This window comes from Algibacillus agarilyticus, from assembly GCF_003286125.1.
Taxonomy (GTDB): Bacteria; Pseudomonadota; Gammaproteobacteria; order Enterobacterales; family Alteromonadaceae; genus Algibacillus; species Algibacillus agarilyticus.
On record NZ_QMED01000005.1, the window covers coordinates 173015 to 227917 of the forward strand.

The 54903-nt window shown below is 40.3% G+C and carries 31 protein-coding genes, 1 pseudogene and 1 riboswitch (1 of these 33 running past the window's edge); of the genes and pseudogenes, 13 read left to right on the plus strand and 19 right to left on the minus strand.

Annotation, left to right across the window (positions count from 1 at the left end):
- From DPX34_RS06400 to DPX34_RS06410, 3 genes are all read left to right on the plus strand, one after another.
- A protein-coding gene (locus DPX34_RS06400) for a LamG-like jellyroll fold domain-containing protein (protein WP_111977584.1) crosses the window boundary here: on the plus strand, window positions 1-1471 show its 3' portion. Its footprint begins 209 nt before the window's first position; 1471 of the gene's 1680 nt are visible here — the last part of the coding sequence; its start codon lies beyond the left edge, outside the window; the stop codon is at window positions 1469-1471.
- A gap of 234 nt (window positions 1472-1705) precedes the next feature.
- A complete protein-coding gene (locus tag DPX34_RS06405; RefSeq protein ID WP_232824677.1) occupies window positions 1706-3202 on the plus strand; it encodes a sulfatase in 1497 nt (498 codons plus the stop codon).
- Between the two features lie 247 nt (window positions 3203-3449).
- The gene (locus tag DPX34_RS06410) at window positions 3450-4328 is read left to right on the plus strand and encodes a DUF1961 family protein (protein ID WP_111977585.1); all 879 of its coding nucleotides are present in this window, start codon (window positions 3450-3452) and stop codon (window positions 4326-4328) included.
- Window positions 4329-4852: 524 nt separating this feature from the next.
- Here DPX34_RS06410 and drt3b read toward each other — a convergent pair.
- The 4 genes from drt3b to DPX34_RS06430 all read right to left on the minus strand — a co-directional run bounded on the left by drt3b (window position 4853) and on the right by DPX34_RS06430 (window position 10866).
- Complete coding sequence (gene drt3b, locus DPX34_RS06415) at window positions 4853-6841, minus strand: antiviral reverse transcriptase Drt3b (protein ID WP_111977586.1); 1989 nt, start codon at window positions 6839-6841, stop codon at window positions 4853-4855.
- The gene (gene drt3a, locus DPX34_RS06420; protein ID WP_111977587.1) at window positions 6841-8076 is read right to left on the minus strand and encodes an antiviral reverse transcriptase Drt3a; all 1236 of its coding nucleotides are present in this window, start codon (window positions 8074-8076) and stop codon (window positions 6841-6843) included. Before drt3a ends, drt3b begins: the two co-directional genes overlap by 1 nt.
- An 18-nt stretch (window positions 8077-8094) precedes the next feature.
- Window positions 8095-8724 (minus strand): hypothetical protein, encoded by a 630-nt coding sequence (locus DPX34_RS06425; RefSeq protein ID WP_111977588.1) that lies wholly within the window; start codon window positions 8722-8724, stop codon window positions 8095-8097.
- Between the two features lie 1053 nt (window positions 8725-9777).
- A complete protein-coding gene (locus DPX34_RS06430; RefSeq protein ID WP_157964638.1) occupies window positions 9778-10866 on the minus strand; it encodes a hypothetical protein in 1089 nt (362 codons plus the stop codon).
- A gap of 356 nt (window positions 10867-11222) precedes the next feature.
- Here DPX34_RS06430 and DPX34_RS06440 point away from each other — a divergent pair, with 356 nt between their 5' ends.
- Window positions 11223-14657 carry a glycosyl hydrolase gene (locus DPX34_RS06440; protein ID WP_111977591.1) on the plus strand — a complete coding sequence of 1145 codons (3435 nt, stop codon included), beginning with the start codon at window positions 11223-11225 and terminating at the stop codon, window positions 14655-14657.
- 171 nt (window positions 14658-14828) lie between these two features.
- Complete coding sequence (locus DPX34_RS06445; RefSeq protein WP_111977592.1) at window positions 14829-16304, plus strand: thrombospondin type 3 repeat-containing protein; 1476 nt, start codon at window positions 14829-14831, stop codon at window positions 16302-16304.
- 320 nt (window positions 16305-16624) lie between these two features.
- Here the strand turns inward: DPX34_RS06445 and DPX34_RS06450 are convergent, their stop codons facing one another.
- The 7 genes from DPX34_RS06450 to DPX34_RS06480 form a co-directional block, all read right to left on the minus strand.
- On the minus strand, window positions 16625-16882 hold the full coding sequence (locus DPX34_RS06450) for a hypothetical protein (RefSeq protein ID WP_111977593.1): 258 nt from the start codon (window positions 16880-16882) through the stop codon (window positions 16625-16627).
- Between the two features lie 378 nt (window positions 16883-17260).
- Entirely contained in the window at window positions 17261-18469 is a 1209-nt protein-coding gene (locus DPX34_RS06455; protein ID WP_111977594.1) for a glycoside hydrolase family 88/105 protein, read from the minus strand.
- Window positions 18470-18582: 113 nt separating this feature from the next.
- A complete protein-coding gene (locus DPX34_RS06460) occupies window positions 18583-20226 on the minus strand; it encodes a sulfatase family protein (protein ID WP_111977595.1) in 1644 nt (547 codons plus the stop codon).
- 332 nt (window positions 20227-20558) lie between these two features.
- The gene (locus tag DPX34_RS06465) at window positions 20559-21437 is read right to left on the minus strand and encodes a transporter substrate-binding domain-containing protein (protein ID WP_111977596.1); all 879 of its coding nucleotides are present in this window, start codon (window positions 21435-21437) and stop codon (window positions 20559-20561) included.
- A 240-nt stretch (window positions 21438-21677) separates the two neighbouring features.
- Window positions 21678-24599: an Ig-like domain-containing protein gene (locus DPX34_RS06470; RefSeq protein ID WP_111977597.1), complete on the minus strand. Its 2922-nt coding sequence runs from the start codon at window positions 24597-24599 to the stop codon at window positions 21678-21680.
- Window positions 24600-24895: 296 nt separating this feature from the next.
- Window positions 24896-25270 carry an energy transducer TonB gene (locus DPX34_RS06475; protein ID WP_111977598.1) on the minus strand — a complete coding sequence of 125 codons (375 nt, stop codon included), beginning with the start codon at window positions 25268-25270 and terminating at the stop codon, window positions 24896-24898.
- 496 nt (window positions 25271-25766) lie between these two features.
- On the minus strand, window positions 25767-27215 hold the full coding sequence (locus DPX34_RS06480) for a BNR-4 repeat-containing protein (protein WP_111977599.1): 1449 nt from the start codon (window positions 27213-27215) through the stop codon (window positions 25767-25769).
- 365 nt (window positions 27216-27580) lie between these two features.
- On the opposite strand from DPX34_RS06480, the gene DPX34_RS06485 reads away from it, so the two are divergent.
- From DPX34_RS06485 to DPX34_RS06500, 4 genes are all read left to right on the plus strand, one after another.
- Window positions 27581-28540, plus strand: coding sequence for a TIM barrel protein (locus tag DPX34_RS06485; RefSeq protein WP_111977600.1), 960 nt, complete (start codon window positions 27581-27583; stop codon window positions 28538-28540).
- Between the two features lie 98 nt (window positions 28541-28638).
- On the plus strand, window positions 28639-29211 hold the full coding sequence (locus DPX34_RS06490; protein WP_111977601.1) for a sigma-70 family RNA polymerase sigma factor: 573 nt from the start codon (window positions 28639-28641) through the stop codon (window positions 29209-29211).
- Window positions 29212-29213: 2 nt separating this feature from the next.
- Entirely contained in the window at window positions 29214-31004 is a 1791-nt protein-coding gene (locus DPX34_RS06495) for a LamG-like jellyroll fold domain-containing protein (RefSeq protein WP_111977602.1), read from the plus strand.
- A 170-nt stretch (window positions 31005-31174) separates the two neighbouring features.
- Window positions 31175-34459: a glycosyl hydrolase gene (locus tag DPX34_RS06500; protein WP_232824678.1), complete on the plus strand. Its 3285-nt coding sequence runs from the start codon at window positions 31175-31177 to the stop codon at window positions 34457-34459.
- Window positions 34460-35057: 598 nt separating this feature from the next.
- Here DPX34_RS06500 and atzF read toward each other — a convergent pair.
- The 7 genes from atzF to DPX34_RS06535 all read right to left on the minus strand — a co-directional run bounded on the left by atzF (window position 35058) and on the right by DPX34_RS06535 (window position 44768).
- The gene (atzF, locus tag DPX34_RS06505) at window positions 35058-36845 is read right to left on the minus strand and encodes an allophanate hydrolase (protein WP_111977603.1); all 1788 of its coding nucleotides are present in this window, start codon (window positions 36843-36845) and stop codon (window positions 35058-35060) included.
- Between the two features lie 30 nt (window positions 36846-36875).
- Window positions 36876-40487, minus strand: coding sequence for an urea carboxylase (gene uca, locus DPX34_RS06510; RefSeq protein WP_111977604.1), 3612 nt, complete (start codon window positions 40485-40487; stop codon window positions 36876-36878).
- A gap of 121 nt (window positions 40488-40608) precedes the next feature.
- Window positions 40609-41253, minus strand: a complete 645-nt coding sequence (locus DPX34_RS06515) for an urea amidolyase associated protein UAAP2 (protein ID WP_111977605.1) — start codon at window positions 41251-41253, stop codon at window positions 40609-40611.
- Between the two features lie 62 nt (window positions 41254-41315).
- The gene (locus DPX34_RS06520; protein WP_111977606.1) at window positions 41316-42035 is read right to left on the minus strand and encodes an urea amidolyase associated protein UAAP1; all 720 of its coding nucleotides are present in this window, start codon (window positions 42033-42035) and stop codon (window positions 41316-41318) included.
- An 8-nt stretch (window positions 42036-42043) separates the two neighbouring features.
- On the minus strand, window positions 42044-42811 hold the full coding sequence (locus DPX34_RS06525) for an ABC transporter ATP-binding protein (RefSeq protein WP_111977607.1): 768 nt from the start codon (window positions 42809-42811) through the stop codon (window positions 42044-42046).
- Window positions 42808-43632 carry an ABC transporter permease gene (locus DPX34_RS06530; RefSeq protein ID WP_111977608.1) on the minus strand — a complete coding sequence of 275 codons (825 nt, stop codon included), beginning with the start codon at window positions 43630-43632 and terminating at the stop codon, window positions 42808-42810. Before DPX34_RS06530 ends, DPX34_RS06525 begins: the two co-directional genes overlap by 4 nt.
- A gap of 101 nt (window positions 43633-43733) precedes the next feature.
- A complete protein-coding gene (locus tag DPX34_RS06535) occupies window positions 43734-44768 on the minus strand; it encodes a putative urea ABC transporter substrate-binding protein (protein WP_232824679.1) in 1035 nt (344 codons plus the stop codon).
- 56 nt (window positions 44769-44824) lie between these two features.
- A riboswitch (guanidine-I (ykkC/yxkD leader) is annotated at window positions 44825-45010 on the minus strand.
- Between the two features lie 475 nt (window positions 45011-45485).
- On the opposite strand from DPX34_RS06535, the gene DPX34_RS06540 reads away from it, so the two are divergent.
- From DPX34_RS06540 to DPX34_RS06555, 4 genes are all read left to right on the plus strand, one after another.
- Entirely contained in the window at window positions 45486-48362 is a 2877-nt protein-coding gene (locus DPX34_RS06540) for a glycoside hydrolase family 78 protein (protein ID WP_111977609.1), read from the plus strand.
- Window positions 48363-48925: 563 nt separating this feature from the next.
- Window positions 48926-51544 (plus strand): family 78 glycoside hydrolase catalytic domain, encoded by a 2619-nt coding sequence (locus tag DPX34_RS06545; protein ID WP_111977610.1) that lies wholly within the window; start codon window positions 48926-48928, stop codon window positions 51542-51544.
- Window positions 51545-51918: 374 nt separating this feature from the next.
- Window positions 51919-53196, plus strand: coding sequence for an alginate lyase family protein (locus DPX34_RS06550; RefSeq protein ID WP_111977611.1), 1278 nt, complete (start codon window positions 51919-51921; stop codon window positions 53194-53196).
- Window positions 53197-53668: 472 nt separating this feature from the next.
- Window positions 53669-54577, plus strand: a complete 909-nt coding sequence (locus DPX34_RS06555) for an ankyrin repeat domain-containing protein (RefSeq protein ID WP_111977612.1) — start codon at window positions 53669-53671, stop codon at window positions 54575-54577.
- A gap of 78 nt (window positions 54578-54655) precedes the next feature.
- On the opposite strand, the pseudogene DPX34_RS22345 reads toward DPX34_RS06555, so the two are convergent.
- A pseudogene (locus tag DPX34_RS22345) lies at window positions 54656-54841 on the minus strand (group II intron reverse transcriptase/maturase); the annotation flags it as partial.
- Between the last annotated feature and the right edge of the window lie 62 nt (window positions 54842-54903).

Consider the following 54903-nt stretch of genomic DNA (forward strand, 5'->3'; position numbering starts at 1 on the left):
AGAAACCGCCGTTACAGAAGAGTTTACAGTGCGTCGCAAAGACACCTCTCAAACAATGAGTAACACAGATAATAATGAAGAAATAACACAAACTAGATTAAAAAATTCATCTGAGAAAAAACACGAACACGCCCAAAAAATACCGTTAATTGTCAAATATAAATTATGGCTGATACTAACCGCCGCAGTGTTATTGTTGCTGTTACTTTGGCAGCAGTTTAATCAAAGCTCTGCGCCTATTATTGCTAAAATAGAAAAAGGTCAACTATCCATTGTTGACCACGGTATGATCAACGGCAATCATTTATTTTCAGGGGTATACCAAACGATTCAAGCGTCCAGTCTATTACTTGTTGATGGCAGTACATTGCACCTAGCCGCTCATAGTCATATTAAATTTTTTAACAACCACGAAATGCGACTAACTCAAGGTAAACTGAGTGTTGCACCCGCATCAGATAATAATAATATTATTGTTCATGTCCCTAACTTTACCTTGAATTCAAATGGCGGCAAATTTTCTATAGATTTAACACAAGATAAGCCCGTCATTGACAGTGGTGAAAACACCTTGTTAATACCAAGACGCTGGCAACCAAAACACTTTTGGAGTTTTGATAGTCAAAGTGATCGCGTAATTGATTCAGTAGGTAGTGCCTCTGGCATACCCGCGGCAGGAGCCACTCGAACAACCGGTTTACTAGGTCGAGGCGGTTTTTATTTTAATAACCACTCTACTGATCGCATTGACCTAGGCAGTGGTGGCGGAACAGTGCCAGCTACGGGAACGTTTGCGGTATCTGATGGTGTGACCATTGAAGTCTTGATCCGGCCTGAATACTCCGGTGAACTTGGCGAAATAGATCAAATATTTAGTAAAGATACTGGCGATGAAAAACTGCGTATGGTACTCGGTTTCCAACATAACAGCACCAAAAAACACCTACAGCCAGATCTCGATGTTAATGAAAGTTTAGAGTTTGGTTTATATATATTAGGCCAAGGTTACAACCGTTTAAAACTGCCGCTTGATGGGCTAAATGGCCGACCAACATTAGCACAGCTTAAAGACGGTAACATGCACCATATAGTCGTATCTTATAGTGTAAATACAGGACTTAAAGCAATATATATTGATGGACAAATGCTTGCTTCTTATCAGTATCCTCTCGGTTCTAAAATGCTAACGGGCGGTCCAGGAAGTGCTACAATAGGTAACACTCAAGGTGCAAACCGGTGGAAATTAAAATCGTTTTCAGGGGTTATTGATGAGGTTGCATTCTACGACTTCGCTTTACCTGCCTTTATGGTGCAAGCGCACTGGATAAATGTACAACAAGATAAAAATTACTTTGGTTTTCAGCCGAGTGCCAAAACACTGCCCAAAATAATGAACTTGGTGCTACCAGCATATTCTTCTGTGGAGCTTGACCCCTTAACAGGCTTACCCTACCAAGTACTTAAACAATAACCGTATTCACTCATCTTACAGCCGTCAAACGACTTGTTAAATACATTGACGGCTGTTGCTACTATTCCAAATTAAATTAAAAAAACAGGGGTATCAATCCACTTTATTGGCGGCTTATTACATATAGAAGCACCATTTTTTGTCTAAAAATGACGTTTTTCTAAATTTAACGCTTTAATGTTTAAACTTTAAAAGCAGAGCAACGTCACTCTTATAATAAGCAGGAATAACCCAGTGAATGATATAAATAAATCTGTTAAAGCAGGCTTTTTAATACTGTTGATAGCCACGATGATCAGTGCATGTACGCTACTTGAAAGCAATATACAGCAAGAGACTGTTTATCAAGTGAATAAAACAGATAATGCCGAACCGCCAAGCCAAGCAAAAAAGCAAAATATTGTGATGATCATGGTTGATGATTTACGCCCGGTACTGGGTGTTTACGGCGACAAAAATGCCCATACTCCCAATATGGATGCCTTAGCCGCGCAAGGTGTTACCTTTACCCAAGCTTACGCCAATGTACCGGTTTGTGGTGCCTCTCGTGCCAGTATGCTTACGGGGATCCGCCCCACTAAAACCCGTTTCATTAATTATAAAGCGGTGGCAGAAAAAGATGCCCCTGGTGCAAAATCATTACCCCAAGTATTACGAGAGTCTGGTTATCACACCATGGCAATAGGTAAAATATTTCATACCGGTAGTGATTTAGCCGAAGAAAGTTGGAGTGAAAAAGTACAACATTCAGGGCTGCCACATGCCACTCGTTTAAACCCTAATTCAGAAAACCACCTGAAAACAAAGAAAAACAGTAAGCGTATTAATGGCCCTTGGTACGAAACGGCTGATGTCGCCGATGAAGCCTACCCTGACGGTAAAGTAAAAGAGAAAGCATTAACCGCATTAAGCAGACTTGCCAAGCAAGATCAACCTTTCTTTTTAGGCGTTGGTTTTATTCGCCCGCACTTACCGTTTTATGCGCCCAAAAAGTATTATGATTTACATCCAAAAGAGAAGTTTTCACCGTTCTTTCATCGGGAAAAACCAACTAATGCCCCAGAATCGCTTCGTGGATCAGGTGAAATTCATACCTATCATCATAAGGGGTATACTTTCAACAGTGACGCTTTTCATGTGTCGTCATTACAGGGCTATTATGCTTCGGTAAGTTATATTGACGCACTGGTTGGTGACGTAGTTGCTCAAATTGACCGCCTTGGCCTGCGCGAAAACACCACCATTATGCTGATCAGCGATCATGGTTTTAACTTGGGTGAGCATAACTTTTGGACGAAACACACCATGTTAGAAACCTCATTGCGTATTCCGATGATCGTCTCTGGACCAAATATAGCGAAAAACCAAAAAACCGATGCCTTGGTTGAGCTGCTTGATGTTTTTCCTACCATTACTGAAATCACCAACCTTAGCGCGCCAGCACAAATAGAGGGTGAGAGTTTTGTGAAGTCTTTAAAAGACCCTGCGCTTAAACATAAAAAACAAATCTATAGCCGCTTTAAAGCAGGAGACTCTATTGTTACCGATGACTTTATTTTCACGTCATACACAACAAAAGATAACCAAATAGAAGAAATGTTATATGACCATAAACAAGATCCACATGAAATCAATAATGTAGTGCACGAGCCAAGTTATCAAAGTCGCGCCGCTCAGTTACGTGCACAATTAGCTGCGTGCATGCAACAGCAAAATTGCGAGACGCATTAAGTAGGTTACGAGATATTTGTATTGTTGCTGTAATCATGCCTTGTATTACAGCGCTACCCGACGATGAAAATAATCTTTAATACAGAACGTCAAATGAATAAGAACAACAAACATTGTCAAAAGCCATACGACTGGCGATAACTTTTTGTTCGAATTTCAACTAGGTTTGTCATGAAACATTGCGACAAAACAGATCAGACCAAACAGCTCTTAAAAAACGTTTATAAAAATTTAAGTAAGGGATCACATGTTATTTATTAAAAAGACCACAGCGTTATTATTACTGTCAATAGTGGTAACACTCCTGACTGCTGGCTGTGCAACCAATTGCCCCAAAATAACAGCGACCACTAACTGCAATTCACAAGCGCAGCATGTAAACCATCAAAAAAACAGTGAAAACCCAGCCCAGCCAGACAGTGAGGGCTGGGTTTTACAGTTTGAAGATTTAGGAGAAGCACCGTGGCAAGACAATTGGTTTCTTGATGGCCGTTCAGCCAAAGTTACCAACACCCAAAAAGGCATTCAAATAATTGCCGGACCAGAGCCTAAAAATGATGCTCACCACGCGGTATTATGGACCAAACAACAGTTCTTCGGTGATATCAAAATTGAATACGATTTCACTAAAATAGATGATATGAAAACCATGGTGAATATATTATTCATTCAAGCGACTGGTATAGGGGGCGAGTTTGATCAAGACATTTCATTATGGAACCATCGTCGCCAAGTGCCGTCGATGAAGTTTTATTTTGAACGGATGAAATTGTTACACATTAGTTATGCTGCTTACAGACAAGTCAATGATGATCCTGACTATGACTACATCAGAGCACGCGCCTACCCTTTACACCCCACCAAAGGCTTTAAAGGGATGGAGGTGCCGCCGAGCTACTATCGCACTGGTTTATTCAAAAAAGACGTTACCTACACCATGGTCGTTGAAAAAACTAAAACCCAAATGACCTTATCAGTGAAAGAGAAAAATGCCCCAGATACATCATTAAAAGCATTCACCTGGCGACTACCAGAACGAGGACAAGTTGACTATGGCCGTATCGGATTAAGGCAAATGTATACCCGAAATTCGATTTATAATAATTTTCGTGTGTATACACGTTAATAATAAGATTTCACGCTTAACAAACAAAGTAGAGCCGATTGACCGTATTATTGATGCAGACTTTGGAGCAAAAGAAAAGCGCGTTCTACTGCGAAAGTCAGGCTTACTACTGGCGCCTGACTAAGGTTACATATTCAATTTAGTAACTAACTCATTTCGAGGCAAAAGTAAGTCAGCTAGTAACGCGCCAATGGACAGAAACGAGCTAGGACGAATGCGTGCTTTGTGCCAATAGTGGAAGCATACAGTCAAATTTTCAATATCGGTTTTCTGCTGATAAGCAGACGTTTAACCAACTCAAATTCTGCATATTTGGTAGGTCATCATAAGCAAAGTGCATCCAACTTTTAGAATGATATCGTTTAATGTCTCGCTTTGTCGCAACGCCGAGCTGGATTAATATAGTTAAGTGGACAGATGATTCACACCTTAGCGTGTGATCTGCGCCTGGCAGAAGCTGTCCGAAAACAACGATACAAAAATATATGCGATGTGAACCACCTGAGGTATTGAGTCTAAAGCATTTAGTAAGGGCTTCGCAATTCCTTTTTCATTAAAATTTGGGCCAAATTCTCTCGTTTCCATGTAAAGAACCATTCTTGGCTTTTGAGATAATCGAAAACGGTATCATCTGACGGTGGCTGTCTTAACTTAGACCAAATAATACTGAATAACGCCTGTTTAAATGTATCACCAAAAAACGGGTTAGAAAGGCTATCGAACATCATGCAAGTTAAGTCTGTACAACTCCGTATTTGCTCGCTATCACTGGCAGTGAATACTTCTAATATCTCGTTCTCTATAAACGAATTTATCTCACTGTGCTCAGCCTTATTTTCAATAAAGCTAGACAATACCATTAATTGAAAATAACCAAGTTGAGCGCCTTCCTTTTTTATTAACTTACTTTGCTCATCGCGCTCTAGATCAAATAGATCAATTAATTTAGATTCTGAAATAGGATAATCATCAAAATTTGTTCTTATAGACACCAAAAGGTTTAAAGTTTCAATTGAGTTGGCCTTACCTTTATCTTTCATCTTGGAAAGCAGCAACACTGACTCATCGTATATTTTCTTACGGACGTTATCTTTAAAAGATACATGAGTAACCTTTGTGATAGTGTTCAACCTAACAACTATTTGAGTAATAATGTAAGTTGTTCTGACTCTAATATCCATGCTGTAAATAAAAAATGAAATTTCTAAAACGAACAACAGTAATTTAAGTAGTTGCTCCGTATTATTTTCTACAAGCGACGATTTAACTCTTTCATCTTCAAGTATGCGATAAAGCTTTCGTCTTACCTCACCAAGTGTATAGCCACTTAAACTCTCATAACTCACGTCATTATCTTTAACGAGTCTTTTTAAGTTTTTTATAAATCGGTTTGCTTCCCTAGATGGATTGATAGGCTTGATAAAAGAAGCATCTTCTTTTTTCTCATGTTCTTCCGTTAATAGATTTTCAAAAGTCTTTGAAACTAAGTCTTTTGCATCCATTTTTGCAATAGTTAATCCAGTAATAAATGGCACTTCAACAAACTCAGTTTTTGATTCATTCACAAACAGTTTGAACTCTTCTAGTTCTCCTAAAACTACATCTAATATTTTCTTTGCTGTAGATTGATTTTTTGTATAAAGGAAATAATCGTCTACATAACGTCTAACTGTGTAGTCGCTGTCAAACCGAAGTTTTAGCTTGTTTTTCACGTTTTCGATAATATTAAGGTCGATACGCTGTAAAATAACTTCTGCAAATATCCTAGAAAATTCTGGGCCTATTATTATTCCACTGTTTTCATCTTCATTAGCTTGTAGCATCAATTGCTCAAACTGCGATTCCACTGAAAAATGTTGCGAGTATCGTTTGGCAAACTCTTTACCTTTTAAAGCCCAGCCAAAGCTAGGAACAAATATATTATGGAAGCATTTAGAGATATCAAACCGTGTTAAGTGTTCAAACTTTTTTTCTATTCTGTGTGATTCATAGGAATCATAATACTTATACAAGAAGTTGTATTTCTTATAGGTAAAGTAAGAGCTGGCAAACTTAGACTCCTTTTCAAAACCATCTCTTTCAACTTCAACGCCTTCGCGAGTTACTGGTTCAGAGCTATCTTCAAGTTCCTTTTCATAAAACCTTGAAGCAACCCTACTAGGCGCTCGCAAACTCACGGGGCTTCTAGAGCAAAGCTCGGTGATTAATGAGTCATAATCTCTGTATAAATTCGAAATCTTAATTTGAACCGCAGGATGTGGAACTGACAAAAGTCTTTTACTCTTTGAGTTCTTATGAATTCTATAGTTGTATGGTTTCGTGTACTTCTCATAGTCAAAGAACAGTTTAATAAAGCCTGAGATAGATGGGGCTACTGAACTAAAAGGAGATTCTTGCCCTTTGAGGTAGTGGTAAACACCTTCATTTAAAAAGTTGATCGGAACTTCATAAGGCAAAGTATCAGTGATTATTACGCGAAAGTGATCATGTTTATCAACCTTAGCTTTACCCATTACCAACACCTCTTTATTTTTTTATTCAAGTCGTTGGAAAAACTGTTCATCACTCGGTTATTAAAGCCAAATTGAAATGATATTGCTTCTATTTGTCTAAGCCTAATGTCACTGGCAGTGCCACCATGATTTTTTATTAACTGCATAGCAGAATAAGCAGGCTCTTTACTTGAATTGATAAACTTCTGATAAAAAGCATCCAGTTCTTTCAACTGAGAATGGTCATTTATTAGTGGGTAGTTATAGTAAATACCTGACTTTAATTTTGTTTTTTCTATATCACCGATAATATATTGATTAGCACTTAAAAACTTTAATCTAGCTAACAATAGCTTATACCTTCTATCTTTTGAGTACGCTCGACAAGTCCTACGAACTCGTTCTTTAATCTTGTTGATCTTATTCTTACTTATTAATACTTTAACTTTTCTTCTGTTTTTAAATTTCCTTGGGCAATTCTCAATTTGCAACTTATAGCCAAGGTAGTCGATTTCTGTCACATTTCCTCGACTCGAATCATTTAGCGTAGTGTAAATACTTTTATCAGTGTTTAGCGAAAGCTCTTTTGCAGAAGCCTTTAGCCTTTCCTTCATAATAGATTCAAGCTGGGCTTGTTCACCTGAGTAAAACACTATGATGTCGTCAACATACCTAGCATAGAAGTAAACTTTGCTATCAAGCTTGATTTGCTTATCAAAATGACGAATCCTAATTTCTGATAGTGTAGAACTAAGTGACATTCCTCTAGGTAGCCCTTGAATTCCTTGGCTAGCAAGCTGTATATCCCATTGTTTCAGTGCCATTCTGTTTTGGTGTGATAGCAGCCATTCTTCTGTGATGAATTTAACAATGGACGTTCGATCTAATGATTCATAAAAGTCTTTAATATCAAGACGAGCGATGGTAACAGGCTGAGAGTCTTTGGCTAAAGCTATTGTCTGTTTGACTATGGCATGTCGATCAGATGGTCTAACTTTAAAAAGTCGGCGAATATTGTCATTTAGTTTTTTAGCGACTAGTTCATCGGCAGCACTCGCAAATGCCCAACCAACTTTACCCTTAAATGATTTTTTTGCGAACCGAGAAAATTGGTACTCGCCTGCACTTAATTTTCCTTCAATTTGCTCATAGGTATTAGCAACAAAATTACTATATTCAGTACCTGGTTGAAATTTTTTCCATGTATTAATACCCAAAAGCTTAATCGCTTTTTTAGAAATTGATTGATCCAGCATGTAAAAGTCCTTTTCTTTCTATGGTTGTTGCTCGTCCTTTGAAACCACCAAAGCTAAATAGTTATAATAAACAGCTTCTTCCATATGGTTTTTAAAAACTTGAGAGCGTTTTAAAAATTGGTAGGCGCTGAAAGCTATTAAAACATTAATAGAAATATTGATAGCATCGCATTTAAAAACAAACCAATTAGCTATAAATATCAGCGCTAGCAACACGCTCATACTTCGGTAAAAACCAAATCTAGCCAAAAAGATATCATGATTTGAGTTTTGAAATTTTAGCTCTACAACTGCTTTACAATACCTATATAGGTTAGCTGAATTGATTTCATCATCTGGAAGGTGTCTTTTGATAGTATTAACTAAGAATTCTTTATTTCTTATTTCTCTTGGCTTAAACCAGGCAAATTTTTCGATATGTTTAGCTAACCAGTTTGCAATAGGCTCAATAAACATACCGACTAATAAAAATACTATTGGAACCACAATCACTAGGCTCCCAGAAAAATCTTTTAAATCTTTTGCCCAACTTGGAAAAAGAATACCCAAGCCATAAAATATATAGAATATAGCTGCGAGAGATACAAAACATCCTACGGTCAAGTAGGTTCCGATATCCCAAAATGATAATTTTCCCTTTTCAAACATAATTAATTAGTCTCTTAGTTTTATTATTTGCACCAATTGAAGAGGCAGTGTGATTTGACCACTAAAGTTATGGAGTTAATCATAACAAGATTAGGCCACGAAATAACAAAGAAAACTAGAATAAAATTTATTGTTTAATATGGCTGCTTTTATTCTTAAGCCGGCATTCAATTCAATATTGTTTAGATCTGCTCTTCGCTCACAGCTGCCCTTAGAGTATTTACGTTAACTCATAATGGGGCAAAAGTGACTTAGAGGCGAACGTCCGAAAATGGCACAGATAAGTCATTAAAGTGAATGAGTGAAATGTATACTTTCGGATCTTAGCTGACCTAATCCACGGCGAGATTAGGTTAAACTCAAAAGTGAAAAAGCGTCAGATAGACATGAGCTTCTACCTTTTCAAATGTTACCGTTTAAAACTATCTATCGATTTTTATTAATAGATTCATCGACAAGCTTTAACAGCAATGATATTTCAGCCCGGCCAGACCATGAACCTAGCGTGTAAGACAAACCCATCCCCCCAATTATATAGTCTTCTCGCTCAGGTTTTATGGTTCATTGTCAGCGCTTACTCGCCCCAATCACATAATAGAGCATATGCTCATGGGGTCTCGAAGCTTGACGGCTTCCCCTAAAACCCGATCGCTTTGACTATAAGCAGCTCGGGTTCATCATCATAAAATACAAAAAAGCTTAACAGGCTTAATAGCGATGTTAAAACAATAATCCATCTCATAACCGGCCATGCTGTGTGTTGTCGCTTTAGCCACTCATACATTTTTTTGTCTTTATCATTCAATTCCATTTTAAATAACCTCTGGTTTTATGGTTAGTTACTTTTAATCGTGCCCAATATACCTTTATTTAATTGAGCCTTATTGGTGGCTACCTGCAATGTTACGGCTGTGATTTGTCTTCGAACACGGTATTTTTCAAGGTAGTTGTCACCTATCGTTGTCAATCAGTGACGAGCATTAATCACCATGTAAGCTATTTAGTTAATCGAGCGACTAAAAGCTTACATAGACCCTGTATTAACCAGTAGTATTACTTCACACTTGCGCCTGTCACTAAAACTAAAATGTCATCAACCACCTCAGTTTCACCCACGTAAATACCCCACCGGAAACCAATTTCAAGGGTGCGTTGCCACTGACCGGTACCCACTGATTCACCATCAATCCACATTTCATAATCTAAACCGTTATCACGTACTTTCATATCAAACGGTTGGCCGATAACATTATCGCGGAGTTTTTTTCTGTTTTTGTAAATTCCTTCACGCGGATAAAACCATAAGCTACCGTCTCCGTGAACACGTAACATAACGGACCAATGATCAACATTATTACCTTTCGCCTGAAAAATAGAACAATAGTGCCCTTTGACTGGCAGCGCCGAGCAGCCCTTGGCTTTTAATACCGTAAAACGGGCACTAAACTCTCGCCATATGCCTGGTTCTGGAAACCAGCGTTGCTTAGAACTTGATATTTCAACTCGAGCAGCGAGTGGGCGGCTGTTACTAACATTTTCTTCATTTTTAAATAAACGGAAAATTTGCGTATTACCAGATTCTTGGTACCAACGACTCCAGCGTTCAAATTTACTTTGCCCTATTGCAGGGTTCCCTACTGTATGCAATGAATACTTGTTTTCAACACTATTTATTGGCCGACTTCCATACTCCCCCGTTTCGATTAACGCATGATTGATTGAAATAATTGAACCTAATACGCCTTTGTAAGTAAATGTGTATAGGGGAAGCAAAGCATCGGTTGCCAGTACTTCTTCCCATGTAAGATCAGTGCCTTCTTGTTTGTATAACCAAGTGGTATCAGGATCTGGTTGAGCATCCACTGGTGTATCGGGCTGAGTATCAACTGGTGTATCGGGCTGAGCATCCACTGGTGTATCGGGCTGAGTATCAACTGGTGTATCTGGCTGAGTATCAACTGGTGTATCTGGCTGAGTATCAACTGGTTTATCTGGCTGAGTATTCACTGGGGTGTCTGGCTGAGTATTCACTGGGGTGTTTGCAAGGGGCTTTTCCTGCTCACTGCCACCGTTTGACTTATCGCCACAGGCGCTAAGCGCCAAAACGAGCATAGGGATTGTAAAAATTGTAATGTATTTCATCTTTTTTCCTGAGGATTTATATCGCATTTTCTTATTTTGGTTTTATTATTTAGGCTTACGATATGAATAGCCTTACGGGTACACCAATTGATACCCTTCGCGTTAAAGAAAACTCAACAGCTGCCGCAGATAGCTAAAAAACCCTAATAATTAGCTTAAAAATTAGAAAGAACCTTTACCCCTTCCGTATTAAATGACCACCCAAGAATCCTCATGCTATTTAGTGGCACGAGACTATAAAAATTATTTTTTTATAAACACTTTTTTTGTAACACGACAGGGGGGTATCAATTTCATCGCTTTCTGCCTATTCAATATATACCCATTGAATACGCTTGCTATACGGAAAACACTTTATGCATATTGTCCCCAAACTCATTAGCTCTATGTGCTTGCTTAGCCTGTCAGCCTTATATGGTTGCGCAGACAAAACGGCCGATTTTACGCCACCTGTAACTTCAACACCGTTTGATTCAAATGCCGCTGCCCTGCTGCAACAGAATTTTGTAACCCCCACGAATGAGGCTAAGCCACTAACTTGGTATCATGTGATGAACAGTAATATGTCAAAAGCAGGTATCACTAAAGACTTTGAGGCGATGGCCGAAGCCGGTATTGGTGGGGTGCTCTATTTCAACCTTGGCCGAAATATTCCCAAAGGAAAGGTGTTATTTAATACCCCAAATCATATCGACATGATCGGTCACATGGCAACAGAAGCCAAACGCCTGGGTTTAAGCTTTGGTATTCACAACTGCGATGGTTGGTCGTCAAGTGGTGGCCCGTGGATCACGCCAGAGCATGGCATGAAACAAGTCACTTGGAATGAAAAGGTTGTTACCAGTAATGGCGGTGACGTCAAGGTGCAATTAGCCCAGCCAATGACGATGTTAGATTATTATCAAGACATTGCCGTACTCGCTTACCCATCACTAGAAACCGAACTCGTTGATGCCTCATTAACACCCGTGATCACCGCCTCAGATCCCAACTTTGATACCCGCGTGGTTTCAAATGTCGAGGTCATGAAAAAATCATCGATTAAGTCAAAAAACAAACAACCGGTTTGGTTGCAATTTGCTTACGACAAGCCCGTCACTATTCGTTTTGCCAGCATGGATATTAGCTTCGGTAAAAAAATAAAATACGAATTGCAGTATTCAAATGACGGCAAAAACTTTAAAAAGCATGTCGACTTGAAAGTGAATCGTCCGGGCCGAGTTCGTTGGGCGCTCGATGGTGCGTTTGAAGGTGTAACTGCAAAATACTTTAGAATTGTTGCCAATAAAACCCTCAACATTTTTGAAGCGAGCTTATCGTCAACACCAAGAATGGGAAATTTTTTAGGCCGAACCCTAGCAACACGTACCGATTATGGTCACTTACCTAAAATTGGCAAGCCTGCCAAACAACATATCATCGATCCTAAAAAAATCATTAATTTAACCGGCAAGCTCTCTGCTGATGGTCAGTTACAAACACAATTACCTGCCGGTAATTGGACCATAATGCGCTTTGGTTACACCGCTAAAGGCACGACTAATGTACCGCCAACTGCCGAAGGTCGCGGTTTAGAAGTCGATAAATTTAGCCGAGCTGCATTTAAGGCGCATTACGACGCTTACGTAACCAATGTTATCAACAAGGTAAAAGACGTTGCCCCAGGGGTGATGCAATATTTAGAAATTGATAGTTATGAAGTGGGCGGCCAAAACTGGACTCAAGACTACGAACAAGCCTTTAAAGAGCAACATAGTTATGATCTTGTCCCCTTTTTACCGCTATTTGCCGGTAAATTTGTTGACTCAGCCGCTACCGCTGAAGCGGTATCATGGGATATTCGTGAGCTAAGTAACAAGTTAATCACTGAAAACTATTATCAATACTTTACCGAATTAGCTAACGCTGACGGCATGAAAACTTACAATGAACCTTATGGTATTGGCCCCTTTAATGATTTAGATGCCGGCGGTAAAGTGGACATTCCAATGGGAGAATTCTGGTTAAAACGTAATATTTATATGTTAGCGTCAGCGACTTCTGCCGGCCATATTTACAATAAAAACATTATTTCTGCCGAAGCTTTTACCGCGACCAAAGATCACAATTGGCGCTTCAACCCTGCTGATGCCAAGTATGACGGTGATTTTAGCTGGGCACTCGGTATTAACCAATTTGTATTCCATCGTTTTGTCCATCAAGCAAACACCCATGTGGTACCGGGCATGACGATGGAATATTGGGGTGCGCACGTTGACGCGACTCAACCTTGGTTTAAAACTGCAGGTAAAGCATGGTTCAACTACCTTAGCCGTGGCCAATATATGTTACGCCAAGGTCAACCCGTTGCTGATTTACTTTGGTATGTGGGCGACTCTGCGCCAACAGAATGTCCAGATCGTCGTCGTATCAAAAAGAAACTACCGACCTACATCAATTACGATTGTTTAAACCGTGACGTATTACAAAACAAGTTGTTTTATAAAAATGGTCGCTACCAGCTTGATCACGGTGTTCAATACAAGGCGTTAAAACTGACCAATCACGACACTCTATACATTGATTCAGTGAGAAAAATCTACCAATTCGCCCAGCAAGGCGGCGTGATTATTGGTAAACCAATTAAACAACTTGCGGGTCGCGATGTGACCAAAGCGCAACAGCAAGAATTTAAAAAAATGGTCGATTACATTTGGGCGCAGCCGACTACTTATTTATCAGTTACAACCACAGCTGATTGGCACAAACTTTATGAAAAGCAGCAGCTAAACTTTGATTTACGCATTAAAAATATTGATCAGCTATTTTACACCCATAGAAAAACAGCCAGTCAAGATATTTACTTTGTCTATAACCAAAACAAAGAACGCCGTTTATTTGATGCGACCTTTGAAGTCACAGGAAAAATCCCTGAACTATGGGATGCTAATACGGGAACAATTAAAAAACTCGCTACCTTTAAAGTGGGCAAAAATACCACAGACGTTACCTTTCGGTTAGACCCAGAAGAGTCGGTTTTTATTGTCTTTCAGCGCTCATCAAGCAACATGAAAGTAGTCGACCCGCAAGTGGTGCGCGATCAAGATGTTGAAGTGATTTATGATGAAAACAATCATCTTAAATTGTTAGCTCAAGCGAGCGACAAGGTGAATATTGTTATCGATGGTGAAAAACAAAACATCAAGGTAAAAGATATGCCGGCACCACAAACGCTAACCGGCAGCTGGCAGGTATCATTCAAAAAGCAATACGGATTAGATAAAACCGTGACTTTTAACAAGCTGATCAATTTTAAAGATCATGCCGACTCTGAGGTTCGCGCGTACTCAGGCATTAGCAGCTACCAGAAAAGCTTCACTGTATCACCCGAGTTATTAGCCAGCGACCAAAAAATCATCCTAGATTTAGGGCAACTCAGTGATACTGCGCAAGTCTTTATTAATGGTGTTGATGCAGGCGTTACTTGGATTGCTCCTTTTACCTTAGATGTGACTAACTACTTACATACGGGTAAAAACAGCATTCGAATTGACGTGGCCAGCTCATGGATTAACCGCCTGATCACCGATGAAGCTTACCCCGACCATTCACAGTTTTGGCGTGAAAACGGCAAGCCAGTGGGCACCATGCCAAGCTGGTATACCGACAATAAACCACTACCTAAAAGTGGCCAAAAAGGTGAGCGCATGACATTCACTTCATATAAGTTCGTGAGCAAAGATGATCCGTTAGAGAATTCGGGATTATTAGGGCCGTTAACGTTGCAAGCCATCAAAAAAATAAAGCTTTAATTCGCTGCAACCTGAATGTGAATGTGAGCACGGTAAAGTGCCGTCGATGGTTAATCGCCATAAACGGCACTTTATGTACAAGTCCGTAAACAATAATACAGCCAACATAATCATTAAAATTAGGGTGGTTCTGCTGCGGTTAACCTACAAAAAATACAAATAAGGAATAAAATGAAAACGACAATAATAAAATCATTTAGAATTGTAACCTTTACACTGCTCTCGGGGATAATAATTTCGTGCGGTAGCGATTCTACTGAAGCCCCAATTGATAACGATATCGATAAAGACGGTATTGTAAATACTATTGATACTTGTCCAAACACACCGACTAACGATTCGCCTGATCAGCAAGGCTGTGGTTTAAGCCAGCTTGATAGCGATAATGATGGCTCGTCAAATGCCATTGATATATGCCCCAATACCCCTAACAACGACTCGCCAAATAATCAAGGCTGCGGCTTAAGCCAGCTTGATAGCGATAATGATGGCTCGTCGAATGCCATTGATATGTGCACCGACACCCCAAACAACGATTCGCCAAATGCCGATGGTTGTGGCCTAAGTCAATTAGATACCGATAACGATGGTTTAAACGATAAAGATGATCAGTGTGCAGATACTCCCGCTGGCACCGTGGTAGATAGTGTCGGTTGTAAATTCATCGACACCGACCAAGACACTGTCAGTGATGCGTTAGATTTGTGTCAAAATACCCAAGACGGTAAAACCGTCGACAGCAACGGTTGTGCAAGTTACCAGCGAGATACCGATTCAGACTCCGTTAATGATGAAACTGATCAATGTCCGGCAACGCCGATAACAGAAATGGCTGATGCCACCGGTTGTGGTCCATCACAAAAAGATACCGATAAAGATGGCGTGCTTGATGTTGTTGACTTGTGTTTATACACCCCAGTGAATGATCCGGTAGATTTTCAAGGTTGCGGTCCTTTCATTGAAAGTGACGGTGTGGTTGTGGTCGAAATGGAGTCGTTTAATTTACAAAATACACAATGGCAAGTCATTGAAGATACTAGCGCCATGAATAATAAAGCAATCGAATGGCTGGGTGAAGATTCTTTTACTGAAGCGAATAAAGGCGTGATTGAAGTGTCGGTAAATATTACAAAAACCGGCACTTATTATTTCGATTGGGCCAATAAAATTGGCACAGGTACATCAGCAACAGAGCACAATGATACCTGGGTAAAAGTAGAATCAGCAACGTTCTATAATCGAGTTGAACATGCAGAACAAGGTACGCTTATTGCTTGCCCGCATGGCTTGTCGAGCGCTGAAAATAACTGCGTGGTATCTCCTGCAACTGTTACAGAAACGGCCAAAGGTGTAGAGCATGTAGACATAGTTCATAAAACGCACGGGGGTAATAATAAACAGGGTTACTTTAAGGCATACCGCAGAGGCACTCCGCTTGATACCTACAAATGGGACACCAGAACATATGACTTTAACCCACGTGCCATATATGCCGATTTCGACGCCCCAGGTATTTACAAGATATTCGTAGCAGGGCGATCTAAACATCACGTTATTGATAGGCTAAAACTAACTCACACGGACTTAGCACAAAGCACTGCACAACAAGCACCTGAATCAGAACGTGTCGGCGAACAAGCCCCTTAAACCCTTAATTACGTTAACTACACCAACGATAATTAAGTTTAAGCTGAATCCTATGCAAGCCTAGATCCCAATCTAGGTTTTTCCGTTTTTATTGCCGCTCCCTTTCTATCGATTACGGCAACGTTATCGATCTAAAAATCGGAACAACAACATGAGGTATAAGCAACATCCAACATAAAAGTAAATATCTACGTGAAAAGCCGTGATTTAAATTTGTAATAAAACACTCACACAATACGATTTTACTCAGCTAGCGACAAAATTATAATGAGTGAGGTTAGCAAGCACCTGATGACGGGTTTATTTATATATATTAAAGGCTATCGGTCTTTATTAATAGATTCATCTACAAGCTTTAACAGCAATGATATTTCAGCACGACCAGACCATGAACCTAGCGTGTAAGACAAACCCATCCCTCCAATTATAAGCAGCTCGGGTTCATCATCATAAAATACAAAAAAGCTTAACAGGCTTAATAGCGATGTTAAAACAATAATCCATCTCATAACCGGCCATGCTGTGTGTTGTCGCTTTAGCCACTCATACATTTTTTTGTCTTTATCATTCAATTCCATTTTAAATAACCTCTGGTTTTATGGTTAGTTACTTTTAATCGTGCCCAATATACCTTTATTTAATTGAGCCTTATTGGTGGCCAACTGCAATGTTACGGCTGTGTTTATCTATGTAGGCGTATTAATATTAGGAGTCATAATGAGGGTCATATTAGGGGCAATACTGAGAGTAATGTTGAGAGTAATGTTGAGAGTAATGGTGGCTTACGTTTAGCTAAGCACACCCTACTGTATTTTATGCAACCAAGTTTACTTTTTAAATTGTCTGCCTTACTCAACCTAGAGAATAAACTCAGGCTGTTCACTCACTGAATAAACAGCTTAGTGAGTGAACATTCGGCATTAATATAGTCTTCTCGCTTTGACGTTAATAAGTGATTATTTTTGCCATTTACTCATTTCAGCCGCGGCCAGTAATACCGCGCCTACGCCGTAAAATTGTGTATCGTCTTTTTTAACTGGGTCGGGTGATTTACCCACTTGCTGTACCCAATTAACCCGGCCATTTTTTTGTACTGCATTTTCAATCGCCGCCCAACCTTTAAGCACAACGTCTTTAGTTTTAGCATCAGTTAAGATCCCATTATTAACCCCCCAAGCTAAACCCGATACAATAAAACCCGTGCCGCTGATTTCAGGCGTTTTTACTTTATTTGGATCACGTAGCGAAGCAGGCCAATAACCGGCAGGTGTTTGAAGACCAATGAGCCCAGCTGCGTTTTTCTTATATAACTCGATGTATTTAGATCGAGAAGGATGATCTTTTGGCAGATCATCAATGATTAATGGCAAGGCTGCAAATACCCAGCCATTTCCCCGGCTCCAAAAGACCGGCTCGCCGTTGTCACTTTTTTTATCAAAATAATGGCTGTCTCTAAAAAATAAACCGTATTTTTCTGAGAATAAATAATCAACGGTTGCCCAAAACTCTTTATCTGCAAATTCAAAATATTTAGGGTCACCCGTTACATTAGATAGTTTTAACCAAGTCCGTGGTGCCATAAATAAAGCGTCAGACCAACACCAGCGATCTTGACATGCCCCTTCAAACCCACGCACACGCGGGTTACTTTCAACCATTTCTAAACTGATATCTCGATGATCCGCTAAAATAAAATCAAATAATTTTTGTATTTTAGCGTAGGCTTTGTGATCGCCTGTTTGCTCGGTTAACCAAAGGTAGGTTTGGCCAATTGCATGGTCATCAGCATGCTTAACACGGCGTTCTAACAAAGAATAATCTACGCTCTTAGCCATTTTTTCAATTTCAGCGACTAAGCTTTTATCGCCTTGTGTTTCAGCCCAACGGGCTAACCCAATATAAAAAGCCGCTTGGATCCACCCGCGAGGCTCTGAAGAACCTTTCCAATAGCGTTTAGCTAAATAATCAACATTATCTAAATGATTAAGTTGCCATTGCGCCACTCGCTGCCCAACATCAAGCGCCGAAGCCTTAACCGATGCGCTAGTCATGGTTTGTTTTTCAGTTTGCTGCGTTATTTGTTGATCTAGAGACGTTTGCTGACAACTGACAAGCGTTGACACGCCACAAACGAGCGCAAAAATAACAGATATATTTTTATTCATTTTATTATCCTTTGATCATACCCAACTCAATTTTCGGGTGGGTATATTCTTAGCGTTAATATAGAAATCACGGTCGTAACCGCTAGTTTATTTTTAGTGTTTTGCTATTTGCATCATATTTGGCTGGGATAAATAACATGGTGCGGAAACCGCTTTTCGATTGCCCACTCATGTTTAATTTTATCTAACCAATAACCCAGTTGTTGTTGCAAAAATAATAAATCTGCCACTGGAATTTGTTCTGGAGTTAGCGGCGTTAATTGATAAGGGTCTTGTTTTATATCGAATAAATTCATTATTTTACCGGCCTTATCTAACACGTATAAATACTGATCGGTACGCACACCTAATTGTGAACTTTGACCATAATAAAGGCTAGATAACGGTTTAGCGGGTTGGTTGTCAGTCGCTATTAATAAGTCGCTATAATCAACGCCATCAAGATCACTCGGAATCGCATCATCTAAATTAAGTAAACCTAATATCGTTGGCATAAAGTCAGGTACACCAATTAATAAATCATTGATGTGAGGTTTGATGCGATTATCGAGTGTTACAATTAAGGGAATACCAATTGATTCTTCGTAGGCAAAATTCTTAGTCATTAAGCGATGACTACCCATCATTTCACCGTGGTCAGCGGTAAACACAATGAGCGTGTTTTTATCGAGCCCTTGTGCTTTAAGCTTTTCAATTACACGACCTATTTCTCGATCAACCAGTGTTACCATCGAAAAATGATAACGCGCAAATTTTTCAGCTCTGGCTATATCAACATTAGGTCGATTTAATAACGTTTCGATTGCGACATCTTTATAGTATTTATTATAAATGCCTTCATCAGTATCAGACATTTGCTTGTAAGGTGAATGCGGTGGATCCATGGTCCAAATTAAACTAAAGGGTTTGGAATTATCGCGCTGTGCACGTGAATTATCGATGTAATCAATAATGACATTGGCTTGATCGACAGCTGAATACACGCGTGGGTAAAAGGGTTGACCATCGCGTTTGCCTTTACTTAAATAAGTGTCGTTTGTATAAACTAACGGGCTTTTATGATTATGCCCAATTGATTGATACCAATATTCAATGCCCTGACGCGCCGGACCTGGCGGAATATAACTGTCGTACTTTGTGCCTTGTAAAAAATGACCGCCTGGTGCTTCAGTTGTACCCACGTATTCATTTTTGTTATTCATTAAAGGTAAATTATTATTCCAATGGCCTTTACCAACTAATGCGGTGTTATACCCTTTTTGAGCTAATACTTCGGTTAATGTGGTGATATCTAGCCGTAACCCAACGTTAGGTCTGTCGATTCGCGTATTATTAGTTACGCCATTATTGTTCGGAAACCGACCTGATAACAGCATGCCTCTAAACGGGCTGCACAGTGGATAATTTGCAATCGCTTGGTTAAATACCGCGCCTTGTTGTGCCAGTTTATCTAAGTTTGGTGTAAAAACGTAATCGCTTGTACCTAACAATGCGTTTTTAAATTCTGGCTGTTGCCATAAACTCAGTGAAGCTCTGCGCATTTGATCAGCAACAATAATGATTACGTTTGGTTGTTCAACGTTAGTTTTGTTTTTTGCTTCTGCTTGAACTGATTGTGTCTGGGCTGTTTCTGTGTGAACGATGTCCGACTGATTTAAGGCTGCACTTTGTGATCCACAACCGGCTAACAGGTTTACACCCAAGCACATCAATGCACACAGCCATGTAGTTAGGTTACGGTTTTTAAAGTTAATCACATTCTATCCTTTTTATATTTAACTCAAACGGTATTCGCTTTGCACGCTATCTTGCTTATTCAAAAATGGGTTGTTTAAAACACTTATGTATAAAAACAGTTAAACAAAAACACAAATCAGGTCATAAGAAATCAAATATAACACCAAATACAATTAAATATAATCATTTAGTTTACATTTTTATCACGTCTATTTAAAAAACTAAAAATTATTAGTGGCTATTGAATAAAGCGTGATTATTGAACAATAAAAAAGATGAATTTAAAAAGGGTATGGATAAAAATGATAGAGACAATTATTTCGAGGCGCATTGATTTTTTCTATGCGTATAACTAATAAAGCGTTGTTGGACGAGAATCTGAATATTGATAATGCAGCCAAAGTTCAGGGCGATCTAGTGGCACACTCGGGGGTAAAAGTGGGTTTTGTAAACGAATAATCTTTCGATTACCCGTTAAAAATTGTTTAAGTATATCGCGATGATGTTTGGCAAAAATAGTATCAAACTGGCCATTGGCTATTATTTTTTCAAAGCCTTGGGTTAAAGTTCGCGCTAATTCGTTATTGTTTTTTGCAACATAAAAATAAAAGCAGACCGGGTAAGTCAGCAGTAAATGCGGGTCAACCGCAATCGACAGCTGATATTCTTTTTTATATAACTCAGCTTCTCGTGCAGCTTCTAATATCGACATCGGAAAATAATCAAAGCGTTGCTTGTGCAACATTAGAAATAAACCAACCAAGTTAGTGCCTTTGATCGGTTCAATACCATTGTATTCTAATATTTTATTATCTGTCCACGTATGAAACATGCCAGGTTTGTAAACTTTAAGCTGATTTAACGAATTGATATCTCGAAATTTATTTATATTGTCATTGTGCACTAACACAACACGCCAGCCACTTAACCCCTTCATAATGGGTATTTGGATAGCTTGATATAAATCTACCCGTTCTTGTGTAGCATAACCGATTGTAATATCGATATCAGTTTGAGCGGTTAAAAACTCAAAAGCACGCTGGTGGGGGATTGATAAAGGATAACGCTTAGCTTGATAAACGCCGGGTTGACTATGATCTAAAATAGCTTGTAATAGCTCGGTGTGATAAGCGTCTCGGTAGACACCAAGCCCACGATAAACGATATCTTGCGCGTAGCAAAATTGAACACTAAGTAACGCGAAAACACCCCACTTTGCCCAACTAAACACAGCTAACCTCAATATCTAAAGTTAATCACTTTAAAAAGAGTATAGCCTAAACAAATGATAGCGCCTGTTGCTGTGCTTAATGATATGCATAAACTACAAATAACAAAAAAAACAACATGGCAGATTTACCAAAATCACGTCAAGATGCGATTGCAGCATCTTGAGTGACTTGGATTAAGTTACTTGAGTGAAGAGACTTGGGTATCTAACAGAAGCTGCGACCATTTGGGTCAACGAGCATCATAAAGATGCTCTTCTTCTAATAAAGATAATCATCGCTAAAAACAACATAAATAAAGGCGCGTTACTGCCACCTGAACCACCACCTGATGTTTCGGTGGGTTGGGTAGGCGTATCAGGCGTTGTGTCAGGCGGTGTTGTGGTATCGGGTGGTGTCGTTTCAGTTGGTTTAGCCGATACCGTCAAAGTTGCCGTTGCCTCAGCGGTTGCATCACCACTGTCGGTTACAACCGCTTTTATTGTATAAGAGCCAGCAACTAACCCATTCAAAGCCGAACTACTTTGATTCCATTCAAATGGCGCACTGGCATCTTCATTAATCACGGTGTTGTTTATGTATAACGTCACGTGTTTAATACTACGGGTTGTCATAGGTGTTACCGCGTCAACCGTAAAAGCCAGTGCGCTATAACCTTCTTCAAGCGTCTGAGTCCCTTTAATAAAGCTTATGGTTGGCGCAACCACTTTTTCTTGCACGATAAATTGTACGCTCGCTTGTGCCGTGATCCCTTCATTATCAGTTGCGATTGCTTTAAGTGTATGGGTTCCAGGTGAATATCCCAATAGTTCATTTTTAAGCGTGTCGTTATGGCCCCAGTCATAAGGCGCAACTGATTCTTGACGTATTAAGGTGTCGTTTACAAATAACTCAACCTTAGTGATGTTACGCCCATCAATTGGCGAAGTTGCCGCGACATTCAACGATAAGCTAGTGTAACCTTCTTCAACCGTTACATCCCCCTCTGGAAAACTAACACTTGGGGTTGGGTCTATTACCGTTAAAGGTATCGAAGCTTCAGCAGTATCACCTTGGCTGTCAGTCACTTTAGCTTTTAGGGTGTAATTCCCTACCGCTAAGCTGGCTAATGGTGTGCTAGTTTGCGTCCAAACATAAGGTGAAGTCACCTGAGTAGAAATCAATTGATCATCTAAATATAAATCGACGCCTGTGATCGTACGGGCAACATCAGGTGTGGTTGCGTTAACTAAAATGTTAACACTACTATAGTCGATTGATAGCGTTAATTCAGATTCAGAAAAACCAATCGTCGGGGTTGGCTCAACCACTTTTAATGTCATAAAGGCTTCAGTTGTTTGTCCTGCACTGTCGGTTGAAACAACTTTTAATGCATAATTACCGACGGGTAAGCTCTGTAATTTAATATCGGCTTCAGACCATTGAAACGGAGCCGTATTTTGTGTTGAGACTAATTCGCCATCAATATATAAAGCAAGACTGCTGATGCTCACAGACGAATCTATAACAGAGGCCGTTGCATTTACATTTAAGCTTGCATAACCCTTTAGCGCGGTTAGCTCTGTTTCATCAAAAGAGACCGATGTTTGCGATAAACCCAGATCGATCACTTGCAGGTGAAGTGGTCTTTCAGTGCCTGAAGCAGCTTCCATTAAGTAGTAATATACTTTCCCGCCTTTAGCGTGAGGTACACCATGTTGAAAATTCGTGGTGGTGGTGGTATCCGTATAAATACGGGTAAATGTATTGGTACCGCCTTTAGCCACTTCAACATAAGGCTTTTTATTTTCTAACCCGATAATGTATACGTCATCACCAATGGCATTGATTTCAGAAGCGCCACTAATACCAGGAGCATGAATAAAATCAGTGGCGCCAGCCGGTTTATATAAGTGACCGTATACGGTTTTATTAAATTCGTTGTCTTTTACCTTGTGAATAAAGTGGAGGTCACCTTTATCTGTTACCGTCCAGTCAAAGTTGCCAACAATATGAACCTTGCCTGGTGGAGTACCCGAGCTGTTAGCCGCATTAGATGTTGTTTCTACTAAATCGCCCGGCTCGAATACCTTAATTTCATCTGCATCAACCAGTGGCCATGTAATTTGTTTGCCAGTGTGGTCGCGCCAAATATTGTTTGCGGCATCGTCTAAGTAGGCGTAATAAATACCGTTTTGATATTGAAACTTGTCGGTATTGTTGCTGCTACGTCTTTGAAAACCAACACGCAGCTTGCCATTAACGTATTTCATTTCACCATACAAACCCCAGTTATAAACAAGGCCATGACTTTTCTGATTACGATGATTAAAAGCTTCAAACAAGCTCCACTTTTGTGAGGATGCATCATAACTATTGTAATAATAGGCACCGTTATTATTGCCACCCCAACGCATAAAATGCAGTAAGTCACCTTCTTTGGTTTCAAAAAATTTAGGGTAAGTTAATGAAGCAAAATTAGCTTTATCAGCTAAATCACCGTTCATTGTCAGGTGTTTGTAATCATCTGCCCCAGTACTGATCGCACTCGTGTCTTTAACAAATTGTTTTTCTAGTGTGAATTCATCATCAGTTACTTCGGCAGCACCGGGTAAACTAAAGCTGTAGCGAAAAAAATCGTCTTTAAATCTATCATCGTCAAATTTTGCATTTGGGATGCTGTTGTCGTCATAGGCATGTAAATCGTACACCATATGAATGGTGCCATCTTTAGGGCTAACCGCTAAACCTATTGTATTGTGTGATTCACCAATCCACCAGTTGCCTTGAAAACCATTATGTTGATGTGGAAATTCAATGGTTTTGACTACACCTGTATTGGTATCTAATCGAGATAACATGACGTGGCGGTCATCTTTACCACCCCGATACCAAGTCATAAAAACATAGTGCTTATAAACTTTAACTGAATCGCCATGCGCTGAAATGCTACCACCAAATTTGTAGTGATATAGCGAGTCGTCTTTTAGTTGCTGAGTTGTTAATTTGGGGCTTTGTCTATCAATATCTGTGCCATCAAAATGCAAAGCGTTGTCTGCAATTTTAGTTGATGACTGTAAGGTCACGGCCGCGTTTACGCTGGCCGATGATAATAAAAACAAACCGGCTGTTACACTTGTCAGTATTTTTGATAACCGTAAACGGGCTGTATCGTTAATAATCATTTTGTTAACACCTTTAATTATTTATTAACTTAAACTAAAACGATACTATCATTAATATTCACAACTTATCAAAAACAATCAACATAAATTATAACTAATCGTGAACAATTGAAGTTTAATTAGAGCGCCCTTCGCATAAAGCATCGAATAAAACACACCAAATGATTGGATTTTGAAGGGAATGTACAGAGGTGTTAACTGAGGTGTTTGGCAGGCGAATTGAACCCTACGCACTTGTTATCGTGTAGGGTTGGTTCTGTATGATTTATTTACATTATATTAAGCGTTAATCAACTTCACCGTTTAATATCAAACCTTAATACCGTGGTTAAATTTTTGCGGTCAACGGCCATACCCTCTACCATTTTAGGCTTATATTGCCACGGGGCTAATGCATTAACGGCAGACTGATTAAAAATAAGCGCAGGGTTGGCCTCAATAATGTGAATATTTTTAACATTGCCTGTCGCGTCAACATCAAAACGCATTTTTACCCAACCACTTATGCCCTTACGAGCGGCGTCGATCGGATACTTCGGACTAGCACGTTTAACAACTATGCTATTTTTGTTAGCTGGTTTATGCTGATTAACACTTAGCTTTGATTTATCAGCTGTAGCTGAGCAGCCCGCTAATAAACTGAATAACATCACTAAATAGATAAATTTCATCACATCCCTTTTTAATACCAATTCATATAAATAAGTGCTCTCTCAGAATGCATCCAGCGGTTTTTGAACAAGGCGTCGGTGTGTAGGAATGGTTGTTCCCTTTCAAATACCGATAACGCAGGTCAAAAGCCGCTGGGGCATTCCTTTCAGGCGAGTTTTAAATGCGCTTACTCTGTGTTGCTCGAACTCAAAAGAGCACCACTATTCTTTCATTCAAGTGCCTTGATTAAGCGCATTTAAACGCTCGCTGAGTGGGCACTTATTATTACGGATTGGTATAACTTAATATATTTTAATAAAAATCAACGCTGACCATTTCGTTGTTAATACGTGAGCCAGCGAAGATTTGTTAATGTTTATAGTCAAAGCGATCGGGTTTTAGGGGAAGCCGTCAAGCTTCGAGACCCCATGAGCATATGCTCTACTATGTGATTGGGGCGAGTAAGCGCTGACAATGAACCATAAAACCTGAGCGAAAAGACTATATTTGATTATTTTATTTGATTAAAGACGCATCGGCTTTTAGGCGCTTAACCGGCCCCTTATCACCCAATAAATAAACCTTGCGCCAATCTTGATCTTTAACTTTAGCGGCAACAATCACTCGCGCATCTGGGTGGGCGTTTTCAATAATCGATGTTAGTGCCCAAGTTGCATTTTTACGGCGTAATAACTCTTTACCTTTTGTAAAGGTTTCACCGCCATCGGTACTATTCCAATAAGCAATAATGCCGTCATTATTATCTTCATAACCTAGTGTAAAAGTTAATGCTTCGGGTGAGTTAAAAAAGAAATCCCCCCGTGCATCAACGTTGTCTAATCGAGTTTGTTGATTGATCGGTTTACCACCAACCCACTCTGTACCTGTCCATTTATAATAAGCCGTTTGTTTTGGCCCGCCTGTTTTTTGACCCAAATCGATGCCAATATTAGTAGCAATATGCGGATACCCATTAGCGTCTAAATGGGCTGAACCATTGAATGTCCAGTCTGCCCCGGTACTAGCCACTAAGGTTTTGGCATTTGCTTCTTCACGTGTTAACGGCATATTAAGCTTTTCACCTTGCACATTACGCCACGTATTTTTTTGAGTATCAAATGCCATGTAGTATGCGTTATGACGCTCAGTTGTATGACCTCGGCTTGTGGCTTTGCCATCCCAACAGACGTGGTAATCAAAAGACACGATAATTTCATCGCCCTGACCTTTACCGACCCAGGCATACCAACTATCAACCGCTTGAATATCGTGACGGCGTTTATGTTTTAAAAACGAAACAGGCTCGGCAAAAGTGCGACCGTGATCCGTTGATTTTTGATATACCCAATCACTGCGGTGAGCACCATGACGATAGAATAAATAAATATCACCATTGTCCATTTTTACCGCTTGGTTATAAGTACCAAATGCAGGAATAGTATCGAGTGCTTCCCAGCTGGTAATGTCACGCGGATTTTTAGAAACCACATGCGCATTTCGCCCGCTGTGTATATTGCCTAATTCATTTATGCCATGTTCTTTAGTGCCGCCGTGACCACCAAAAAAAATGTGAATGTAACCTAAATCATCAATCAACATGGTCGGTTTACCATGATTATCAATTTTTTTACTTTTTGGATCTTTGCCTAATGCACTCACACCGGCTTTAAAGGGGCCTTGCCAAGTATCAGTTTGATGATTATATGCTGCAACATAAGGGTCCTCTAAAGGCCCTTGATAACTAACATAGGTAATACCGTCAAGATGAACACCGGCAGGATGCTGCACAACCGCGAGTGCATTGCCGATTGCATTATCAGCAAAGTGATCAACTTTATTGGCGTTTTGAGATGAAGCGTTATGGCTTGGCTGATTTTGCTCTGTGTTAGAACAACCCGTTAATAAAGTGCTTAATAACACACAAGCGCTTAAAAGCGTTTTACGTGTTGTGTATTCACGAATCATTTGAGATTTCCTAAATTGAAAGTAATGAATAATTAACAAATATTATACGCCACAAAAACACATTAACAATCAATAATAATCACAAACACGATAAATCCACTATATAGATTCATTTTTAATCAGCTTGTAATTTATTTCAAAAAACAGATTTACTCTTTACATTCAGCACCCTAGATAATAAAACCAAAACGAAAATGCAATAAAGAATATTAAGTCATTATAAACAGAAGACGTAAATTTTAATGTTTTGACTTAAATTGAGTTTACTAGAAGTTAAATATTCGTTAACGTATACAGTAATTTTAGCTAAGCAAGCTTGCGTCTTAGCACTCGCTTTGAGATCAATTACACAGTAGGACATTAAAATGGACAGACGGAAATTTATTACTCACTCATTAGCAGCGGGAATAGCCACAACGGGCTTAGCCGGTTGTTCAATTAATGGTGCTACAACCGCAGGCAATACGACCCATAATGTTAATGCTGTGGATGAGATACTGTCTTTAGCCGAGCGACAAAGATGGTTACGCCCGTTTTCTTGCAATATTGAGCAATGGTTTAGGCCTATGCCATTTTTAGATCGTATCAATGCAGCCAAAGCCCTAGGTTTTTCAGCGGTTGAAATATGGAACCCGCATCATGAAGCTAGGGGTAAAACCCCAGAAACGATCGCTCAACGCGCAAAAGAGCAAGGCATAAAAGTAACAACTTATTCACCCAGAGTGCCTGCATTAGCCGACCCCAAAAACGAAAGTTTAATCATGCCATGGTTAGATAAAACCATTGCCGCCGGCAAAACACTCAACGTAAAAAACTTTAACCTAACAGGTCACAAATTAGTGCCGGGGTTAAGCCTAGATGAGTTAGTGGCAAATTACACACATGCTTTAAAATTAATGGTGCCTCGATTAGAAGCCGAAAATATAACCGCCACCATTGAACCCTATAATCCTTCAAATCATAAAGGTGATTTTTTATACGGACATGAACCGGCGTTAAGTATTTGTCGTGAAGTTAATTCACCAAACGTGAAATTAAATTGGGACTTTTTTCATATGCAACGAACCAATGGCAACTTAATCACCAATTTAGAAAACGGCTTTGATCAAGTCACTTATATTCAGTTTGCCGACTCGCCCGGCAGAAACCAACCCGGCACCGGTGAAGTTGTTTATGATCGGGTCTTTACCCGACTGCGTGAATTAGGTTACCAAGGTTATATTGGTGCAGAGTTTTTTCCAAAAGATAAAGATCATTTAAAGGCCGCATCAGATATTGCTAAAATAGCTAAACGGATCAATTTAGCCGACGCCATCATAACGTAAGCTTTCGTTTTATGGGTATATACCTATAATTTGATGGTGTTATTTTTTATTAATACGCTTTAATTAATTAGTCGCTTCTCGTTAACAGGTTATTTGCCGTGTCAGCCAACCCGCTAAACAAATCGATAGCAAATGAAACAAATAGCGCACTACAAAACCGCTCTGCGGTTTTTGTTGAGTTATTTGAAGCAGACCGGTCTCGGCTCTATGCTTATATTTATGCTTACGTAATGGATAATGCGGCGGCAGATGATATATTTCAAGAAACCAGCATGACCTTATGGCGTGAATTTCATAAATTTGAAATTGGAACTCAATTTTCTAAGTGGGCAAATGGCATTGCTTTTAACCGCGTTTTAGTTTTTCGCCGTACAAATAAAAAATACACGTTAGGGTTAAGTGATGAACTCATTATGTCGATGAGTGCGACCATTGATAAAAATAGCGAAAACTCGCTCGTTAATAAATGGGCCTACCTGCAAGACTGCCGAGCGTTGTTACCACCAAACGATCAACAATTATATGACCGTTTCTATATCAAAAACCTTAAAGCACAAGCCATCGCAGATCAAACAGCCCGCTCTATATTTGCGATACGTAAATCGATTCACAAATTACGAAAAAAATTATTTGATTGTGTCGACCGTAAAAAGCATAAGGAACAATTGTGAAAATGGGAGTCGATCGCACTGATAAATTTGCAGACATTCGTGAAATAGCCGATGCCATTTGTAATCAAGAAGTCACACCAGAACAAGTTCAAGAACTTGAACAGTTACTGCTCGATAACGAAGAAGGCCAACAATTTTATTACGAATACATAGGCATGCATCTTCATATGCAATCAACGGCTGAACAAAACATGGAATTTGTTTATCGCCGCATGACCGAAGAATTTATCATGCGCCCAACACAAGCCGGATCAGATGAACTTGATCTGCAGACGTTCAATTCAGATGCCCCCAACTCAAATAGGCAACATAATAAAGCCGCCATAAATGCCACAATAAGCGCAACAAAAGAGCCAACAGAAGAACAACATCAGCAACCTCCTTTGCCGCCGATGAATGCAGCACCACAAGACAAAAAGCAAACAAAAAATAGCATGAGCATACTGGTTAGTGTGTTGGTTATTGTGCTGTTGATTATTTTATTCATTTTAAGTTGGTTTGTGCTCAACCCCACCACTACCGCTTTTACCGCTGAAATAAAACAAGGCCACTTATCAATCGTTGAACAAGGCAAAATTAACGCTAAACACATTTTTGCAGGCGAATACAAAGTTGAACAACCGACAATACTCAGCTTACAAAACGGCGATCACTTTCAATTTGGCGCGCATTCACAATTTAAGCTCTTTAATAAAAACGAAATACAGCTCAAACAAGGGTCACTAACCATTACCTCTGCATCTGGCAACAATATTATTGTGCATGCCCCCAGCTTTACGCTTTATTCTAATGGCGATGCGTTGTCTATTAATTTAACCACCGATAATCCCGATATTATTGTTGGTAAAAATACCTTGTTATTACCGAGTCGCTGGCGACCTAACCATTACTGGGCCTTTGAAAGCGCTAACGAATTAGCCATAGATTCGGCCCACAATGCCTACGGTAAACCGGGTATCGGCGCAAAAAGAACAGAAGGATTATTAGGCCAAGGCGCATTTCAATTTGACAACAGCAAACACGCCAGAATTGATGTCGGTAGTGGGGGCGGCACCGCACCGGCCACAGGGTCGTTTGCGGTTAACGATGGGGTTACTATTGAAGCATTAATACGCCCTGAATACACCGGCTTGCGCAGCGAAATAGATGAAATATTCCGCAAAGATCAAGAAGACCGTGAAATGCGTATGCTGCTTAGTTTTCAGCATGATGTTGGCAAAGCGTATTTACGACCGAAAGGTATATACCAAGAAAGCTTGAGTTTTGGTTTATACATTGTAGGGCAAGGTTACCATGAATTAAAATTACCGCTTGATGGCAAAGAAGGTCGCCCCACTTTAGCGGAATTAAAAGATGGTAACACCTACCATATAGCAGCCACTTATCATGTTAAAACAGGTATCAAATCTATCTATATTAACGGTATTGAGCATGCCTCTTATCATTATCCGCCGGGGTCTAAAATGTTAAGTGGGGGTTCGGGTAGAGCGTCTATCGGTAATAATCCTGCTAAAAAACGCTGGCAACATGAAGCGTTTTCTGGCGTGATTGACGAAGTCGCTTTTTACGATTTTGCCCTACCGAGTTACATGCTAAAAGAACACTTTAGTCAGATAAAAGCGGGCCGAAACTATTTTGGTTTTATGCCAAGTTCAGCCTCGCTACCCAAGCAAATAAAAATAGCATTGCCGCCATTAACCCGCATATCAATAGACTCACTAACGGGTTTACCTAATGAAGTGCTTAACGCTAATTTAGCCACACCTGCAATCCAGTTTAAACCGTTAAGGTAGTTTAATATACCCAAGTGATTTGGGTATATTTACCGCGGTATTTCATCGCAAACTTTAAAAAAGAACAATATTTTTGTTGAAGGGGTATCAATGTTTAAGTTAGCTGACTATTCCTGTTAAGACACCTGCATACCCTGCAGTCAATATCACATTTTATAGGTATACAAATAATGTCGTCCAAAAACGCGATTATCAAATTTATCTCTGCGGCCGTATCGTTGCCCTTATTAATGAGCTCGGCTATAACCGGTGCGGAAGAATTATCAGCTGAAGCATTCGAAAACCCACCTCTAAATTATAAGCCTAAAACCTGGATGCACGCCATGAATGGTAATTTAAGCAAACCCGGTTTTACTGAAGATTTTAAAGCCATGAAAGAGGCTGGTGTGGGTGGCGCTATTTTTTTCCATGTTCACCGACGCAACAAAGACTACTCTTCTCGAGGGCCAGTACGCTTTGGCACAGACGAATTTTACGATACCTTAGTGCATGCTGCCGCCGAAGCCGATAAAAATGATATCGAATTTGGTATACACAATGCAGATGGCTGGACATCCAGCGGTGGCCCTTGGGTTACACCTGAAATGTCAATGAAGCGTATTACATGGTCAGAACAAGCCGTAAAAGTAAATAGCAGCCAAACGCAAAAAACCATAATGCCGCCACAACCGGGCTTTGCTGAAGGCTTATATCACGATATAGCAGTTATCGCTTTACCTGAAAATGAATTTAACCAAAGTAACATTTTTGCTAATGCTAAATTCACCGCCTCTGATCCTACACTCAATGCCAGTGTGTTAGCCGATAACGATTGGGATACCGAACTTGAGTTTATCAAAAATAAAAAAGGTGAATACTGGATCCAAGTAGAGGTTGATGAAGCCACCACTTTACGCAGCTTGCAAATCGAAACCCCGACACGTCATGGTGAAGGTGCATTGCAAATATCAAATGATGGTAAAAATTTCACCACGGTTGTCGAAAAATTAAGACGCCCACGCACCGGCGCTAGAATGTGGGCCTTTAGCCCGCAATTAGTCAATGACAAGCAAGATGGCTACAAAGCAAAATATTTCCGGTTTGTATTTGATAAACCCATTATATTAAAACGTTTTGATTTATGGGCTGTACCCCGCTTTGATCATTGGTTATCAATGAATTCAATGGAGCGCGGTCGGCTTAGTTTAACCCCTAAAATAACCCCCGCAGCCATCACTAAAGCTGAAGATGTGCTTGTTATCAACCAAGGCGAATTACCTAAAGAAGGCATTAAATTACCCCAAGGTAACTGGCGCGTTTTACGTTTTGGTTATACCAGTACGGGGGCGTTTAATGTGCCCGCTACCGTTGAAGGCGAAGGCTTAGAAGTTGATAAATTTGATGCTAAAGCATTGCAGTATCACTTTGATCAATACGTAGGTAAATTGGTTAAAAAAGTACAAGCCAAAGGCATTAAATCACTTAAAACAACCGAGATAGACAGTTACGAAGTCGGCGGGCAAAATTGGACCCAAGGGTTTGATAAAACCTTCAAAGCCAAATTTAATTATGACTTAATCACTTGGCTACCGACCTTTACCGGCCGAGTGATCGAATCACCTGAACATACCGGTGCAATTTTACAAGAAGTGCGTCAGCATCAGTCTGATTTAATGGTCGAGAATTACTTTGGTGAATTTACCCGCCTTAGCAAAGCCTATGGTTTAGAATCTTATATTGAACCCTACGGTTGGGGGCCATTTGATGAGCTTGCGTCAGGCGGCAAAGCCGACCGTTTAATGGGTGAATTTTGGGTAAGAGATACCGTATATAATGGGCGTGTATCGGCCGCCATTTCGTCAGGCCATATTTACGGTAAAAAAATTATATCAGCCGAATCATTTACCTCAATTAACACCGTCAATTGGAAAGGTCACCCTTACTTTTATAAACATTACGGCGACAAAATGTGGGCTCGCGGTATAAACGAAACCATGTTTCATCGCTTTGCACATCAACCTAATAATCACATTAAACCGGGTATGACCATGGACTCAATCGGTTCACATATCGATCGCACCCAAACATGGTGGAATAACGGAGGGGTTTCGTGGTTTGATTATTTAGCCCGGGGCTCATACTTATTACAACAAGGTGTGCCCGACGCCGACTTTTTAATTCACTTAGGCGATGTGGCACCGCTACGGGTCGGTAATGGTAATAATACCGGCGTACCCGATGGTTTTGGCTACGACTACACCAATACTGATGTATTACTTAATCGTGTAAGCGTAAAAGACGGTTGGTTAGTCTTACCAGAAGGCACACGCTATCGAGCTTTAGAGTTAAATCGCACAGACTATGTGCACTTAAAAACGATAAAACGTGTGCAAGCATTAGTAGCCGCCGGTGCCACTGTAATAGGTAAAAAACCAAAACACATTATTGGTTTTAGTGAATGGCCGCAACAAGCCGAATTTAAACAAATTGTTGACGAACTGTGGGGCGATGGCAGCCCTGCTATTCGTGCCTATAAAAAGGGCCAAATCAGCAGTTGGTCATTAACCGACTCAATAACCCGCCTAGGTTACCAACCCGATGTTAAGCTCAACGGTAAAGCTGCTAAATTTTTTGCTCACCGCAAAATCGATGGCAATGATTTGTATTATTTCTACAACGACCAACCTGAATTTAAACACCTTGTGGTTAACCTACGTGAGGGTGATGGCCAACCCGAGATCTGGAATATAGACGACGGTAGCATAGAACAATTAACACGCTTTCGTCGTGATGATAAACGCCTAATCACCGAATTAGCCTTAGAACCCTATGCCGGTCGATTTATACTAATAAGGCGTGACCATAAACACCCTAATTACACGGGCACACATTCACAGTTAGTTAAAGCGGTTTATCATCAAGAAGGCACCGAATTAACCGGCCCATGGACAGTCAAGTTTGATCCTAAATGGGGAGGCCCTAAATCAGTCACGTTTAATAAATTAATGGATTGGACAACCCATACTGATACCCGTGTTAAACATTATTCTGGCACCGCTCATTACCTTAAATCGTTCAACGTATCGGCTAACGATATCAAACCGAATACACCGCTTTATCTTGATTTAGGTGATGTTCAACAGATTGCTGAAGTCAGCGTGAACGGCAAAAAAGTCACCACTTTATGGAAACCGCCATTTGCTGTTGATATCAGTTCATTTGTAAAACCAGGCACTAACCAATTAGACATTGCAATCACCAATACTTGGGTCAATCGCTTAATTGGTGATGAAGCCCTACCCGATACCAGTGGCTATAAAATGGTGGGTGATACGGTTCCGTGGTTAAACAATAATCAAAAACCACCTAAGAGCGAACGTGTTACGTTTACCGGTTATAACTTCTTCAAAAAAGATAAATCAAAAGTCTTACAAAGTGCGGGTTTATTAGGTCCGGTTACTTTAAAAACACCATAATGTTTTAACTCAATCACATTGAAAAAGTCATAAGCAAACAACGTTAAATAAACGTTGTTTGCTTATTCCAATTCATATAAATAAGTGATCGCTCAGAGTGCATCCAGCGGTTTTTGAACAAGGCGTCGGTGCACTTCAGGCATCCTGCCTTTCGCTAAAGCCATCAAAGCTGTTCAAAAATGTATCAGACATTTTTGTGTAGGAATGCTTGTTACCTTTGAAATACCGATAACGCAGGTCAAAAGCCGCTGGGGCATTCCTTTCAGGCGAGTTTTAAATGCGCTTACTCTGTGTTGCTAGAACACAAAAGAGCACCTCTATTATTTCATTCAAGCGCATTTAAACTCTCGCTAATTTGGGGTTAATCACCGATTTGGCCCGCCAATGTCGAATTATCTTCAATCAATATAATACTAAGCTTTACCATGGCTTGAGGTTTATATTTATATGTAGGTTTCACCAGAGGTGACATGAGATCAAAAGCACACCTTTTAAATTAACCAATAGAGTAATATAGGAAAAATGATAACAAATCACTGAAGTGTTAAATAAAGCGATTGAATCACGCCCTAGGCAGATGAAACGACGATTAAGGGTATTAATTCGCTTTATATTTACGCCAGCTACCAAATTGGCTAATGTTAGTTTCGGTGTTTGCATACCCTTCGGCAATAAACCCCGTTAACCAGCGACTATCTTTTAACTCAACTTTACCGATACCCAGCGGTTGAGCAATGCCGGTTACAAACGAGCCAAATGATTCAATCGGCAAGCGCCAAACTTCCACTTCAAAACTAGCGCCTTCATCTACTCGGATCATGGCTGGGCGCTCCACTGCCCCCGGCACTGCGTACATTTCATAATGTGCAGCAGTTTGTGTTTGTTCAATTAAAACCGCCTTACGATCCGTTAATTGCCAATTTAAAGCCATGCCCGATAAGTGAGCTCCGCACACAACAAGGTCAACAAAAGCTGAATTATCAGCTTCTAATTTAGGGTGTTCAAAATATGGAAAATCCGTAGCGCCGAGTGTTAAGTTGGCTTGTGACTGAATGCGCGCAGCCAACGTTAACAACGCTTGGTCTGTCATCGCCTGCCCAAATAACGTAATACCAAAGGGCATTTTCTCCGTCGTTAAACTTGTTGGCACCGCAATCGCGGCATAATCGAGTAGATTCATAAAGTTAGTGTAATAACCTAATTGAGAATTAAGTTTGATAGGCTCGGCTTCAACTTCTGCAATTTTAAAATGACGACCCGCCGTTGGCGACACCAAAACATCAACTTGATTAACTAATTTATCAGCCTCAATTTTTAACGCCTGTAACTTATATAACGCCGCAAACGCATCTGTCGCATTGGCTTTATTGCCGGCACTAATAATTGTGCGAGTGACATCAAGCATCGCTTCAGGTGTTGATTCAATAATGTCTTGCGTTGCTAAATAACGTTCTGCCACCCAAGGCCCCTCATACAATAATTTAGCAGCGTCTAACATAGGTGAAAAATCGAGTTCGACTTTAGTTCCACCTAAACGTTGCAGCAAAGCTACCGCATGGGTAAATTCAAGTTGGTAACGATCACTACCAAAAAATTGTAATTGCTCAGCCAACGGCACCGCAAAAGTAAACTCAGTATTAAGTTTAACGGGTAACTGATTAGCAGGCGGATTTTCGCGAGCAAAACAATCAGAGTCGTCGTACTGGGCAGCCACTTGAAACACCGTATTGGCATCATTAGCCGTTAACGCAAAAATACTCACGCAATCTAAACTACGACACGCCGGCACAACACCCGTGGTAGACAACACTCCTTTACTCGGTTTTAACCCCACCAAGTTATTAAAACAAGCTGGAACACGTCCCGAGCCAGCAGTATCGGTACCCAAAGCAAAGCTCACCAGTCCTTTAGCGGTTGCCACTGCCGACCCAGAGCTCGACCCACCCGAAATATAGCTTGGGTCAAACGCGTTTGGTGTGGCCCCATAAGGTGAACGCGTGCCAACTAAGCCCGTCGCAAATTGGTCTAAATTCGTTTTACCCAACGGAATAGCACCCGCATTAATGAGCAGCTCAACCACAAAAGCCGATGACTCTGGTGTATAACGATAAGCATCACAAGCCGCCGTTGTGGGTACGCCTGCTAAATCAATGTTGTCTTTAATCGCAAATGGCACGCCATATAACGGGTGAGTCTCGGGCGATTTATCTTTTAATAAATGAATGTAGCGATTTAACTCAACGTCTGATAATAAATGAATCCACACCGATTCAAGTTTCGAAGCTTGCAAACGTAACTGCTTAATTAAAATATCAGGGGTGGTTTCACCCGACTTATAAGCTTGCTGTAAAGAAGAAATACTCAAATTTTGTTGATTTATATACATTTAATTTAGTCCTTTGTTGTAATACAAGCGTTACAGCGATTGCGTTTCTAATATGAGCAGCGCTTGCCCTGCGTGAACTTGTTGACCGGCTTTAACCAATACTTTAACCACCTTTGCTTGTTCAACCGCACTCACATCGATTTCCATTTTCATCGATTCAAGCACAACTAATGAGTCACCGGCTTTAGTCAAACTGCCAGCACTCGTTAACACTTGCCAAACACTGCCGGCAGCACTCGATTCAACCAAATATTGATTTTCGGCTAATTCAATGGTTTGGCTATTGCCGGTTTCTTCCGCTTCAAATTGATAATTTAATTGCCCTGTTGCTTTCCAATTTTCCATTTCATTTGCAAAGGCCGCTTCACGTTGTTGACTAAACTGTTTAATTTCAGCGTCTCGTTCAGCCCATTGTTGGCTTAGTTCTGGCATTGAAATAACGCTTTTCTCAATTTTAGGCTGCCAATTCCCAATCGGGAAATCAGCTCGAATTTGCATTAATTCTTCGTTAGAAACGGGATAAAAACGAATTTGATCAAAAAAACGTAACAACCAAGGTTGACTAAATATGTCGCTTTTTCGGTAACGGTTCCACATTTGAACGGTGCGACCAACAAATTGATATCCGCCGGGACCTTCCATACCATAAATACACATATAAGCACCGCCAATGCCCACTGAATTTTCAGCTGTCCAAGTCCGTGCAGGGTTATATTTAGTCGTTACCAAACGGTGGCATTGATCAATAGGGGTCGCAACCGGTGCACCTAAATACACATCGCCTAAGCCCAATACTAAATAGCTCGCATCAAAAACAATTTTTTTAACGGCTTCAATATCGGTTAGTCCATTAATACGCCGAATAAATTCTAAATTGGAAGGACACCAAGGCGCATCTTTACGTACCGATTGGGTATATTTTTCAATGGCTAAACGACAAGCCTCGTCGTCCCAGCTTAGCGGTAAATGAACCACCCGTGAGGCAAAACTTAACTGGCGAGTATCACCCAAATGAATATCTAATTGTTTTAATTCGGCAATTAAATCAGCAACAGGCAACACCAAACTATCGTAATGAATTTGCAGCGAACGAATACCTGGCGTTAGTTCTAACACCCCCGCTATATCAGCGGCCTCAACGGCCTCAAGCAACGCTTGTACTCGAGCTCGTAAGGTTAAATCTAAAACGAGTTCGCCATATTCCACCAACAAAAATTTATCACCGGCTTGACGAAATATCACATCAGGCTCACCATCATCAGTCACAAGTTCATCTAGCACTGGCGTTATGCTTTCAGTTGTCGAATATTGAATGCTTTGGTATTCCAATGTCGCGATCTGTTTAAGTTGTGCAGTTTCAATTAAATTAGCGGTTGGTAAATCAACCACCTCAAATTGAACATTGTTACCGGCTTTTAATTGCCCAAGCTTCCATAAATCTGCACTAATCACGGTGAACGGACAAACAAATCCGCCTAAACTAGGACCATCGGGGCCTAAAATAACCGGCATGTCGCCCGTAAAATCAACCGTACCAAAAGCATATGCATTATCGTGAATATTAGATGGGTGCAATCCGGCTTCGCCTCCGGTTTCTCTGGCCCAATCGGGTTTCGGCCCAATTAAACGGATCCCCGTACGGCTAGAATTATAATGAATCTTCCATTCATGCTTTTGAATTTGAGCAATATCGTTTGGTGTAAAAAAGTCAGGTGCACCATGCGGGCCATACATAACTCTTAGCGTACAATGTTCGCTGACGGACGTAACAATCTCGGCTGGTAAGTGGGCCACTCTATTAAACGTGGTGTCGGTATACAAATTAAGAAAATCACCGGTTCTTAACGCACGACCACAATGACCACCAAATTGACCTAACGTAAACGTACTCTTGCTACCTAAATAGTCGGGGCAATTAATGCCGCCTAAAAACGCAATATAAGCCCGAGCGCCCGCTTGCTTAACGCTGCCTGTTTTTAATAATTGGCCAGCTTTAACGTTAATGATTTGATTATTTTTTTGTTCAATATCATCTAGCCAAACATCAATATTCGCCCCCGTAATAACGACTTGAGTGTCTGAATAAAACTGTAAACTCGGACCTTGGATAGTGATCTCTAAACCGGCTGCCTCAGCCGCATTATTTAATAATCGATTACCTAAGCAAAATGAATAAAAATCGAAGGGGCCAGAAGGCGGAACACCAATATTCCAGTAACCGACACGCGCAGGGTAATCTTGCACGGTTGTCATCGTGCCCGCTTTTACCACTTCAAAACCACAGTAATCAGCACCAAACGTGTTTAAACTTTGGGTAAAAATTTGACCTTGACGAAAAATATCGGATTGAAGAATTTGCCTTACATAATCAATATTGGTGGTAATGCCATACAATGTTGAAGCGGCTAACGTTTCATCCAGTTTAGCGATGGCGCTATCACGATCAGCACCATGCACAATCACTTTGGCTAACATCGGATCAAAGAATGGCGACACGCTCATGCCCGCTTCTAACCAATGATCAATTCGTACAATATCGCCAGAACTTGTATTTTCAGGCCAGTCGACTTGCGTTAATAACCCGGCTGAAGGCTGAAAGTTTTTAACGGGGTTTTCAGCATAAACGCGGGCTTGTATCGCATGGCCTTGCGGCAATAACCCTTCAAGGTTTGATAAATCTAATGCAGAAGTCGAGGCTATTTTTAGCATCCACTCAACAAGATCAACACCATAAACCAACTCGGTTACGCCGTGCTCAACCTGTAAACGCGTGTTGACTTCTAAAAAATAAAATAAATCAGAATCTTGATCATAAATAAACTCGACCGTACCTGCATTTAAATAACAAATAGATTGCATTAACGATTTAGCCGTAGCCCACATAGCTTCGCGTGTTGCTTGCGATAAATTAGGTGCGGGGGTTTCTTCAACGACTTTTTGATTACGGCGTTGGCTAGAACAATCTCGCTCACCTAGAGTGACAACATGCCCGGCACCATTACCTAATACTTGCACTTCAATGTGGCGTGCTTTTTCAACAAACTTTTCTAAGAACACACCATCATTAGCAAAGTTTTGCGCACCTAAATGCTTAACATTATGAAAGGCTTTTTCAAGCTGACTAGGGGTATCACAGCGTTGCATGCCAATGCCACCACCACCCGCTGTGCTCTTAAGCATAACCGGAAAACCAACTTGCTCAGAAAAATGCATAACCTCATCTAAATCAGCCAACAAACCACTACCGGGCACTAAAGGCACACCAGCCGCTTCAGCTAGTTCGCGGGCTTGATGCTTAAGCCCAAAATCGATCATTTGCTGAGCACGCGGGCCAATAAAACAAATGTTTTGTTTAGCTAATTTATCGGCAAAGCTCGCGTTTTCACTTAAAAAACCATATCCAGGATGAATCGCTTGCGCCCCAGTTTGTTTAGCAATTGCAATGATTTTGTCTTGATCTAAATAAGTATGAGCAGCGCCGCCGTCACCTAAGCTAAAAGCTTGGTCGGCTTGGCGAACATGCAAAGATTCACGATCAGCTTCTGAATATACCGCAACACTTTTAATGCCGAGTTTTTTTAAGCTGCGAATAATACGGCACGCAATAGCACCGCGATTGGCAATAAGAACCGTTGTAAACATAGTTAGTTACTCAATTGTCGGGTCGTCCCGTTGCAAACTATGTGGAAACTAAGGTGTTTCCAAGTATTTAGGTCGTCCCAAATACTGTGCCTTGTGGGCGTTTTATCGACTTCAGCGAGGCTTAAGCCGCATTCCAAACTAAGACTTCAATCGGAGTTGGGTTATAAGCGTTACAGGGATTGTTTAATTGCGGACAATTCGAAATTAAAATAATGCAATCCATCAACGCTTCTAATTCAACATATTTACCCGCGCCACTAATACCGTCAGCAAAGGTTAATCCGCCATCAGTAGTAACAGGTACATTCATAAAAAAATTAATGTTGTGGCTAATATCACGTTTACTTAAACCTAAATCTTCGTTTTCAGCGATAGCCAACAACCAACTATCTCGACAAGCATGCATACACTTTTTATCCAGAGCGTAGCGCACTGTATTACTTTCGGTTGCGCAAGCGCCCCCTACAGTATCGTGACGGCCACAGGTGTCGGCCACAATTTTTAACATTGGGTTGCAATCGTTCGACATCAACACACTCCCCGCCGTTAAATACAAATTAGCTTGCTCGCGGATCGTATCGCAAGCGCTATAACGCTCAGCCGGATCCGCCGCATTATAAAACAGCGTATCCGCAGCTTGGTTGCCCTCTAAATCTAAAATACGGACCGTTTGGCCTTTTTTAATGACTTTTAAATAATAATCACCCGCTTTAACCGTATCACTTATGACGGCGTTTTTAGCTTCAAATTGACTTTCAACTATCATGATTTTCCTCCTTACACATTTAAAATTAACTTTTTTAAATGTCTATTTTTAAGCGCCTATTTTTAAGCGCCTAAGTAATACAAACGATTGTTTTCAAAGCCACGTTTGTTTTCACTGCATGCGTTTTTACACAAATCATCATCAGCCACCGGTTCCGATTTTATAATTTGATAAGTCACTGGATTAAACGGGTAATCTGCCGCAGGATTAAGAGGATGCGGACACGTATGTAGCAACACAATGGTGTCCATTTCGAATCGTAGTTCAACAAAATCACCCGCTTTAGATTGCACCGGCGCATAACTTAGCCCACCAACATCATCCGGCGTTATCTTGCTAAACAAATTTAAATTAGCCGCTAAATCTTGCTTATTTAAACCATACTTAGCAGCTTCAATTAAAAAAGCGTCATGCCCATTTTGTAGCCATTCATTTCGATCGGCTTGATAATCTCGTTCACCCCATTGACGCGCAACCTGCTTAGCAAAGCTATTACCACACAACGTATCGTGCCAACCAAAAGAGTCATCCGTTATAGAGCAAAAAATACGCCCCATATCAGAATACAAGCAATGGCCTTTGGTTAACTTATAGGTGTGTTGGCACTTTAACGTATCGGGTGCGTTATAGCGTTCAAGTAAGTTTTCGGGATTATAAAAAAGCACCCCAACATTGGCCCCACCCTCTACGTCAATCAAACGTAAACTGGTTCCGCGGCGCATACGCATAGACCAATGCTTACCGCCGGCTAATCTGTCTGAATATAAAATATGAGTTTTCATGCTTAGTCCTAATTAACCGCTATTTTTTGCGTTAACGCAGCAATGTCGGGGGTTTTGTCTGTATCAAGCTTTAAGTCATAAGTAACCTGCGCACCATAAGCCATAGGGGCTTGTGGGTCATGCCTAACTTTATCAAACACCCAAACACGCGAACCCAACTCAAATCCCTCTTTAATATCGTGTGTAACCATAAAAATGGTTAGATTATTCTTCTTCCAAATATCCCGTATTAACACATGCATATCGGCTCTAATGCCGGGATCAAGCGCACCAAATGGCTCGTCTAACAATAAAATTTTAGGGGCTTTCATCAACGCTTGCGCAATAGCTAAACGCTGTTGCATCCCGCCCGACAACTGGTGCGGATACTTATTAATAGCAGGGGTTAACCCAACTGCATCAATAAACGATTCGGCTTTTTGTTTAACTTGCTTTCTAGCACTACCAAAACAACGGCCTAACAAAAACGACTTGGTAAATTCATCAGCCACCATCACGTTTTGCAGCACCGTCATGTGAGGAAACACCGAATACTTTTGAAACACAATACCGCGCTCGGCGTCAGGTTCGGCCACTAAAGGTTTACCCTCCAATGAAATCTCACCTTTGGTTGCCACTTCGCTGCCTAAAATCATTTTAAGCAATGTGCTTTTACCGCAACCTGAAGCACCCACCATCGAGATAAATTCACCTTGATCTATGCTTAAATTAAGACGCTCTAAAATTTGCGCTTGTCCGTACGACTTCCACACATTATTGATTTGTAAAAAACTCATTTGCTTGCCTCCTGATGGTGATACCAAGGAAAACAAACTTGCGACATTTTCTTTAAGCTAAAGTCCATCGCAAATGCCAACACAGTGATCCAAGCCACATAAGGCAAAATGACATCCATTGCCATATAACGACGTACCAAAAATATGCGATAACCTAAACCTTCTTGCGCAGCAATTGCCTCGGCGGCAATTAAAAACAACCACGCAGCCCCCAAAGACAAACGAACCGCAGCCAATAACTTAGGCATAATTTGCGGTAGCACCACCCTAATCGTTACCAACCAAGTAGAAGCACCTAACGTTTGCGCCTTAATTAACTGCTCTTTAGGAATTTGCATCACCTGTGACTGCATATCGCGAATAATCACCGGTGCAGTCCCAATAATAATCAACATCACTTTAGCCAGTTCGTCTAAACCAAACGTAATAAACAAAATGGGTAAAATGGCCATAGGTGGCACTAATGATGCAATCGTAACAAGCGGCGAAAGTCCAGCTCGCACACCGGGTAGCAAACCATTAATTAAACCAATGATTAAACCGATCGCCGCACTAATTGTTATGCCGAGCAAAATGCGATACAAGCTGGCAGCCGAATCTTGCCAAAATAAATACTCGCCTGTTCGCTTGTTTTCAGTAAACGCCATGCGATCGATAGCGCTCGATATTTGGGTAAAGCTCGGTAACAATTTATCGTTCGGGTTTTCGGCCAATCGCGCATCCGATGCACTCCAATACAACGCAATAATCACAATAAAAGGCACAATGGTAAGAAACGTTCGCCAAAAGCGAGACGGTTCAATATTCATGAGACGCTTCATAATGGCTCCAAGTTATTTAAGTTCACCCGCGCTAAACCAAAACACGCACAGAATGGATCACAAAATGTGTACCTGCAAAAGCAGGCACATCAACTTAAGTATTAAAGCTTGCCGTCGGCAGCCATTTGCATAAAGGAAGGATTAAATCGAAGCTTGATATTACTTTTATCGCCCACAACACCTTCAGGCGTTTCAATACCAATAAAGTTTTCATCTACCGCACCATCACCTAAAATACCGTGGTCAAAGGAGAATTTAGCCACATACTTCATGGTTTTAGGTAACGCAGCACTTTGTGTAAAAGAAACGGCATCCGCCGCAGAATAAAACATTTTAGTGGTATCAAGTTGTGCTTGATAACCGGCTAAATCAGTCGCCGACGCTTCAGCCATATGAGTTAACACTTTTTTGTTAGACATAGTCGACATGATTTCATACCAAGCGCCTACTAAAGCTTTACCAAATTTAGGATTGTTTTTAAGCGTTTTAGTATTCACAACCATTAGATCAATGATTTCACCTGGAATATCAGACGAATCAAATACCTTATACGATTTAGGTTGGCTAGTAATTTCAGATAACAGAGGGTTCCAAGTCACAACCGAAGTCACACCCGATGTAGAATAAGCCGCGACTAAATCAGCATCAGATGTATTAACAACCTTAACATTACGCTCAGATAAGCCAACGCTCTCTAACCCGCGAGCTAATAAATAATGCGAAACACTCAGCTCAACCAGATTAACTTTTTGGTTTTTAATGTCTTTTAACGATTTTTTGCCTTTTAAAACAACACCGTCATTACCGTTAGAAAAATCGCCCACAATTAAAGCTGTGCTATCAACACCGCTTGCAGCCGGAATCGTTAACGCATCCATATTGGTCATACTGCAGCCATCAAACTGGCCAGCCGTGTATTGATTTATCGATTCAACATAATCATTGATTTGCACAACATCGATCTCGATATCGTACTTGTCGGCCCATTTTTTAATAATGCCGGAGCTATCGCCGTATTCCCAAGGCATCCACCCCACATAAATAGACCAACAAATAGAGAATTTATCTTTTGCAAAAGCATTTGCAGAGGTGAGTAAAGCGAGTGTCAATGTTACTATTTTTATTACATTCATCATGTTGCATTCTCCAACGTTTACACGGATTCAGGGCGCAGGAAGCTCAATTAAACTATACCTCCCGGGCTTTTATCCCTCCGTGTAACCCTTGCAAATGCAAACACAAATCGCTTAAAACAAAAACTTAACCGGCATTGGCCAAGTTTTAAAGTGAAAGTGCTACTAGGTTGATAACTCTCGGACCAGACATTCAACTTATTAAATATTTAATAACCTAAACCGGAACCCTAGTCGTCTCTTTAGTGTGCGACTGAACTCAAATTTAAATGAGCCCCTGCCTCGTCACTTAAACTAAAGCAGGTATTGTTCCAAAATGTATTCCTCACTAAAAAATACACATAAACAATTGATAAATTTACAAAATAAATAAAAAACATATTTAAATAAACAAAAACCACTTAAATAAAAGAAAATAAGTTAAAAAAAGTACGCACCAATTGCACACACAGCATGCACAAAAATAAATCAATCACATTGAAAAAATAATAATTGTGAAAGTTAATTAACCTCTCTTGGCTTGTAATTGAAATGGCAGCCTTAGCGAAGTCATTTTATACTTTAATGAAGAGCTTAATGAGGAGCTTAACAAAGAATTTAAATTAATTAGAGGGTATCAATTTTTAGCTTTATCAGCCTTTTCTTTATATCCAGTTTACCCAAAAACATTAACGTTCAAGTAACCACTTTAACGACATGTTTAAATGATAATAATTTAAAATGGCAAAAATAAAATTTAATAAACCACGCTATTGGTTAGTGCTGATATGCTTATTAGCTGCCTGTAGCTTGCAAACTCAGCAACCCGCTCGTCATTCAAGCCAAGAACAGGCCGAACAAGCCTTCGCACCCATAAATTTAAAAGTGGGTGAAGGTTTTATCAACCCACTGGGCTTTTATGATCCATCCCCGAATATGTCTTGGCAATTGCCAGCACAGGTAAAAGGGGTCAGTCAGACAAAACAAACACAATATCAAATTGTGGTTGCAAGCCAACCTAGTTTATTACCTAACCAGCCAGACTTATGGAATAGTGAAAAAGTGGCTAGTTCGCAAAGCACGTTTGTTGATTATCAAGGCAAACCGTTAAACTCGCGGCAACAAGTTTATTGGCAAGTACGTTACTGGGATCAACAAGGCAAAGCCTCGGCATGGAGTAATACCGCAAATTTTGAACTGGGGTTATTAGCTAACACCGACTGGCAAGCCAAATGGATTGAAATAAATAACCACAAAAATGAAATAAACCAACCGCCCCAACCCATTAAACTCAACCGGTATAAAACCCCAATTCATGTACCACAACATTTACGTACTGAATTTACCAACTCAAAAAAAATAGAAAAAGCCCGATTATACATTACCGCTAAAGGCGTTTTTGAAGCCTATATCAATGGCCAGCGCATCGGTGACGATGTACTCACACCAGGTTACACGCCTTATAAAAAACGCATCGAAACACTGACTTACGATGTGAGCTCGGCATTACAAATGGGCGAAAATGCATTAGGCATACAATTGGCAGAAGGTTGGTATGCTGGTCGTTTTGGGCCTAAGCGGCATTGGCATAAAAAACTTAATTTAACCCCCAAAGTATTAGCACAACTTGAAATAGACTATACCGATGGCACACGTAAAACCATTATCACCGATGAACAATGGCGGGCGACTCAAACAGGCCCCATACGCACATCAGGTTTGTATGACGGTGAACGATATGACGCGCGTCTAGAATTGCAACACCCACTAAATGGCCAGCAAATAGCATGGCATCAAGTCGGCTACAACAGTGCTGACTGGTCAACTATTAAAACAACAGATTTAGAACCCGACGTTTTATTGCAACCTAAACGTCATTTTACCACTAAAAACAAGCAGCTATTACCGGCTATATCCGTTAGCAAAATAAACGATAAACTCATCTTTGATTTAGGTCAGAATATGGTTGGCGTGCCTAAAATCAACGTCCCGATGAAAAAAGGTCAAACCTTACATTTACGTTTTGGCGAAGGTATTAACAAAGACGGTTCGTTGTTTACTAAAAATTTAGGCAGTGCCAAACAACTTGATTATTACACCGCTAAAGATGATGGTGTTATTGAATGGCAACCCAAGTTTACGTTTCATGGGTTTCGTTATGTTGAGCTAAGCCATTACGACCCTCAATTTGAACCGCAACTAGATTGGGTTTCCGGTGTTGTTCAATACACAAACTTTGATTTGACCGGCCACTTTTTTAGCTCTAATCCGCAATTAAACCAATTACAATCTAATATCGAATGGGGGCTAAAAGGTAACTTTTTAGATATCCCAACGGATTGCCCACAACGTTCTGAACGATTAGGTTGGACCGGCGACGCTTTAGCGTTTGCTAATACCTCGCTGTTTATTGCCGACAGCCATGCATTTTGGTCGGCATGGTTACAATCAGTGCGTGAAGAACAATTTGACGATCATAGTATCCCCGTGGTTATCCCCAATGAAGTCGGCAAAATAGCACAAGCGGGTTGGTCTGATGCGGCCGTTACAATACCTTGGGATGTTTATTGGCGCTTAGGCGATAAAAAAATACTCGCCGATAACTATGACATGATGACACGCTGGATTAAATATCATCAAACCCAGCTTAACAATGGCATAAGTGAAATGTGGACAGTAGGCGACTGGTTGCAGCCCTACTCTAAACGAGAAGATTCACGCAGAGGCGAAACCGATCACAGCCTTATTTCGACCGCTTTTTATGCGCGCTCAATCGAACTCACCTTAAACAGTGCCAATGTATTGGGTAAAAACGCCGATGTTATAAAATACAAACAATTATTAAATGCCGTTAAAACCCGTTTTCAACAACATTTTTTTGATAAAACAGGGCGCTTAAAAATAGGCGAGCAAACACAAACCGCCTATTTATTAGCAATCGGTTTTGATTTGTTAGATGAAGCCACCATTAAAAAAGCCGTGCCACATATGCTTGCCACTTTTGATGCAGCGAACGGCCACCTGCGCACGGGCTTTTTAGGCACACCGCTTATCGCCCCGGTATTAGATAAAGTGGGTCATGCCGATTTCGCGTTTGATTTACTGTTTAAGCAAAGTTACCCCTCTTGGTTATATTCAGTTACGCAAGGGGCAACCACCGTTTGGGAACGTTGGGATGGTTATACCCACGATAAAGGTTACGCAAATAAAGCGGGGTCATTAAATCATTATGCGTATGGTGCGATAGGTCAATGGTTATACGATCGTGTTGCGGGCATCAGCCCACTCAGTGCGGGTTATAAAAAAATACGCATAGCGCCATTAATCCCCCCCTATTTGCAGTTTGCAGAAGGCAAGTTCGAATCAGTTTACGGCACAATAGAATCTAAGTGGCAAAAAACAACGTCTGGTTTGCAATTAAATGTGGTTATACCCCCAAACACCCACGCCGAGATAGAAATCCCCAGTTTGCAATCAATTGACGACACCAAAACGACAAACCAAATATATATTAACCAACAAAAATTAACCCCGACAAACGTCACACTGATTAAACAAACCGAACGAGTAACCGTGATATCGGTAAACGCAGGGCATTACCAGATTGAAGTTAAATAAAATGAAGCTTAAATAAATTGAGGTTAAATAAAATTGAGCCGGTAAGCGCTTTATGATGGATAACGCTTTACTATAAATATAGTCAAAGCGATCGGGTTTTAGGGGCAGGTTTCTAGTTCCAGACGAAACCGAAGTACTTACATCCATGTAAGCAAAGCCGTCAAAGCTACCGCGTCCTGCTCTCGCCCCTTACCTGCATCCATGCAGGCAAGCTTCGAGACCCCATGAGCATATGCTCTATTATGTGATTGGGGCCGCCTAAATGGATTTAGGTGTTAGAACGACGCAGGAGCCAAAGTCGAGAGTAAGCGCTGACAATGAACCATAAAACCTGAGCGAGAAGACTATAGGAAAGAACGGGGGTAAAAAACATTAATGATTAACGAAATCATATCTACCGCCTATTCCTTTTATCTATACTCAAGTGATTTCAAGATACTTGAACACGGCATCTTAAGTCACTTGTGTATATAAGGCTTAAATTTAAAATCAGGGGGGTAGTAATTATGCATTTTTTTGTCTTTTCTTATTAGCGATATAACCTTAAAAAGAAGATAGTTAAAATGCGTGTTTCCATCAATTATTTAGAACCTATATTTAAAAAAATAAAGCGTTATTTTGTGTGGCTCTGTTTATCCCTTTTTATTATCAGTTGCGGTCATGCCCTTAACGCCCCTGTCAATAGTGTAAATACTGAAATAACACACGAACTCAGTAAAATACCCGCGCCGATAAAATTAAAGATAGCAGAAGGAGGAGTTGAACCAATCGGATTTTATGAATCTAAGCCAAGGTTTAGTTGGCAACTCCCGCTTCATTCCATCCAAAAATATCAACACAGTTATCAATTACAAGTTTCTAAAACAGCCAGTTTTGCAACAAAAAATTTGATTTGGGACAGCGGACAAGTTGAATCAAATAATAATGCATGGCAGCGTTTTAAAGGCAAACCCTTGCAATCACGCCAATCGTTTTATTGGCGCGTAAGAACCTGGGGATTAAACAGTAGTCATCAACATACAACCGTTTCTAAATGGAGTAAATCTCAGTTTGTTGAGTTAGGTTTATTAAACAACCATGATTGGCAAGCTCAATGGATTGGACACGAAGACATAGGACCACAGCAAACACAACCTCAGTATTTACGTAAACAATTTAACGTTCAAAACACCGTAAAACAGGCTCGACTATACATTACAGCTAAAGGTGTTTTTAAACCTTATATTAACGGCCAAGCGGTAAGTGATGACGTGATGACACCGGGTTGGACTCCATACCATAAACGCATTGAAACCCTAACCTACGACGTAACTCACTTACTTAAACCAGGAGAAAACGCCATAGGGGCAATTTTGGCAGCAGGTTGGCATACCGGACGAATTTTTTCTCCACAAAAAGAAGATTATACTTTACCCATGCGCTTATTAGCGCAATTAGAAATAACCTATCATGATGGTAGCCAACAAACGATAACAAGCAACCCGAGCTGGCAAGCCACACGCCAAGGTCCAATTCGTCAAGCGAGTAATTATGACGGTGAAACATACGATGCAAATTTTGAAATGCCGGGCTGGAACACAATCAATTTTAATGCGCAGAATTGGCAGCCTGTTGTAACCGAGCACATTGATCATCAAGTAGATTTAAAACCTAAGCGACACACTGCCCCTCGCGTTACTGTAACCTTACCCGCTATCAAATTAATCAGTATAAAAAACGGCATTGCGATTTATGATATGGGGCAAAATATGGTGGGTGTACCTGAAATTACCGTACCCACTAAAAAAGGCCAAACCATTAAACTGCGTTTTTCAGAAGCATTAGAACACGATAAATTTTATGTAAAAAACTTGCGTTCAGCAAAAAACGTTGATTACTACATCCCTAAAAGTGATGGCATTATTACCTACCGTCCCACATTCACGTTTCACGGTTATCGATACGTAGAAATAAGTGGTTATGACACCCAGATTGAACCGCAAATTAATTGGCTCTCAGGTCAAGTTATTCACTCTGATTTTAACGTTTATGATAACTTTTCAAGTAACCACACCAAATTAAATCAACTTTCAGATAACATATCTTGGGGATTACGTGGAAATTTTTTAGATATACCAACCGATTGTCCACAACGTGATGAAAGATTAGGCTGGACAGGTGACGCACAAATATTTGTCAGCACATCAATGTACAAAGCCGATGTGTATGCATTTTGGGCTGCATGGTTAGAAAGCCTACGTGAAGAGCAAAGTATTGATGGGATGTTACCCAAGTTTGTGCCTTTTCGGCAGTTTTTATCTGATGGTGCTTCGGCGGCCTGGGGAGATGCAGCAACCATTGTGCCATGGGAACTATATCAATATACCGGTGATCTGAATGTATTAGCCGAAAACTATAATATGATGAAACGTTGGGTTTTGTTTTCGGGTAAACAATCGGTAAATTATATATCGAATATGGAAACCTACGGAGATTGGTTGCAGCCCCACTCAAAAAGTGGTCGAAAAGGCGATACACATCCAGATATGATCGCAACCGCCTATTACGCGCGAACAGTCGATATAGCAGCAAGAACAGCGAGGTTGTTAGGCTATAAAAGTGATGGTCATTTAAGAACGGGGTTTTTAGGCACTCCGATGTTACACCAAGTGTTGCAACGATATGGTTATAGCGATGTGATGTATGACGTTTTGTTAAAAGAAACTTATCCCTCTTGGTTTTATTCTATTAATAATGGAGCAACAACCACATGGGAGCGTTGGAATTCATACTCAATTACCGAGGGGTATAACAAAGCCAATATGAACTCACTCAACCATTATGCTTATGGCGCGGTAGCACAATGGTTTTATAACGGTATGTTAGGTGTTCAATCACTTGAACCCGGTTTTAAAACGTTCAAGCTAGAACCACAATTTACGTCTCGTTTAAATGATATCAGTGGCCGGATACCAACGATAAATGGAGACATTGACGTTAGCTGGTCTATTAATAATGATAAATTAGCGATGACATTAATCGTGCCAAATAACAGCAGAGCCACTCTACATTTACCAACGGTGACCAACTTGCAAGTGCTAAATCAAGCTCAGCCTGTAAACACAAATGCCGATTTAGGCCCAGGTAAATACAGCATCAGTGGCACTATCGCGCTAAATAAACAGTTCATTAATGCCAAATAAATCGATGTAGTTTAACAGCGGGGCGGCTACCTTAACCGGTGCCCCGCTGATATCTCATTGCTAGCCTACGAAAGTTATATTTCGTTCTATTTAATTAGCACATCACAAATCAATACAGGACAACGCAAACCAAACCAAACCAATACAAGGCAATACAAACCAATAAAAAGCAGTTACAATCAAAATAACACTTAGTCAATACGGGTACAGGTAACTCAGCTCAAGTAAGCAAGAGTAAGTAAGCCTCTAGTGACTCATAAACACACACCCTAAATAATTAGGCCATGTAATAAAATAACCCTGTGATCTTTAGCTAATCTAATGTCTAACTGCATTATATTTAAATAAGATTAAAAGAACGTAAGCAGAAAAATATGAATAAAACATTAATCGGCTCGATCTTCGCGCTAACAACACTGGTGATGGGTTGCAGTAGCCAACCCAATGAGCAACTTCTCGCGCAATCAAATTCACAAAATCAAAACTCAAGCCAACACAAAAACGAGCAACAGCCCTACTCGCTAACCTATGTAAGCAACACGCGTATCGCGGCTAATAAAAACAAACTAGCGCAGTCACAACCCCACGTTGTTAATGCACTTGAAAGCATGCTAAAAAAAGCAGATAAAGCCCTAACACGAAAGCTCAACCCGGTTACCAACAAACCTCAAGCAGGCCCCAGTGGTAGCAAGCATGACTATGTGAGCATTGGGCCTTATTGGTGGCCCGACAAAACAAAAGCAGACGGCTTACCGTGGATACGTAAAGATGGCGAAGTAAACCCGCTTACCCGCGGTAACAATACCGACCAAACCCGCGCTAAAGCTTTTTTACATGATTTAGGAGCCTTAAATTTAGCGTATCTTTATACCCATCAAAAAGAATACCTGCACAAAGCCAAGCAACTCATTAACACATGGTTGATCAACCCAGATACAAAAATGAACCCTAACCTTGATTACGCGCAAGGTGTACCGGGTTCAAGTACCGGTAGGCCTTTTGGCGTAATTGAATGGGAAAATATCGCTAATGTCGTCACGAGTATTGAATTACTTAATGCGTATAAAATGGCAGACAATCACTTTATTGAACAATCAAATGCCTGGTTAAACGAATATTTAACCTGGTTATTAACCAGTAAAATTGGCATCGCCGAAGGTGCCACTAAAAATAACCACGCTACTTGGTACGATTATCAAGTCATCGGTTTAATGCTGCACTTAGGCCAAAAAGATAACGCCAAAGCTTACACTCACACCGTTAAACGCCGCCGAATTGATTCACAAATACACAAAAGTGGTGCGCAACCGCATGAGCTCGCCCGCACAAAATCAGTGAGCTACACCAGCATGAACTTAATGGCATTTTTAAAAGTGGCCGAGCTAGCTAAACAAGTCGACATTGATTTATTACATTATAAAGGCGATAAAGGGCAAAGTATTAAAGCGGCAACTCAATACTTACAACTGCACGCACAAGGGCATAAAAAATGGAAACATCCTCAAATCGGCGGAGCCAAAAAAGCATTTAAAGACAAAGCAATGTCGACTTTATTTGTCGCTAATCAATTATTTAATGACGATGCTGACTTAGCCAAATTCATCAAACAGAATCACCAATACGTAAAACCCGACTTACTGTTAACTTTTTAAACAGCATCTATACCCAAGTCTGTATCAGTGTTTGTTTATATTGAGGCATTGTAATCAATATAAACAAACATGCTGGTTAAGCGTGTTCATATAAAGTCAGTTTAACTAAAGCCATCACCCTGAAGTGCAACATTTATTAGCCTTGTAGTACAGGCGTTATAGAGCTGCCCAACCGTAGGGTGCCGTAAGCTTTTTAACCGCACCGGTTAAAACCACTAAAAACAGATGCCTTCATTTGTCACACTGTATTTATGCACAACTCCCGTTCTTTGCACCCCTATTAAATATAATGCGCAAGTTGTGCATTTTATCGTGGGTAAATTTTTTAACTGCAAATAAATAATATAAATAGCAATGCGTTAGGTTATTTGTTAAAAATAAAAAAAGTATGAAAGTGCGCGCGGATTTAATAGAAAAATGCGCAAATCGCGCACATATTAAACGTTATGCTTAATTTGAAAATGGATCTTGTATGAAACTAAAAATATCATTCCACATAATTGTACTTTCATTAATTATGCTTGGATGCCAAAGTTCAAAGGAAACTCCGGCGGTTGGTTTAGCAGAAAAAAATCAACCAAGCACTAATAAAAAAATATCACCTAGTAAACAATTTAATAAAGCTTTTTGGGGGGCGTTGAAGAATGATGACCTAGAAGAATTGACTACATTTTTAAAAAACGTAGACCCTAATAAAAGAATCAATAATGTTCCTTTACTGCATTGGGCAGTCAAAGACAAAAGTTTAAAAGCAGTGAAATTGTTGATTGAAAAAGGAGCCGATATTCACTCAACTAACGGCTCAGGTATTTCTGCACTTGCAACATCATTCAAATATAACTCTTTGGATATTACCAATTATTTATTAACCCAAGAGGCGAAATTTGACAATAAATCAGCGGGAAAAGAGCTATACAGAGCCATAACTAATTCTGATTTAATCAATATTCAATTTTTAGTTAAAGCTGGAGTCGATATAAATAAAAAGCATACCAACTATAGCTTTTTATATACACCAATTGGCAGGTTTATACCTTTAGAAATTGCCGAAGATCCAATTGTTATTGAAGAGTTGCTATCTTTGGGAGCAAACCCGAATTTTAACGTCGGAATGGGGCTACCATTTATTTATACGGTACTTCGAGAACCTGAACCTAATAAGCTTTCGTTACTTATTAAGTATGGTGTTGAATATAATAAAAAATATCGGGTTACACAAAATACCCCTTTACACTTTGCCGTATTTTTAGGCAATGAGAAAGCAGTTCAAATCTTGTTGGAAAATAATGCCAATAAGCACCTAAGAGACAGTAATATGCAAAAGCCAATTGATATAGCTGTTGAGAAAGGCTTTTCTAAAATAGAGGCCATGCTTAAGTAATTAAGCATAATCGGGTAGCCAAGGGTATCTAACCCTCAGCCCCCACAACACCCTGCATGCGGCTCCGCACAGGGCGTTTCATTTAGGATAGTGAAGCGAAACCCATCCATCGACTATCGAATAGAGTCCTTCTGATTTTAGGTATTTCAATGACAAGGCTTGGTTAATCCCCGGGGTTTTCGAGCTACGCCAAGGGCCTTTGCTTGTTATCCCACAAGCGACTGCTGCTTGTACATGTACACCTCGCTTTATCAAATTCCTCAGATCGTGTAGGACAGGCATAAATAAGCTTTTGATTTTAAATAAGTTCATCGATTATGCATCGA

What these genes read in the sequence shown, in the direction of transcription:
- DPX34_RS06410 (WP_111977585.1), top strand. Translation starts at nt 3,450, where the DNA reads ATGTTATTTATTAAAAAGACCACAGCGTTATTATTACTGTCAATAGTG.
- drt3b (WP_111977586.1), bottom strand. Translation starts at nt 6,841, where the DNA reads ATGGGTAAAGCTAAGGTTGATAAACATGATCACTTTCGCGTAATAATC.
- drt3a (WP_111977587.1), bottom strand. Translation starts at nt 8,076, where the DNA reads ATGCTGGATCAATCAATTTCTAAAAAAGCGATTAAGCTTTTGGGTATT.
- DPX34_RS06425 (WP_111977588.1), bottom strand. Translation starts at nt 8,724, where the DNA reads ATGTTTGAAAAGGGAAAATTATCATTTTGGGATATCGGAACCTACTTG.
- DPX34_RS06430 (WP_157964638.1), bottom strand. Translation starts at nt 10,866, where the DNA reads ATGAAATACATTACAATTTTTACAATCCCTATGCTCGTTTTGGCGCTT.
- DPX34_RS06440 (WP_111977591.1), top strand. Translation starts at nt 11,223, where the DNA reads ATGCATATTGTCCCCAAACTCATTAGCTCTATGTGCTTGCTTAGCCTG.
- DPX34_RS06445 (WP_111977592.1), top strand. Translation starts at nt 14,829, where the DNA reads ATGAAAACGACAATAATAAAATCATTTAGAATTGTAACCTTTACACTG.
- DPX34_RS06450 (WP_111977593.1), bottom strand. Translation starts at nt 16,882, where the DNA reads ATGGAATTGAATGATAAAGACAAAAAAATGTATGAGTGGCTAAAGCGA.
- DPX34_RS06455 (WP_111977594.1), bottom strand. Translation starts at nt 18,469, where the DNA reads ATGAATAAAAATATATCTGTTATTTTTGCGCTCGTTTGTGGCGTGTCA.
- DPX34_RS06470 (WP_111977597.1), bottom strand. Translation starts at nt 24,599, where the DNA reads ATGATTATTAACGATACAGCCCGTTTACGGTTATCAAAAATACTGACA.
- DPX34_RS06475 (WP_111977598.1), bottom strand. Translation starts at nt 25,270, where the DNA reads ATGAAATTTATCTATTTAGTGATGTTATTCAGTTTATTAGCGGGCTGC.
- DPX34_RS06480 (WP_111977599.1), bottom strand. Translation starts at nt 27,215, where the DNA reads ATGATTCGTGAATACACAACACGTAAAACGCTTTTAAGCGCTTGTGTG.
- DPX34_RS06485 (WP_111977600.1), top strand. Translation starts at nt 27,581, where the DNA reads ATGGACAGACGGAAATTTATTACTCACTCATTAGCAGCGGGAATAGCC.
- DPX34_RS06495 (WP_111977602.1), top strand. Translation starts at nt 29,214, where the DNA reads ATGGGAGTCGATCGCACTGATAAATTTGCAGACATTCGTGAAATAGCC.
- DPX34_RS06500 (WP_232824678.1), top strand. Translation starts at nt 31,175, where the DNA reads ATGTCGTCCAAAAACGCGATTATCAAATTTATCTCTGCGGCCGTATCG.
- atzF (WP_111977603.1), bottom strand. Translation starts at nt 36,845, where the DNA reads ATGTATATAAATCAACAAAATTTGAGTATTTCTTCTTTACAGCAAGCT.
- uca (WP_111977604.1), bottom strand. Translation starts at nt 40,487, where the DNA reads ATGTTTACAACGGTTCTTATTGCCAATCGCGGTGCTATTGCGTGCCGT.
- DPX34_RS06515 (WP_111977605.1), bottom strand. Translation starts at nt 41,253, where the DNA reads ATGATAGTTGAAAGTCAATTTGAAGCTAAAAACGCCGTCATAAGTGAT.
- DPX34_RS06520 (WP_111977606.1), bottom strand. Translation starts at nt 42,035, where the DNA reads ATGAAAACTCATATTTTATATTCAGACAGATTAGCCGGCGGTAAGCAT.
- DPX34_RS06525 (WP_111977607.1), bottom strand. Translation starts at nt 42,811, where the DNA reads ATGAGTTTTTTACAAATCAATAATGTGTGGAAGTCGTACGGACAAGCG.
- DPX34_RS06530 (WP_111977608.1), bottom strand. Translation starts at nt 43,632, where the DNA reads ATGAAGCGTCTCATGAATATTGAACCGTCTCGCTTTTGGCGAACGTTT.
- DPX34_RS06535 (WP_232824679.1), bottom strand. Translation starts at nt 44,768, where the DNA reads ATGATGAATGTAATAAAAATAGTAACATTGACACTCGCTTTACTCACC.
- DPX34_RS06540 (WP_111977609.1), top strand. Translation starts at nt 45,486, where the DNA reads ATGGCAAAAATAAAATTTAATAAACCACGCTATTGGTTAGTGCTGATA.
- DPX34_RS06545 (WP_111977610.1), top strand. Translation starts at nt 48,926, where the DNA reads ATGCGTGTTTCCATCAATTATTTAGAACCTATATTTAAAAAAATAAAG.
- DPX34_RS06550 (WP_111977611.1), top strand. Translation starts at nt 51,919, where the DNA reads ATGAATAAAACATTAATCGGCTCGATCTTCGCGCTAACAACACTGGTG.
- DPX34_RS06555 (WP_111977612.1), top strand. Translation starts at nt 53,669, where the DNA reads ATGAAACTAAAAATATCATTCCACATAATTGTACTTTCATTAATTATG.